The sequence below is a fragment of the Treponema phagedenis genome (assembly GCF_008153345.1).
Lineage (GTDB): Bacteria > Spirochaetota > Spirochaetia > Treponematales > Treponemataceae > Treponema > Treponema phagedenis.
On sequence record NZ_CP042818.1, the window covers coordinates 3,081,717 to 3,139,387 of the forward strand.

A 57,671-nucleotide genomic window follows, 5' to 3' on the forward strand; every position below is an offset into this window, starting at 1 on the left:
GGTTTACGAAAGACACGCGAAGAAATTGCGAAACTTAAAATAGACATCACAGAGACGGAGCGCGGTATTGCAGCATTACGCGATTATTCAAAGGAATCATTTGTGCCGGAACTTGAGCCTGAACAAGCAGTGGCACCAATTAATGAAACAGGCAAAGGAAAAGAAAAAAATGAAAAAACACAAGCGGAACGGCTTGCTGATTTAGAAAAAGAATACGAAGCTGAAGTTGCGCTTATAAAAAAATCTATTGAAGATAAAAAAGAGCAAGAAGAGTTACTTTTAAAAAATGAGGAATCCTTTTATAAAAAACGGCTTGAACTTTTAGAAAGTTTTCATAAAGAAAATGTTACAAAAAATTTAAAAGAGAATGCGGAGAAAAATTTAACTGTTGAACAATCGCTTGCAAAAGCGGTAGGCGCTGCACATGAAACAATTTTAGAAGAAACAAAAAAAACAAATGAGGAACTTGACAGGCTCTCCGATGAGCGGCATCAAAAAGAACTTGAGAAAATAAAAAAGTTTACTGAAGAAGCAAAAACGGACGTTGAGCTTAAAGTACAATTAAAAGTAGAAACCGGAGAAATTACAGGTGCAACAGAAAAACAATTAAACCGCGCCGAGTGGGAGGAACGAGCAAACCTATACAGCCAAAAACGTAATGAACTTTTAGATCAGTATATTTCGTTGCAAAAAAGTTCAAACAAAGAAGATCAGGAAAAGGCAGCGGCAATAAAAAAGCAGGCGGACAACATGGGGACGCTTGCCGAAGAAGCGGCAAAGAAAGCGAGCGATGCATTTGCCGAAGCTACCCGCAAAATTGCCGATAAGTTTTCTGAAATCGGCGGAATTATAAGTTCGACATTTTCGCAAATTGCAGATGCAGCGCAAGGATTTATAAATAATAAAGAAGAGAAGCGAAGACAAGAGACTGCTATTCGCCTTGCTGAAATTGAGCGTGAAAAAAACGAAACGCTTTTAGAAATCGACAATGAGCTTTCAGAAAAAAGAGAGCAAAAACAAATTGAAGATGCCGAGCGCGAAGAGCAGCGGAGGCAAGAAGAGTTTGAGAGACGACAATCAGAATACAATCGAAGTATACAGGAGCTTTCAGGAAGTTTTGAAGTTGAAACCAATTTGATAAAACTCCGCAACACGGAACAGCAGCTTGAAGCGGCTCGAAAGAAAAAAGCGGAAGACGCAGCACATAAAAAAGCGGAAGATGAAAAAATAAAACGCGACAAAGAAGCGCGCATGCAAGAGGTTGCCTTATTAAACGCAAAAGCTCAAGCCGAACATGAATACGCGGTTACACGAATTACAACAGAAAACGCTGCAGGAGATGCCGCCGCAAAGGCTGCACAGGAAGCTGCAAAATGGCAAAAGGCACAAGGTGTTATTAGCATGAGTATTAAAGCAGCAATAGAAACGGCGGAAGCGGTTGCGCAGTTTGCACTTGGTGTTGCCGGAAATCCGCAAGGGTTTGCAGCAGGAGCTGCACATACTGCTGCCGCTGTAATGGCAGGCGTACAAATAGGCGTTATTGCGGGGCAACCCTTACCGCCCGACTACATCCAGCAAGCCTTACCGCCTGCACCTCGCCCGATTAAATTCGCACAAGGCGGTATTGTTATGCCGAGTGCAGCGGGTACCGGCATCACCTTACCGAACGGCGCCCCGGGGCTTGTCGCTGAAGCGGGAATCCCTGAAGTGATACTGCCACTTAACTTGCCGAATCTTGAAACAATGTTTAAAGCCGCAGGAATTTATAATACCGATAACAGCGCAAGTACGAATTATTCTGCAACATACAATGTCGAAGTTGTGCACAATCAAGGAGATGATTTAGAAGAAAGTATTTTAAACGCACTAAGAAATCACGACCGTGAAGTATACAACATTGTCGAAGAAGGAAATAAAAACTGGCGTGTTTAAACATTAAGGAGTTAAAAAAAAGAACATGACCGAACAAGAATATATTACCAAACACTATCCGCAAGATGTCATTGTAATTGACGGAGAATTTTTCCCCCTACCACTCGGCGGAAAAATTACAATTGAGCAAAAAGAAATCGCCTCGCAGCTTACAACTGCAAACGGCATAAAACGAAAAGACATAATCAGAAAATATGAATCAGCTTCGATTAGGTTTGCAACACTGTTTGATGAGGGATTAAACACCATTCAAATGATTATTAGATGTATTGAACAAACCGACTTTGAAAAAGAAAAATCGCTATTTATCAAAAAACAACACATGCCGGCAACCGCTGCAAGATTTAACCGGGAACACTTTCATGCAATTAAAATAGAAGTGGTCGGCACGATAAAAATAAATTATTCATTCCGAAAAAATAATATGTTTATTTATACAGGTGTGAATTTAAAAATAAATTAAAAAAAATACTTAATTAAGGAGCAAAAAAATGGGATTAAAATCAAAACTTGATGAACAACTTTTGGAGGTGCAAAAGAACTTACCTTCTACACTGAATCCTGATGATGCGTTAACAAACAAAAACTGGAATTGTGTAGTAGCGTCCATAAAAGCGATTTATGAAGCCTTGCAAGCTGCCGCAAGCACTCCGCCTTCCATTCCGCCTATAGGATTTTTATATACTCGCTTCCCCGGCATGCCCCTCCCCTGGGAGCAATTTACGGATACTGCACCGGTTGAATGGAAAAACTTACACGAAAAATATCCGGGCACCTTCTTACGTCTTGCAGGCGGCAATGCAAGTGCCTTTAGTGGATCCGGGTCGGTAAGCTATGATTCAGGGGTAAGAGGCAATGGCGGCGGACAAATAGATGCAATGCAACGGCATACCCATAGTTACACGTATGAAGGCAGTAATGGAGTTGGAAGTACAAAAGGAGTTGATGCACAATATCAGTGGCAGCAGGAAAACAAAAGCAGTTCAACCGGCTCTGCTTCCGGAAGGCAAACTGAAGAAACTCGACCGAAAAATATCACCGTTGAAATGTATTTGTTTGTAGGACAGTAATTAAAAAGTTTTTTTAACAGAGCGATGATAAAAACACCCCTTTCAACCGAACAAAAAATACGCGGCAATAATCGCAGTTACACCGCTCGCATTATCTTCTCATTTCTCTCCTGCAAAGTGCCGGAAAGCATTAAGATTTTCGCCCCGAATACACAAACGGGATCGGTACCTGACCAAATAGTCTACCCGTATTTATACCATATCGAACAGAGACTTTTTATTGACGAGGAAATAAATTATCGCGTGTTCCCTGAACCGTACAATATTCACCGCGACAATAGAATCCACCAAGTAAAGCGCCAGCCATATTCACACATCGGCTACATCGGAAAGAAAGCTGACCACTCCGGATCGGTAACAGATTGTATCAAACTGTATCTGCCGAACACAGACACAAAAAAAATTACTATCCGTACTAATCCTGACCGAATAATTAAAGAGGCAACCGTAATTGCAAAAACAAAAAACGATACGGAAATCACCCGGTATACAATTACAAACAATACACGCAATGAAATTGTCTTTCCACTAAAAGCAGAGAATGTCGGTATCCTTGAATTGCATGTTACGAAACACACCCCGAATAAAAGAATATGGATTGTCTCCTTTTATCCCGGATTTGAATTCTTTGTTACTGAAAAAGACGTAGTAAAAATTAAACAGCAAAAAAAGAAAACAGAAAACAAAGAAGGCTCTATTGGCAGGCTCTATATTAATTCACTTGAAATCGAATTGAATAATATAACTCGCATGTATGATGATAAAAATAGTGAAAGCCCCATTGCAGGTTTTTTTAATGCAAATGCGATTGTCTCCGTCGCACTCATTCTCAATACACGAAAAAATCAAAAGCCGTTTATATTGAACTTCGGAAACTTCTTTGTAACCGACATTGACACGAACGAGCAGAAAATAAGTGTAACTGTAAAAGCACAAGACTATATCGGAGTGCGTAAAAATGATTATCTTAATTTAGGAATAGGAGACAAAACAAACGCCTATGAGTGCTTTGCAAAAATCGCAAACGCAATAAACTTATCTGCTATCAAAGTTGACGAGCAATTAAAACGGGTTGCGCTAAATCGCATCCCTTTAAACGGAAACATCGGATCACTGCTAAATAAACTGTGCGTATTAACCAACGCCTTTTGCGCCTGCGATGAAACAGGCTCCGCCCTCATCGCAACACCGATGCTCTCTCGTCACGGAGCAATTCGCTACCCATTGCGCTATTTTTTATTGCACGAATACAAATCACAAGGCGGTGGACAAACTAAAACACTTTCGCCAAATATCATTAATCTTTCATACGCAACGTATGAATATGACGGTGAATATCATGCTGGGAAAAAGCAATCATACATCTACAATGAGCGAATCCCAAAGCGGGAATTTCCGCAAGATAAAATACGCATTCCCCTTCATGAGCGCGAACTCGGCGCAGGAGCAGAGCCGAGTGCAACCTTTACCATTTTACTTCCTGATAATTTTGAAGCCCTTGAATTCTCTGACCCGCTTATTCCGAAAGCCCTTGAATATGAAACCATTTACGAGTATGGCGCACAGGAAAAACCGATACGGGCAATTGTGAAGGTTTGGAACTTTATCGATCGAGATGAAGGAGAGCAGTTCACTATTATTCAAATGATACGAGAAAAGCCGTATAATACTATTTTAAAAACGGAAAACTTCATTGTACCGAAAATGCCGCGCACGTATATCATCCCTGAAAAAGACCCGTCATTAAATAGCGCCGATGCCGAAGCAGTCGAGTCGCGCAATGCACACAATAAGCCGGAAGTATTTAAAATCGATTTAAAAGATGCGGCAAGTTTTGACCTCATTAAAATTGAAAACATTTTTAAACAAACTCAATTTGAATTCTTATATCGAATTACTAACGAAGGAATTGAAGTTAAGGCGTGGAATTATTTTAAAGAGAACCCTCAAACGCTCACCGTTAAAATATACGGCAGCCGTCTTACTCCTTCACAATTTAAAAAAACAATCACCGCAAGAAACGAAGATGACATACAAGTCAATGGCGAAATCGTAAAAAATATTGAAGTGGGCGCGCTCGCTTCCGATGACATTGCACGCGATGTGTTACAATCAATGAGTTATTATTACCGACACTTTGCAAAAGATTTTAGTGTACAAGCATGGAGCGACCCGCGCCTGATGCTCTACGATTTAATCGCCTTTAAAAGTTTACGCGGCTATGGATTTATGCAAGGAATAATTGATGAAATGGAATACACCTATAACGGTGCATTAGCCCAAAAGATAAAAATTAAACAAACTAAAAAGCATACTCGCGACAGCAGAGCCTTAAAAAGTTTTGCATTGAAAGACCGCCCCGTCCTTGCAAAACGAGAAGCGGGGTATGCGTAAAAATAAAAAAATCTAAGGAGATTATAAAAATGGAAAAAATTAGAATCAGGAAATTATTTAATGCAGACCTTACAAAGGAAAATTCAGAAAACTTTGTACAAAAAGAAAAAATTACAAACATTATTCCGAATAAGGTATACTATGTTGAACACTCAATTTATTTTTCAAACACCATGGAAGTCTATGAAGATGATACAATGCAAAAGCCGCTTGTCCTTGAAACCGATTATAACTTTGCAGAAATCGATTCAATCGCTTCTGAAATGTCAAACATTGATTGTTACAAAGCGCTGACCTTCAATCAACGTTTTGAAAAAGTATTTATTCGCTATCATTCTTATGGAGACCTTTTATCTGCCGAAGATATTAATTGCATTGCCGACGGAGTAAACACGCTAAGCGAAATAAATGAAAAACAAACACAAGAATTTAACACACTCGTGCGCAACTTTGAAGAACACATTACAAACGGCAAAGCACACAACGCAACCGAAACGGTTACCGGTAACTCCATCGCATACAGAACCGAAGACGGAAGACTGAAGGCGGCGGATGCAAAAGAAAATGAAGACCTGGTAAACTTAAAGAGCCAAACCCAAGCAATACAAACAAGTGAAGAAAGAACACAAAACAAAATTACCGAAGCAAAAAATGAACTCATCTCCGATATTGAAACGCTCACAAAAAAAGTTAAGGCGGAAAACCCCACCCTAACACTGCAAGACTTTTTGCCTGCGGGTATCGATGAGTCAAGCGCAACCGATGAACAAAAACAATCGGCGGAGCAAAAACTTGACGAGCGTACTGCAGAGCTTAACCCCTATCATAATGTTATCCGCAATAAAAACAGCTCTATTGAAGTTCCCGATGCCCAAACTGAAGCCGAAGCCGTAAATAAAAAAGCACTTGATGTAGTTGAAGTTAATGTTGCGAATCTTAGAACAGGTCTCGGCGAAATTTCAAACCGTGTAGAAGAACTCGAAAACAAGCCCGCTCCCGGAGGCGATATATATAAATTTGACGGGTTTGAAACTGAAACAAACAAAATATGGCGTACCGATAAAACAAACTGGAATGGGGTTGTTGTAAAAAGAGTTTCAATACCTATTTATTTTTTGAAAAAAGGATTGGGAAAACCTCTTGATCTCAAACCGCTCAACATTGATACCATAACAAGCATAGAAGGGGTTGTAACAATCGGAAAGGTAACCTATCCTTTAGCCTTTGCTGCGGCAAAAAATATGATTGCGCTTAATACTACTAAGGCTCAATTGCTGTTTAGTGCGATAAGTACTAATTGTTCAGCTTACATTGTGCTAGAATATTTTTAAAATTTATTTTTTTGAGCCTGCAATAATCATATCAGGGTAGCCTTTAATGCTTACCTTTAGCTTAAACGGATGCCCGCTTGCGGGGTCAAAATATTGATTGTCCAGCACTTCAACTTTGGTAACCGGTATTTTTATTCTTTTACTAAAATCAAGACTATCTTTCGCAAGCCATGTTTCGGCAAAATCGTTTTCAGGCTTAGCCGGATATAAATATATATCCCAGCACGTATAGTCATCCGGATAAACAGTATCCCCACCTGCACAATTGGTAAAACCAACAGTTTCAGTGTATATATAAGTCATCCATGTAATTTCATCAAATGCCGGGGCATCGTTAAAGGTTACTTTATAATTCTTAATAGTAAATTCAGGTCTTTTTGTTTTATCGTCAAACCATCTTTTTGATACAAAACCAACGGTTTCAAGTTTGCCTGATTGCGTTCCGCTTGGTTGCGTTTTGCCTGAATTATTCGCCCCGGAATTAGTCGATCCGGTATCTACACCGCTGCCGGCTTGCGTGTTATCTCTACACCCGACCAAGGCTGCAATCGCAAACAATAAAAATAAAACCTTCCTCCGCTCTTATTATACCACCTTATCTATATTCCGAAAAGTCAAAAATTAAAATAGTACAATGGCTAAAATAAAAGCTTAAGGAAGTAAAAAATGAAAACACCTATTAGTTATTACGGCGGCAAACAACAGCTTGCAAAAAAAATAGTATCACTTATTCCTGAACATAAAATCTACTGCGAACCCTTCTGCGGAGGTGCTGCTGTTCTGTTCGCGAAAGAGCCCTCACAAGCTGAAGTCATCAACGATACAAATGCGGAAATCATCAACTTTTACCAAGTTGTACAAGAAGACTTCCCAGCACTCCAAAAAGAAATTATGAAAACGCTGCATAGCCGTGAAATGCACCGACATGCCAAAATAATTTACGAAAACCCTGACATGTTTGATACGGTAAAAAGAGCATGGGCTGTATGGGTGCAAGCTAATATGTCATTTGGGAATAGTATCGGGACGGGGTTTGCGTATGAAAAAAAGAATGAGAGTACAACAAAGAATATTGTAAATAAAATAGATGAGTTTACGGATAAAATATCAAATAGAATTAGAATGCTGCAAATTGAAAATTGCGATGCCTTAAAGGTTATTGCTTCCCGCGATACAGCCGATACATTCCACTATATTGACCCGCCCTATGTAGGTACACATCAAGGACATTATGACGGTTATACTCAACAAGATTTTGATAACCTTTTAGGAATGCTGCAAAATATACAGGGGAAATTCTTGCTTAGTTCTTATCGAAACAAAGCCCTTATGGAGTTTACCAAAAAAAATAATTGGTACTGCATTGAATTAAAAATGGCCTCTTCTTTAAGCGCAAAGGGGAAAGCTAAAAGAATGACAAAAATAGAAGTCCTAACCGCAAACTATCCAATCGGAATTGTTGACGGAGAAGTAAAAAAACTTTAAAATATTTCTTGTAAAAAGGGTGTTTTACAGTGTTAAAAAGGCTAGTAAAATGTTAAAAAAAATGGTTTAAAAAATGATTAAAAACCATCAAAATTTGTCATAAAAAACACGAAAAAACAGCCTAAAACACGCAAAAACACACGTTTTTTGCCAAACCTCGTAATAAATTTTGCCAAACCGCGCGTAAAGTTACACCGTTTATAAGGCAATATTCCGCAACACCTGATAGCAAGTATTCTCCAACACCTTTACCGTACCCATTAACGATATGATAGCCTTTTTCGGATAATTGCATTGACAGCGTATGAAGAAATATTTTACCTTCTTCATCTGAAAAATCACCATAATCATCAGCACTTCCCGAAATGAATATTGTCTTTCGTCTATATCTATCCACAATTGTTTGCAGAACATCAGTAATGTCTGAATATTCATCCACAAGATAGGTAAATACTCCATAACGATTTAAATCTTCTATTTGTAACTCTTGTTTGGCTTTCTTATAGTCGAAGTCATCTTCTTTATCAGATACCCTTTTCATTATGCAGTAGTGCTTCCTTGTCTTAGATTCTTCAAGCAACACTCTAAGCCTACCAATGACATAATTAAAATTAGGATCAGAAAAACTAAATCCAAGGAAAAGGAATGTTTTTGTTAACAAATCTCCTTCTAGGACTTCTCTGAAGAGTTTCCTTTTATTATACCCAAATTCTTCGTAATCACTTCTTGTAATTACCGCATCCTCTGGAGAGTCAACATCCCCGTGTAATTTGTAGACAACAGCATCAAAGTTTCTATTCGTACCACGAAGCTGCTCATCTTTTGTTTTTACGAAGGAAATCTTGTTATTATCCTCCAGAGCCTTTTCAAGTAGTTTGTCATAATTCGTTGTCCAGTATGTCGAAATTGGCAATTGAGCAAGAAGATTGTGATTTCTTGTAGGCTTATTCAGTTTAGAAAAGTTTTCTTTAATTAAATCGTCTATGGAACTTCTTTGTTTGGTATTGGAATAGTATTGAGCTAAATTTACTAAATCCGTTTCCTTTTCAACATTTAATTCTAGATCAAAAGCTGGTTGCTTAAGTAATTCAGACCAAGTTGGAAATCCTGCCGAAACAGATAACCCAGCTCCAATAAAAGCTGCTATTTCTTCACTTTTCATTGCCTTTTCAATTTCTCTAATCAAATCTTTTCTTGAAATTTCACCTTTAATCTTAATCACCTCAACATATTTTCTACACCCACTCTTCTTTTTCCACTGTTCATTATATCCCAAGTGTTCAAATTTCATACTTTAAATTTTTTAAGTACAGGAAAAATCATCTAATTTCAGCTCGTTTTTAGATTATTTTACCCGTTCCAGTCCCAGTTCCAGCATCAGATATATCCTCGAATATATCCATAGTTAAGCTAAAAATTATTCTTTTGGCAATAATCTCTAACTACATCAATCCAATTTCCATACCAATACCACTGTTTAGAAACTTTTACTCCATAATTATATTTTTTATTTTTAGCATCTTTTGCCTTCCATAATTGAGTATGGTAATGCATGCTAAATGTAGAATACCCTTCCTCATTCATCATTTTCACGATATCACTATGCAAAAATTTCGCTTTTTCAACAGCTTTAACTAACACACGTTCTACATCTTTTGCTTTGTCACTGTCTGGAGAAATAAATTCTATTGCCCTATCTGCTTGATTGGCTCGATTTACTTGTATTGGAATGTATACAATCCTGTAAGAATAGTATAATGATTTTAATTCTTCATCATCCAACTCGGATTCAAATGTTGCAATAAAATTCTTTACATTACTCGGTATTTCATTTACTGATTCTTTTCTTAATAACTGTTCCTGTTCGGGTGATATTGGAGAAAATTGAATTGTTAAGCTCAAATTATCTTTTATGCTATGCTTATCCCCAAACATTTTGATTATCTCTCTATTATAATTTAATGCACATGCTTGTAGTTTAGCTCCAATATATTCATCAATGCTATCCGTTTTCTGATGTTCGATTTCATGTCTTATTCCGATTAAAAACCTCAGATTATTAGCTGTACCTTTATCTAATGGAGAAGCTTGTTCATTAATACACCTTTCTATCTCCCAGTGCTTATATGCACCATTCTTAGTCCTATCATATCTTTTCCGTTTGCCTCTCATATGAAAATATCTATAGTCTATACTTTCTTTGCTATAATAAGCATGCATAAGATATGTCCAAGAAATAATGGCAGTGATAATAAACATCTCAGACTTAAATTTAATCAAAGGGTTGTTATAAATTTGTATAGCAGATACCATTGCTTCTTTTGATTTATCAAGTAACTCATTGGTTATTGATCTACCCATTTTAAACCCTCCAGCTATAAACGATTTCTAAAAGCATTCCTAATATCAATAACTCTATCTATTACTTCATTAATTAATTCATTGTAGTTTTCATGATTGTCAAAATCAAATCCGCTAATATAGTAGATAATTCTGGAAGCTTTTTTATTATCTAATCTTTGCCAATCCATACTAAATCCCAATTCATTTTGTATTTCTTCAGATGCTGAATACAACCTATCAAAAAGTTCCTTATTATCATTAATGTAAATTTCAATACCTATGCTATTGATTTTATTTACTAATGTAATTGATATGTGTGCTTCGCTCGTACCAAGTGCAACATCATACCAGTGATCTGTTGTAGCTTTTCTTGCATTAAATGGCTTATTTCTTGAAATCAAAACTTCATTAAATCTATTCCAGAAGTTCAATCTTTCAGCCTGTGCTTTACTTAATTCTCCACTATCCATACCAGCATTTGCTGTTTTTATAAAATCATTAGGCTTCTCTATAACCACAAATTTCGGTGCCGGCAAAGAATCTCCAATCTTATATGCACGAATTTTCATTAGAAAAAACGAAATATCTTTAGTTGTCTTATTGTTTAACCACTCTATTGCACTTCTATGTTCTTCTCTTGCTTCTTTAACAATCCAAATCACAACATTTGCGTCTAAACCAGAAGCATATGTTATTATTTTACCTAAATGGTCATTATTAGTAGCTTCAAGTTGATTTTCAATAATAACCTTAATTCCTGTTGTTTCATCTTTCGCAACTAAATCACATCGGTAAGAACCAACAAAGACTTCTTTGTTTATCTCTGTCAATGTTAAGCCTATTTCATCTCCCAGCATTTCAATATTTTCTTCTTTAGATAACCATTCCGAAAAATCATATTGCTCATGCTTCCAGAGTTCTCTAATATCAACTTCCTCTAATTTTCCTAATTTCAATTTGTTCACCATCCCTTTTAAGATCATCTAGTATTGCCGCCAAACTTTTCCTTTCTTTACAAGCAATATATCTATCCATAAACTCGAAATCTATTACACAAAATACACTTATCATTTATCTCTGTTTGGTCAGCTTGTTCTTATTTTTTATCAAAATATTTTACTTCCTAAAAACAAACAAATATTCGTGTGCAATCAACAAAAAGTTGTATTTAATACTGTTTGTTTTCCAATAACCAGTTGCCTTACAATTATGTTGCTCTTTAATAATCAATTCTTTTAGCTTAAATCCAACATCTTGAAATATTTTCATCACATCAAAAGACATCGATATCATATGTCCTTTTTGACGAGTATCTCCCATAAGAACAGCACAAAATTTATCTTTTTTTAGAACTCTGTAGCTTTCATCAGCTACCTTTTTCATTTCTTTAATGAAGTCCTTAACTTTCAAGTGCGACAAATCAGCTTCAATATCTTCGCTGTACTTAATAATATCAGCATATGGAGGGTGTGTACAAATGAGGTCTATGCTATTATCTTTAATAAAATCCAAATTACGAGCATCACCCTTATGTATATAGACTTTACCGTCTGACCCATCATGCTGAAAATTCGTTTTTTCTTTGCATCTCTCAAGTGCGACATCATTCACATCAACGCCAATTATATTTCTATTAAGTAACTTCGCTTCTACAAGCGTTGTTCCTCCGCCAGCAAACTGATCAAGCACTAGATCATTTTCCTGAGAATATCTCAACAAAATATTACGAGGAATATAAGGTGACCAATTTCCTCTCCATTTTGCATCGTGAGTTGCCCAATCGCCTCTTTTGGGAAAAGACCAATGAGTTGTCATTTCCAATTCAAAGTTTTCTGGCTCCCATTTAGTTATTTTTTTCGCCATATCATCAAATATCCTCTATATTAACTCCAAATCTATCCAACAAAGCATTCATTGAAAGCCACCGTCCAGCTTTAGTCGGATAATTGCAATCTTCTTGTCCCCAAATCCATTTATATACTTTAAGAATTGTTTCTACAGGAAGTCCAATAGTATCACGAATTTGCAATCTATCAATAACCTCATCCGGTTCATCACCACAGCAAACATTATAAAGACCTTCAATTAGCAATAATGCCTCCCTCTCATCATAGTTATATTTATCAGCTATATCATCACTAATTTCACTATGGCTAATTAACCATAATCTTTGTTCACATGGATTGAAAATAAACACCATAAAATCATCTCTTGATAACCTACCAAAGTTTCTTTTTCCTCCTGGTTTATTAATTGCAATTATTTCTCCTGTTGACAAATGTTCAACCTCATATAGCAAATATGGTATATTATTGAGCTCATCTCTAAAAGCATTTTGTGCTTGATTTGCTATATGTAGTGGAACTAAATTTACATTATATCTAAATATTCTATTCGACATTTATTGTACCTCATATCATTACTTTATTGATAATGCCTTCTTCCAAATCTTTTATATTATAAATATGTCGCATAACATCAAATGTTTCTTCAAGGTTATTACGGGCACTTGTCCAACCTTTTCCATCAGTAAACCAAACAAACATAAATCCATCAATTTCTTCAGTTTCCCATGCAAGCGTTTTGTAACTACGTGCAGTTTCGTTTAATTTGCTGCCACCGCTTCCATAAAAATTAGTTTCAATACCATAAATCATATTTGGGGTTTTAACTACAAAATCAAAACGTTTTTCCATTTTCCCTTGATTGGAAATAGCAGACAAGTCTATATTCCATTTATCTGTAATTTGATGAATATAGATTTCTTTAAAATAATTAGTATCTTTTATAAATCCCGCTTTTTGAATAAAACTTTCAACCAAATCTTCCATAAGATGTCCACCGCGATTTTTACGACCATTAGAATCAAGTCCTGTTTCAACACCGGTAGCATAGTCAACTAAATTGTTAACTATATGATTTTCCAATAAATCAAATAGTCCTGTCTCTCGCATAAAATATTTGTATCTTTTATAATGAAAGTGACTATTCGCAGAATACTCACCAAAGTCAAATTCGTATAAATATCCACCATTTTCATCCTGACAGTAGATCTCATTTGCCCTTACCGCCAAAAGTAGAGGTATACACTTTAAGACTTCAGGATATTTTTTAATTAAACTTTCAAAATCACCTTCAATGTTTTTAGAACCAATAAGTGAATTTAAAATATTAAGCTCAACCTTGATATTACCCACATTTCTATGAACTTTTTCAAAATCTATATAATAACCATAATCTGCTATGCTGTCACGAAATCCTGATAACCAAGTATTAAAATCTCTTTCCATCTATCATTTCTCCTCATTATTTTTTGGAACAGGCAATCCCAATTTGGTTAAAGGAATGTATTCAAAGTAATACTGACAATGCATACTAATAATATAGTCCAACACATCTTTATACTTTGGATTCTTAAACCAATCCGATAACAAATAAATGTATTCGACATCTATATTAACCTGCGACATTAATTTCTGATACTGTTTCCTTTTGAAATCACAAGTCTGCAATTTTTCATCAACAGAACCGTTTACTTGCTGATACTTACATTCAACAATAAAAAGTGTGTTATTTATAATCACATATATACTATCATCGGGCAAAAGCTTCTTTGAAATAATCTTTGTCCAATCGATGCCTATTTCTTTTAAATAACGATAAAATCCATGCTTTTTAAAAATTCTAGCCACTTTTTCATTATTATAAAAAACAATATTACCAACTACTCGATATCCATTTTGATCATTCAAGAAAGTAGCTAAATCTGTCTTTCCCTCAAACACAAGTCCGGTTTTGGTATTTCCTCCACCTTTTCCATTTTTTATCATATTGTTTTTCTCCTTAAAAATTGGATATAAGAAGTTCTTTAACCTTACCTCTCGATTCTCCATTACAATTAATCATTCTTGTCGCCTCCACTCTCTTAATTTTATGAGCAGAGTAAATATCATCAAAGAAATCATCCTCTGTATCTGAATTCTTAGGATCCGAATTACTCACCACTATTTTTGCTCCTTTTTTGTTCAATTCATCAACAAAGTTTGCTAATTCTTTTTGACTATCATCATTAAACAAATTTTCCGTATACGCTGTAAAATTTGCAGTGTCTGTAAGTGGACGATATGGCGGATCAAAATACACAAAAGTATGTTCATCAATAAAATCTCTTGAGAGTCTATAATCTCCACAAACAATATGAACCTTTTGTAACTTCTGCGATAATGCTCGAAGATTTTTTTCATCGCAAATCATAGGATTCTTGTAAGAACCCATAGGCACATTAAATAATCCTTTTTTATTAACACGGAACAAGCCATTGAAGCAGGTCTTGTTAAGGAAAACCATCAATGCCGCTTTTTCAATATTGATAGTTTCATCACCATTGATTTTTAAATGATTAAAACGCTCTCTCTTTGCCATATAGTAGACTTTACGTTCGTCTGTATCCATTGGTACAAACTCATCCTGCATAGCTTGTAACATAGTAATAAGTTCATCTATATCATCTCTAATAATGCGATACGCATTAATAAGTTCCGTATTAATATCGCTAATATAAACTTCTTCCAACTCATATCTACTCAATATGTCAAAGAGGACAGCTCCACCACCAACAAACGGTTCCGCATATTTTGTAATAGTACTATTTTCAAAAGGATAATACTTTTCTATTTCTCGAAGAAGTTGCCCTTTTCCACCTACCCATTTTAAAAATGGTTTTATATTTTTCTCTTCTTTTTTCTTGTACCTTATGCTTCTTGCATCTATCGGTTTTTCAGCTGAAGCAGGAATAATCCACATGTTACCTACCATAGTTGCATGATTAATTCTGTTCTCTGAACAAAGAACAGCAACTCGTCTTTGTGAAATTCCCCACTTATCAGCCGCTTCTCTTGCAGATATATATTCCATAGCGGTACCTCCATTTCTGCTATTATATTATATTCTAACTCTGGAATAATAGCAATATCGTTTTAATAATTTTTACACTACAGTAGCATAAATCTGTTACCTTTATTTCCATAAAAGCTAATTATTGTATCTATAAATTTATAACTCCTTGTTCAAATCCTAATTTATTCTATACATAATTCTCGACTTGCTTTTTTAATCATATTTCTTTCGTATTTTTCAATAGCAACGAATGTATATCCCACACTTCTTTTGAGAACTTTTCAATAGATTTTTTCATATCATCAATATCACTTTTATAAATTACTCCTGTTTGATTTACTCTCTTTGTAATATGATTTAATGTGTTTGTAGCAATGGATAATGTTCCACATAAATCTCTCAAAGGCTCCAGAGCAACTTCATAAATTTCCTTTTCCAAAACTGTTTTTCGTATAAAGTGACTCATGCTTTTTGCCCTGCTTTCTTCCTTTTTTCTTTCAAATAATTCTTTTTCTTTATCCGTTAAATCAAATCTCAACCTTATATTTCTCTTTCTATTTTCCATCTTAAATATCTTCCTTCTATTAGGTTTTGGGGTCTTAGGGTTCTCCCTAACAAGCTAAAAATGTTGATCGAAATTAAATCTCCGATGTGATTTCTGAAGTCATTTTTCCGTAAGTGTACACACACTTACTGTGCTTGCTATTAAAGTTAATGTCGCATTCCATTTATCAAGCTTTTTCATAGTCTTAACTATCACAGAAATACTTCCTGTTTTATTTCCGTAAAATCTATAAAAGTTAAAAATTGTCGCTACCACTACCCCGCTACCTTTTATGCCTGGTAGCAAAGTAGCGGTAGTGGACTTTTTTAAAACTCTTAAAACGGAATTTCGATATCTTTTACTTCCACAAAATCTGTATTAATATTTCGTTTATAAAACTTCTTGCTAACCCGAACCACACCGTCAATTCTTACCTTCTTACTTTTTACAGAGGGTTCAAGTTTCCATTCATCTGACATTTCGTTTGCCATTAATTCCGAAAATATTTTTTCATTGGTTTCATGGTATCTACTTGTAAATTCTGCGGAACATAATAAATTAGGAGTATCAGACTTCGTTATCTTCCATTCCATAAAGTCTAAGAAATTTTGCACATGTCTGTTTTCGCTCTTGTGTGTTTGAATGACATAGTCCAAATCGCCCCTTAATTCCTTCGGCAAATAGAAATCATGCAGCTTATTTTTATAAAGATATACCGCTTCTGCAATAGCTCCTTCAAAATCATTTTTCAGCATTTCTGCATGTTCTTTTCTTGTGATAGTTTCCAATACAGGAAATTTTTCCGGATCATACATCAGCGGAATTTGTATCTTTTCACTGTTCACTTTTACAGGTAAGTACCTTCTTTCCCCTGAGAAATCGCCCAAGAATGTAGCGTCGTTTGTTGTCGCAATCAAAATACAACTTCGTTTAACATCTGTTGAAAAGCGTTCATATGGAAGTCTTACCGTGCTTGTTCTTGCCGAAATAAAAAGTTTAGCTTCATCAGCACTTTTCGCATTTCTAAGAGCAACAAATTCTTCAAGCTCAACAACAATCTTACCTACCAAATTACTGACGGCATCTTTCCCTTTTATATTGTTTAATGAGCAATACCATTCAGGAAACAGTGCCAGTTTTTCAATAAATGAAGTTTTCCCAACGCCCTGCACACCTGTAAGAACCATCAATTCATCAAACTTACATCCGGGATTAAACGCTCTTTTTACCATACCGACCAAGATATGTTTCATAATCCAAGAATTTAATTTTGTATCCTCTACTCCAAGATATTTGGGTAGTAATTTTGAAATATATTCTTGCCCGTCATATGGTAGCGATTCCATATACATCGCCGGTAAATTGATTGCCCTCTTATGAGCAACAAAAAGAACGGCATCTTCCATACGATTTTTAGAATACTTAATTCCAAATTCTCTTTCGATTTCAACACCGAGGATATTTGTCATATGGTCATTCCATTTTCGTATTTCTAAATCAGTGTTTTTTTCTCCCTTTAACTTTCCGTAAAAACGAATTGTTCTGCTGCAAGTGTCAAAGAAAATATATCCTGATAAAATATCTTGTTCTTTACAAAAACAGGGATTCACTAACACAGTTATGAGATTGGTTGTTGTATTTTTGACTTGTCCCTTATCTGTGATTTCAAGTTCTCGATCTACATAATCGCTTAGCTCCAAATCATCGAATTTAAGCCAATTATTCAAGCGAGTATCCTCCTTTACTTCTGTGATAGTTATAATCCCAATATCTCTTATTTCCTCCCTGTATCGCTTTTGAAATGCTATCCTCTAAATATTTCATATATCCTTTTTCCGTTCTTCTTTTACTTCGATCGCCTATGCGATTAAGTGCAGATTTCAAAAATATGTCTTTCATCATTTCTGCATTTCCATGAGTAAAACTGTTTAGAAAAAGAAGTAATGAAAAGTCATCTTTACTGGCATCTCCGCTGGTATATGAGCCTTCAAACAATGCTCTTGCCCTTGCGTTATACCTGCACATCGTTTCTATAACCGTATTACTGTCAGGAACACATTCAGCTGCTTCCTGATACTTTCTAATAATTTCTCTGACACTTCTTTTTGGAGAAAATAGCTTGTAGTATTTATCCAACTCCTTTTGTTTCAAGAGAACTTTTTCTGCAACAAAATCATTAAATTTATAGATATTACCTGTCATGGCAATGCACCTGTTTGCTTGATACATCTCCACTTTTTCAATTTGGTTATTAAAGTTCTTTTCAATTTGCCCTCGAACAAAAATGTGTACGCCTTTTCCTGACTGTGATATTTCTTTATAGGTATCCCTAAATTCAACCTGAAACATCTGAAGTATGTTCTCATCAACATTATCCAAGTCGATACAAACGAACGGATCATCCCTGCTTAACACAAAAGACAATCCGTCACAAGCACTACTTTCTAAATTATTAACTGCTGTTTCAAAATCTGCCCATTGGTCTTTATTATTCCAGCCATAAGATTTTAAGGTAATCGGACTTACAGGAAGCTTTAGTATTTTTTCTTTCCCTTTCAAATCCTGTTTTCTGATTTTCTTAAACCATAACCACTGCTTGTATTCTCTTAATTCAGCCGGAATATTTCTTAAGTAATTTCCCTTGTTAATCATCGTAACCTCCAATCTTTATATTGCTGACGGAAGTACAACCTGATAAAATAATCTTGTCAGGGATGAAATGCCAAGTTGTACTTTCATCTTGCCTTTAGTCATTTGGCTAAAGGCTTTTTTCTTGTATTGCCGCTTCTATTATTTCAGTAATCATTTTCAATTCATGCCTATAACTCGCATCCAATTCTCCGTACTGCTTCACTCGTTTAAGTTCCGATAGAATTTCCTTTAGCTCATTTTTACAATTATCAATAACATTTCTTGTTGCGAATACTTTTATAGGTGCGTTAAGGATTGCATTAGTCATATATTCTTGCCTACTAAGTCCGGACATAGAAATCTTTTTGAAAATTAACTCTCTATCATTTCGATTTGTTCTGAATGCTATGGTTACATCCTTTTTCCTGTGATTAGCAAATCGCTTACCTTTATCTCGTTCCTTTTGTTTTCTTTCCTCTTTCAAAGCTTGCCATTCTTCTTTTGTCATCAACGGTTTCCCTTTTTTCGATTTACGATTGACAGCTTCATCATAGCTTGGAAATTTCGGTGCTTTCACTGTACTCTCCCTCCGTATTAAGCTTATCTGCCATATCCAACTGTTTATTCGGGAACATATGACTGTAATCCATCAAAACCTTAATACTTTCATGACCTGTTCTCGCCGCAATATCTACAGGTGTGAATCCCATTTCTATAAGCAGCAATATATGACTGTGTCTTAGTGCATGAAGCTTGATTTTTTTAACTCCCGACTTTTTTATTCCTCTTTCCATTTCCTTATTGAAATAGGTTTTACATTTAGGGAAAATCTGCTCATTCTCTGAAAAGTATTCGATTTTAAGGAAGTAATCCTGAAGCTCTCTGATTAAGAAATCAGGAAGCATTATTGTTCTCTTGCTTTTAGGGGTTTTCGGGTCTGTTATAACTTCTTCTCCGTTAATTCTCTGTGCTGATTTACAGATTCGCATTGTCTTTTTATCAAAGTCAAAATCCCCTTTTGTCAATGCTCTGAGTTCTCCTAAACGAATCCCTGTCCAATAAAGAATTTCAAAAGCATAAAATGAAATATCCTTGTCCTTAACAGCTTCTATAAACTGTAGGTATTCCTCTTTTGTCCAAAATTCCACTTCCTCATCGCTTCTTTGCTTTCCTATTCGCCCTGTTACCTTACACGGGTTTTGTCTTAACCCGTAATATTTAACCGCATGATTGAACATACAACTAAGCTGTGCGTGAATAGATTTAAGATATGTCGGCTTATAGGCTCCTCCTTCCGCATTTTCGATGTTTAAGAGTACGTTATGCCACTTTTTTACTACAACAGGCTTAATCTCACTCATTTTCATACCGCTGAAAAACGGTAAAATCTTTGTTCTTATCATATGTTCTTTTGTCATCCAAGTATTTAGCCTTATTGTTCCTATAACATCAGCCTTATATAGTTCAAAATAATCTTCAAAGAGCATATTGAGTGAACCTGACATCTTTACCGTGAAATTTCTCTCGTAAGTAATTGCTTCTTTCTTGGTTTCAAACCCTCTTTTCAGCTTCTTTCTGCTCTGTCCGTCCCAATCCTTATAATAGAATGAAGCGAACCATTTTCCACTTTTTTCATCCTTATATGCAGGCATTAGTCTCCCTCCTTCGCCTTGTAGATTTGTTCCATAAAATATTTCTTATTGATTCTTCCCCTAAGGACAAGAAAGCCGTGTTCAGCAAGCTGCTTATTCATATCTCGGATGATTTTATAAGCTTGTTGCTGCGATATATTTAATAAATCGGCAACTTCATTTGAAGTAAGAAATAATTTCTCCATTGTACTTTCCTCCTTTCCTTACAGAAACTTATTTGTTTCTGTTTCTATTTTAGATTATAAGTAGCATTTTTGTTTCTGTCAATACTTTTTTCTAAATTTTATTTTTCTATTGTTTTTTTGTCTATTTTCGATTATATTATTAAAAGAGAAACAAATTTGCTCCTAAGGAGGTGTTTGGATTGAGTTTGGGTAAATTGATAAAGAAATTCCGTGAACTAAGGAGAATTACTCAAAAGGCATTAGGAGACAGAACTCATTTAGATGATGTAAGAATAAGACAGTACGAACTTGATATTCGTACTCCTAAAGATGATGTCTTGGAAAATATTTCCGCTGCACTACATGTAAACAAAGAATATTTGAAAGAGCCTGATTATCCCTATACGGAACATGATTTAATGCGATTTTTGTTTAAGCTGGACGACAGTATTGAAGTGAATATACGACCTGTTATCCTAAACGATGAAGATCCCGGATACACTACCACAGGTATATATTTCGGCAGTGAAGCTATCTTAAGAATTCGCAATATGCTTGAACAGTGGCAGAAAATGAAAGAAAAATATGAGAATAACGAAATTACGAAAGAAGCCTTACAGGATTGGAAAGCAAACTATCCTGACAGCCTGAAAAAAGATTATGTTCCTTTTGAAGAAAGCAATGTAAAGTTTTATAGAAAGGGCATAACCGCTAAGATTCCACCGGATATAAAATAAGCACAGAAAAAGCACATAGCTGAAAGATTTTTAGGTCTTAAAGTTATGTGCTTTGTTTTTACACTATTCGATGGTTTATACAAACTGGGAGTTGATGAGGCAACAGACTATTATTTTTCGCTGACTTTTAATTCAAGTACATCCGGACGGGCATAATGTCCGATCGCATCATGCTCCATTTTGCAGGCGGCAGGCAAATTCATATCAAGTTCTGCATAGATGATAGTTTCTTTATCCCAGACAGGTTTTGTCAAATAATGTCCATATGGATCAATTATACAGCTCCCTCCTCTGCACACAAATTCCGGAAGCTCGGATACGATATTGCGCTCACACAAGTCAGAAGGATATGAACTGCGTCTGATGATCATATCAGCATTCACAAAGAAGCATTTTCCCTCGATTGCAATATGCTGAATGGTGGCTTGCCATTCCGTATTGTCATTGGTATTTGGTGAAATGTAAATGGTGATTCCCTTTTGATAGAGCGCTACCCGAGCAAGCGGCATATAGCTTTCCCAACAAATCATACTGCCGATCGGTCCCCACGGCGTTTCAGTAACAGGGAAATAATCCTTATTTGCATCTCCCCATACAACACGCTCAGATCCTGTCGGCTTCAATTTTCTGTGTACCTTATATGACCCGTTCGGTTCAAAAATGACATTGCTGTTGTAGAGCGTTCCGCTAACAGCGTCTCGCTCGGAAAATCCGAGGCTGATATATGCCTCTGCTTTTCTGGCTGCCTCTGCGAGTTGTTGGAACTCCGTCTCTCCAGCAACAATGGAAGCATCGTAGTATCGTTTCCAGTCTTTTCGTCCCTCCTCGCTTCGTTTTCCCATGCTAAAGCCGAAATTCATTCCAACAGGATATCCCGGAATAAACAGTTCTGGGAAAACAATCAAATCCGGTTTTTGGCTTGCAGCTTCACGAATATATTGAAGTGCCTTTTTCAGCGATGCACTTTTATCAAACATTACAGGTTCTGCCTGCACCAATGCGATTTTGCAAATATTATCAATATCTTTCATACTAATAATTCACTCCTCCTATGATTTTCTTTGCGTTTAAAGTATCTGAAATCTATATCACTGTATATCCGGCATTTGATAATACAGCTAATGATTTTTCAAAATCCACATCTTTCACTAAAATATAATCTGTGTTGAATGTAGATACCGCAAAAATTCCAATTTTATTATCTGCAAGTATTCCAGACAACTTTGAAAGAATGCCAATGAGTGAAAAATCCAAAATTCCTTGAATACGGAAACCACGCCACCCATCTTCACGCTCTATTGTGTTTTCAGGAACATCATCTGTTTCACACACAAGAGAAATTTCTTCATCTGTTTTACCTATGAAGTAGAATTCCTTGCTCAAATCTATATCGTCAATGTTTTTTACTTTACATACAGTTAGTAACTGCTCTAATTTATTTAATACCAGCAAATTATTCCCCTCCACAAATTGGGAGTTGTTTAAATATCATATTCCTTTATAATTTGATTCGCTAATTCAATTTGCCGATTTCTTTCTTCTTCGACCTTTAAATTATCATTAGGGAATAAAATATTAATAACTTTAATAGCATAATCAGATGATACAATAGCATGTCCTCTCATATGACCAGTTGCTATGGATTGTGCAAATACTCTTGCAGAATATTTACTTAAATCATTAATTGACATTTGTCCTAATTTATTCGCTAAAAATCCAGCATTTCTCAGTTTATACGCACTTGATTTCCCGTCAATACGCATATTTAATACCACTGTTGTTTCACATATTATAGATTCCTTTAACTCTTTATCACCAATCTCTATAAAAGATAAGAACGCTTGAGCATTTTCTAATGCCCATCTTGCTACATATTTGTGAGACATCTTATATAAAATCATCTCTAATTTGTATCTTTTCTCTGATGAATCATTTATTTTAATTTTGTACTTTGATGGTATTTCCCACTTTCCATCTTGAAATAAATTTTGTTCAAACTCATTCCATGAGAATTTTGAAGTATCTATAATTTTCACCTCCACAACTTCTAATTTGTCATTCACTTTTTCCACAAAAACGATGGAAGGCTTTAAACAATTCACCTAAATTCCACAACTCCCTTTTGAACCTACTATTTCAGCTTTTTAGTATCAAAATAGTATCATTTAGAGAATTTTACTACATCAAAACCGCTCAACTCCTGTATTTTTAAGCCTTTTATAACAGTAACATATTCGCTTCTGTTATTCCCACTCGATCGTTGCGGGCGGTTTGGAAGTTATGTCGTACACAACCCTGTTTATTCCCGACACTTCGTTTATAATTCTTGATGAAACTCTGTCTAAAATTTCGTAGGGGATATGAACCCAGTCGGCTGTCATAAAGTCGGATGTTTTTACGGCGCGCAAGGCAAGGGTGTAATCGTAGGTTCTGTAATCGCCCATTACGCCGACGGTTTTGTTGTCGGTGAGCACCGCAAAGTATTGCCCCAATTCTTTTTTAACAGCGCTGTGCTCGAGCTCGCTCCGCCAAATGGAATCCGCCTCGCGAAGTATGCTGAGTTTTTCTTCGGTGATTTCGCCGATTACCCGTATTGCAAGTCCGGGACCGGGAAAGGGTTGGCGATACACTAAATAATCGGGTAAGCCCAACTCAAGTCCGAGTCGGCGGATTTCATCTTTAAACAAGGCTCTAAAGGGTTCAATTAAAGATTTAAAGCTGATGTTTTTCGGTAAGCCGCCGACATTGTGATGGCTTTTAATTACAGCGGAACCGTTTGCTCCGCTTTCCACAACGTCAGCGTAAATTGTGCCTTGCGCTAAAAAATCCACAACGCCGATTTTTTTTGCTTCTTCTTCAAAAACGCGGATAAACTCTTCGCCGATAATTTTGCGTTTTTTTTCGGGCTCGCTTACGCCCTTTAGTTTTCCTAAAAACCTTGACTGCGCATTTATGCGGATAAAATTCATTTCGCTGTTTGCAAAGGCGGCTTCAACTTCATCGCCTTCGTTTTTTCGCATAAGCCCGTGGTCTATAAAAATACAAGTGAGATTTTCTCCGACAGCCTTGCTTAAAAGAGCCGCAAGCACCGATGAGTCTACGCCGCCTGAAAGAGCAAGCAAAACTTTTCCGCTGCCGACTGTTTTTTGCACATCGGCAATTGCATCGGATAAAAAGCTTTTCATATCCCAATCGCCTTTAGCCTTACAAACATTGTACAAGAAATTTTTTAAAATTGCCTTCCCTTCTTCGGACTGATCGGTTTCGGCATGAAACTGAATGCCGTATATTTTTTTTTGCTCATTTGCCATTGCCGCATTTTTTGTATTTGCGGTTTCCGCAACGGAAACAAAACCCTCAGGCAAAGACGAAACATAATCAACATGGCTCATTAAAACCGAAGAGCTTTGTTTTAAATCTTTAAAAAGAGCGCAGTTCGTTTTAAACTTAGTATCGGTCTTTCCGAACTCGCGCTTTGAACTTTTTTCAACCCTGCCGCCGAGGCAATACGCAATGAGCTGCATACCGTAACAAATTCCCAAAATCGGAATCCCTAAATTAAAAATACTTTTATCCAGCTTCGGAGAATCCTCTTCGTAGACGCTGCTCGGTCCGCCCGTAAAAATAATACCTATCGGTTTGTTTTTAGAAATATAATCGGCAGCTTGTTTATACCCGACAATATCCGAATAAACATTTAAGTCTCTAACGCGGCGCGCAATCAATTGACTGTATTGACCGCCAAAGTCTACAATTAAAATCTTTTCAGTATGCTTCATATTTGCGATTTTAGCTTATAACAAGCTTTTTTTCAAGTTGGTAAAAAAACACATCGCATATGTGTTATATTAATAGAAGATATAAAAAACGTTATACAGATAACCACGCCATGACAGCTACTGTTTTAAACAGCAGCTGTACTGACCTGTGTTATTTTACTGCATAGCGGAATTGAACATAAAATTTTTCCCCGTGAGGACCGTAGAAACTGCCCGGCCGGAATTTTGCGTATTTTGTGGTACTGCCGGCTTCCCATTTGAACACGTAAGTATTGCGGGTTAAATAAAAGGTCGGCGGCATGTTCAAACCATAGTACCATGACTTCCGGCGTTTTTCAGGGTCATCTTTGAGCGGATTGGCAAAGCCTTTGCCGACACCGTTGATAATGCGTTTAAAATGCTGATCAGTCGGTACCTTGATAACTTCAGGAAAATCCCAGCCGTATAAAGCAGCCGTCTCGACACCGCCGGGCGAATTGGTTAATATGGAAGAACTACCGATAATGCCGTCATTACTAAATACTTCGCCCATTTCTTTTGAATAAATATTGGTACGCATAAACAAAAGCTGCCAGTCATTTTTTTTCGGAATGCCGTTAGATTCGCTGAGAATTGTTGGCTTGCGATCATCGTATATTTTTATATAGTTAAAACTATAGTTCTTATCGATAGTGCCGGAAAGCGTATATTCTGTGCCAAAGTCGGTTATGCTCTTGTTAGAGCCAAGGATAACCGGTTTTACATGCAGGTCATAACTGGTTCCTGGTAAAAGACTTGCTGTATGGTCAAACCAGATAACAAAAAGTTTTGCAGCATCATAGTTTTTGCCTACACGTAGAAAATATTTTTTTCCGTTAGTGAGTGCATCATAAAAAGGATTGGCAACCGGAGTATGAGTCCCCGGTTCGTTTTGATAGGGAGATAAGTCTGTTGCTCCTTTTTTAAAGCACACCTGCTGTACATCACTCAATTTCATCCCCTTCCCCTTATAGTGATTTTCATCTTTTCCGTCTTCAAACGGCAACAGACGGGTGTTTTCTCCGTAATCGCCGGAATTTGTTACCGTATATATGGGACCGTTACTATCCGAATCAGCACTCTCCCCCACAACAATGGCAATATCCCATGCATCGTTTTTTACCGACCATTGCTGACCATTCTCAAAATTAAAAAACACCATATTGTTTACGTGATCATAATCCACACTGGCAGTGGGAAACGGCTCTATATGCTTCTCCGGCAGTGTTATCTCTGTAAAGTTATAATCATCTTTGATATAATTTTTGTCTGTTTTTACGATAATCGGCTTGCAGCTGTTCAACAAAAAGAGTGCAGCACATAATCCCACCGCAGCAAACATGTGTTTATATTGTGTTCTCATAGATACTCCTTGAATTTAAGACCTATTAGCGCATACCCGCACCGCCGGGCATATCCATTCCGGGTCGTTCGGCTTCATCAGTACTGTGCGGCAGTTTTTGCTCATTTTTTTGCGGAACTGCATCATACTTTATGCCGATACCGAAATACCCGATAATACCTTCTTTTAAGCCGTAAAAGTCCTTCATTGAACGCCCATCGCTGCCTTTTGCAAAGCTGATATTATTCAACATATTTTTTATTCCGGCATACAGTTCAATCCTATCCTGCCATAATTTCTGACTTATATGCAGATTTACTAAGAGCTTATCGGGACTGGTTATATATTTTTCATCAGTGAGTTTGATTTTATCGGCAGCCCGTATATCAAACCCATCGCGGATATTTTGCGGCGAATCCCAATGCAACCCGAGTGTGATTCTGGTAAGCGACTTGGGAATAATGCCGGTAAGATTAAATTTAATCTGATGCGGAACAAAATAAGCACCTCGATAATACCGCTTATTATCAGTATCATAGTTGTACATACCGGCAATTGTATACGTTACACCGGTTTCAATCCATTTCCAATTATATTGAATAGAAAAATCTCCGCCGACTGTCATTACGCGGTCAATATTCAAATATTCACGCAAACCGGTAACCGCGTGTAAATTTCCGTTTGAATCAGGGAAGTACCCTTCCCGTTTATCGGTTTCAACGGCAAAGATCAAATTATTTACATAGTTGAAGTATCCGCTAGCTCCAAACCTCAGCCCCTCTACCGGACGATACTCAAGCGATGCATTAAAGCCTTGCGAATATTCAGGTTTTAAAAGGGGGTTTCCCAACAGCACAAAATTAACCGGCGCAGGGTGAAAAAAGAGCCAGTACTTTTGTTTAAGCGTAGGAACTTTGAAGCCCATACCATAGGAAAATCGCATAGTCAACACATCAAGCGGATCATATCGAATACTCAATTTCGGAGTCAGTTGCCACAGCGTCCGATCTCCTTTGAGCATCGGCGGCGCAAGGTCAAAACGCAAACCGGGAACAATCCGCAGTACATCTTCCCCCTTCATATTCCATACATACTGAGTAAAAATTCCGAACAGGGCGGAGTGTTTTGGCTTAGGAAAGTCTATCCCTTGCATCATTGCCCACTTTATATTCATACCCGCAAGCAGCGAGTGTGCAATAGAAAAATCATAGTTAGCATTTACTTCGGTTTCTACCTCATGGAAAGTAGAATAGCGGCGTTTAATATTATCATCAGTATACGCTGTATAAATTTCATCAAAAAAATGCTTGAAATACTTATAGCTTGAAAATACATTCATCTGGGCAGACTCACCGAAATCAAAAGCGCCTTTGAAGCCTGCTTCACCCTTTTCGCTGGTAAACCGGTTTGCAATATCTTCAGCCTGATTCATATACCGATCATGGTTAGTGTAAGTGCCGTACAGCTGCATAGTTCCTGTCGGAAGGTAAAAATCTGTAGAAAGCCGACCAAAGCCCATGCGAGTTTTTGGGAAAATGAACGTATCTATTTTCCGTCCAAGCGGATCAAATTCACGGGTAATCATGCCGGGCATATTGTCGAAGGATCCGATACCGTTTATACCAAAGAGCTTATTTTTATATGAAAAACCGGCCATGCCGAAATAGTGCTTATGAATGTCTATTTCCTGCTTTGTACTGAGCGACCAGCTGCTCCTGTTCTTTTTAGTGATGATATTGATAACGCCGCCCATTGCATCTGAACCATACAATGCAGATGACGCTCCTTTGATAATTTCAATGTGGTCAATATCGGAAGAAGGGATGAGTGCAATAGGAGAAGCACCGCCAACATCGCCACCGACGGCTACGCCATCAATAAGTACTTTTACATAGGCACCGCTAAACCCCTGCATGGACACCCCTTCCATCGGGTGTTCCGTTACCGTAATACCGGGTAAATTTTGCAGCACTTCAGCAACATTTTTTGCTCCCATTTCGGCTATTTTTTCTTCGGATACAACGGTTACCTTGTCAACAGCTTCTTCAGCTGCCTGTTCTACCTTATTGCCGGTTACGACAATAACTGCAGAATCTTTTTCTTGTGCATACAAATACATGCCGCAGCACAAAACTGCCGCCATCCATTTTTTATAGTATTTCATACTGTTTTCCTAGTGCATTGTTTTTTGATCTTCAATTAACTTTTTAACTTATTCAATACAAATCATAAAAAATTTTATAAAAAGAGTTCGACACGGCACAAGGGTGGGCAGTTTACCATAGGAATGTTTAATTCGGTACGCTTTATTGTCGATACATGCTCTAATAGCAACTTAATTACAAAACCTTATACTAATGATATATAAACATATCAGCCTCTGCCACCTAAAAACTGATTGTTTCCTTTTTCAATTTCAATTGAGCATTAGGGCACCTTAAAAAAACTCGAGTAAATTTTTTAAGACGCCCGACAAATGTTGTCTGAAGTCTATACTGTCATGACTTACAGAAAAACATTGCAACCGTTATGGATGACGGTTGTTTAATGCGATAACGAGTTTTGTCCATGATAAAACCCATCGTTCAGCATCGTACAAGTATGTACGATGCTGAACAGAACCTCTAAAAATATCAATTTTTAGAGGTTCCCCTTTGTAATACACGGCAACAACGCCACCGTTTTATTTACCTAAGCAAACATTTTAAAAAACCGGGCATCTTCACCCTCTCTTACTGTGCGGCTACGACCAACAGACGATACGAAAGTCGACAAACCCATAGGCATCATGCGGAGTTCCTCGCCGCGAGTTGCGCAGCCGGTTTTATTTTCTTGAATTAAGGTTTTTTGCAGTTCCAATGGTATCCTTCATATAACACTCTTATTGCATTTTCCCTTTTGATACAATTTTCAAATCGACTTTAACAGGAACAATCCATATCATTTTTATCTTATCGTTACAAATTACCGTCAGCGTTATTTGACGTGTATAGCCGTCATAATGACCTTGTAATGTCATCTTTCCTTGTTGATCAAGAACAGAGTATAGTCCGCTCCCTGTAAAATCAAGTGCATTATCACCATACTTTATTGAAGATTTTTGAACCTGCAACTTTGCCTGACCTGAAAAAGGCATCTTGCCGATTTTAAACCAATTAGAAGTAAAATCAAGCAATTCACCAGATTCTGCTACTGTCCAACGAATTGTGTTATCCGGTAAAACATTGTCATGATCTTTCAAAACAACCGGTTTTCCTTTTGAAAGAGCAGAAGACGGAATGTCCCATGTTCCAAGCATTTGCTGAATAAGTTCTTCTCTTGTAAAAACCGTATCTATTACCGGCTGTGCAGGCATGCTATACAATGCTTCGATAGATAATGGTTGTTCATTATCTATAGCACTACCTACCAAAGCACTAACTACCGATCGGCTACGGCTGTCTGCTTTTTTCAAAACAACTTCACCGCTTTTTTTGTAGCTGTCATCGTCAGGATCGAAAGTATAATCACCCTTAGTACCAAACGCCGATTTAACATTTTCAAACATATAGGCCATTGTCGGCAGCTTGTCTTTTTGCTCTTTTGCTACCAATGCGATAATTTCTTCGTCAGTTTTGCCGTCATAATTTTTGTACCACGAGCCGGTTTCTTCACCTTTGGCTTTTTTTTCCCGCTCTTCTTTTACAGCTTCCAAAAGGCCTTCTACGGCATGGGCAGGAGCCTGTGCAATAATAGTGTCCAGTTTTAAATTCCAATCCAATATTGCTTTTATTTTCAGTTTTTCGCCATCCAGTACGAGCTCCGAAGCATTGGTGCGCACTGTTGAACTTTGTCCACAGTAGGTAGCATACGGCTTTACTTTTTCAATATCCATAAAATCCGCTTCGTCAGCGATCAGATCAGGTAATACAGGGTCTCCTCCGAGTAATTCATAAAAACCGGAAAACCCTTTTTCTACACTTTCGAGCGAATAAGTTCCACGAGCAGTTTTTACAATTCTCACTTTAGGAAATATGCTCACAACAGACAAGGGCATTGATCCGAAAATCATTTCAGAAGATGCAAGAAAATAGGTACCATCACCATTATCTTTTACCGTTAATGTTGTTTCATACGGTCCCCTTTTGTCATAGTCAGTCAAAGTCGTACCATCTGGAGCCTTTTCTCCTCCCATAACAACAAAAACGTCTGCACTGTGTTTTCCGCCATTTGCAAGCAGTTTTTCAATAATTTTTTTTGCCTGCTCATCCTTCTGTGTGTCTATCGGGGTAATATTTTCCGGTATAAACTTGGGCTTACCCCCCCCCCGCATCGTTCGTAGGGTGTGGACAGGAAAGAAATAACGATGCTGCAACAAATGCAGCAATGAACCATTTTACTTTTTTTTGCATATCACTACCTCCAGTGAATAATCTTTGTAATATACGACGACAACGCCGCCGTTTTGTTTGCCGAAGCAAACATTCAAAGTAACTATACACCGTTCAAAATAGTAAGTCAAGAGCAACAAAAAAAAAAAATGTCTTTAATCTGTGATAATTTCACCCCTATAAGTTTTCAATGAATATTTCGCCCCTATATTTTACCGAGGTGAAATTATTGACTTGTTACACTAAACTGGAGGAATGAAATTATTTATGAGCATTGATCAAATTACACGAGGACATGTTATTGCCAACTGCCTAGAGGGGAGATGTACGGTACAACAGGCTGCGCTTCGATTAAACCTTTCACGAAGACGCGTACAGCAATTAAAAAAGGCGTTCAAAGAAAAGGGTTTAGCAGCAATGCTGCATGGCAACAGTCAGCGTCCCTCTGCAAAGAAGACCTCGAAAGAAATTGAGCAGCGATTACTTGCACTGCGAAGCGATCCCGCATTGTCAAAAAGCAATTTTTTGCATTTTCATGAAATAGTAACTGAAGAATATCAATTGCAGCTGTCATATTCGACTCTGCGCCGTATTCTGTTATCACATGGAATTTATTCACCAAAGAAAAGACGAACACGAAAGAAGGTGCATAAAACGCGCGAGAGAAGAGCTTGCTTCGGAGAGCTGTTGCAAGTGGACGCAACCCCGTTTCCTTGGTTCGGCGGGAAAGAAAAATCCGCATTACATGCTTTTATTGATGATGCACGCGGAATGATTACCGGTCTTTATTTATGCAAAAACGAGTGCCTGCTCGGATATTTAGAAGTTCTGCGGCAGACACTCGAAAATTACGGACTCCCTGCCGCTCTTTATCCGGATAAGTGTAGCGTTTTTTTTGTTAATGCAAAAAAACAGTTATCCATTGAGGAGCAATTACAAGGAACCAAGGAACAAGTAACACAATTCGGCAAAATTATCAAGTACTTAGGAATCGATATGTTCCCGGCTCATTCATCACAAGCAAAAGGACGTGTTGAGCGATTATGGCAAACATTACAAAGCCGACTCCCTGTTGAATTTGCACGACGCGGAATTACAACCATAGAGCAAGCAAACCAATTCTTAAAAGAGTATATCGGTATTTTCAACAAACAGTTTGGTGTTCCTGCCTGCGATTCATATTCAATGTTTGTACCGACGCCAAAAACACTCGATCTTGATAAACTGTTGTCATCGGTTATTACGCGCAAACTTTCAAGCGGTTCCACCATCTCAATCAAAAACCATTTGTTTAAAATTGAGCAGAATAAATTCGGCGCAGGCACAACGGTAAATGTATTGATTTCACAAAAACATGGTATACGCGCTTTAATACATGATGAATTCTATCCGATTGTACCGCTCGATGATATATACCGAACCGATACGGTTGGACGAACCGGAGACCTGCCTCAAGTAGTTATTGACTTGATTTATGAATTCTTACTTAAAGATGCAAAAGCAGGATAACTCGATGTGTTAAGGGGTGCAATTTTCATTGCAAAATTAACCCCCTTTAGGGGTGAAATATTCACTGGTTATTGACAATACGATTTAAAAAACACCTTGCCGACCGACGAATATTTCACTGCCAACGCTTATTTATCATATGGGCGTGCGCGCATATAGATGAAGCTTTACTATCTATCTTGCTGTGTTCTCAAGTTTGAAAATTTCTATTCTAAATCTTTAGAAATTGGAGTTTGACCTCTCTATACCAGAGAAATAAACACCTGATACTATATACTTTATTATCCATATATCCAAAACGCAAAAAATTTTATAAAAAGAGTTCGACACTACGGTTCGGTTTTGCCATCCGTGGCGGTTCTGATTTTGACAACGGTGAGTAAACTTACCATAAGAATGCTTAAATCCGCAGCCCTTATTGTTGATGCTCCGATTTTTATAACAGGAAGTTAATACAAAATGCTACACGAGTTTAACTTGGTAATTCAGGATATATATCCGCACTTTAGAATATTCTTCATGCTCTTGTCGTGGGTAAGACCTCTCTGGGCTTCCTCTATCGCTTTCTTTTGTGTGCCCTCTCTTTCTTGCGGCAGTTTAAGCACCGCAATTTCCGCATTTTGCATCGAGGCTTCTGCTATTTTGTCTACGATTTTATCAATTTTTTACTCGTTATTGTTTTCATTTCAACTATTTTATTTACATGAGGAATAATCCCGTCAGGTTCCCAATAAGTTATATATTTATTAGTCATTGGACACTGTTTTTTTATTTTTTTTTCTACAATTGCCACACTATATCTTGCTCTTGTTATAGCAACATAAAAATCAGCTCTAGTACCTGGCTTCAGCGCTATGGATGAATCAAAAATCCACCTCCATATATTTTCTGTAGGGTATATAAGCACCCTGTCAAACTCCAAACCTTTAGACTCTCCAAGATTAAGGGCAACATACTCACTATTTATTTTAACTAGTATGTTACATCTTAGTTGTACCGGACGGAATTTCTCTAAATATTGTTCAACATATTCTTCCCTTATTATAAAAACCCCGCAATGGTCTGCCTCCTTTTCTTTTTCTGAGCTCATCAGTGATATATCTTTGTAAATTTCATTTGCAAAATCACATATGGGTTTACAGTTCCTGTATGTTTTATTTAAACTTTTATCATCAATTGTGATATTTAAATTTTTGCATTCATTTTTAAAAAAAGCTTCTATTTTGCCATTTGAATATCTTTTATTTTTTGTAGCATAATGTGTTTTATATGTACATTGGCGAGGATCACCAGCCATTATAACTTCTATGTCATATTTTATCATGCGCGCTATTATATCTAAATCATAGCCTACCAAATCTTGCACTTCATCGATATAAACACAATCATATTTTTTTGAAAGTCGTTCAAAAATCAAACTTTTATTATTATCCCTATTACTCTTATCATCATCTAAAAACATTACACCTGCTGAAATCTTATCAGAATATATTTTATTATCTTTATTTATATAATATGCATCTTGCTGTTTGCCGGCACATCCAGCACTCTGTCCGTTTATGAAAGAAATCCCAGCTATTCGTTTTGTAAATTTAGCACCCTGATAGGGTCTTATTCCGTCTTCAAGTAAAAATGAAAACCATGTTTTGACGGTAATGTTTTCCGGAATAACTCCGGCCTGTTCTCTTATTTTGTTTTTTATCTGCTCAGCATTAGCTATTGTATGGGTAGTTATCAAATTTTTTTTATGTTTTGTGGCTATCGCATCCTTAACTATTTTGGTTGTCTTTCCTGCCCCGGCCCCGGCAATATATAATTTACCACTCATAATGCCTCCATTATGTACTTAGGAAAACTTAACGGTTCAGTTGTATCAAAAATTTTAATAGCACTCTCTGTTTTATTTTCTTTCATATACTTTAATAAACTATCTTCGTCTTCAAACGATTTTCCTAAAATGCGATTTAATAGAGGCAAATCATTTGCCCTAAGCATGCAAGGTTCAAGCGTGTTATAATTATAATTTTTCAATTTTCCCGTATATTCATGTTCTGTACTGTCATAGCATATTTTAATATTTGATTTTTGATTATTACCTATATAGTTACAATATTTTCTATGCAATGCTTCAATGTTTCCGTCATTATCAGTTATTACAATCACCTCTTTTTCCAATTTTTCTGACAGTTCTAAAAATCGCAAAAAAGATGTTCCAACTGAAATTACATCTATTCCATCGTGTATTGGAAGGTGCCCATCATGTTCTGACATATATGCCTTCTGTACTATTAATTCGTCAGAGTCTCCTTCAACAAGTATAGCTTTTTTGCATAAAAGTAATCTTAAAGTATCATATCCCGCAATCTTTCGGAAAAAAATATCTGTTTCTTCAGAAAGTTCACGTATTTTAACTAAGTTAGAATTATTTAATAATAATAAATTTGCAAGTCCCAATTTATTTGCAACAAAACTGCTATGTGTTGATATTATAATTTGCTTTCCTTGATATGTATACTCTAAGCTCTTCAGAAAAATATTCAATGTTGAATGGGATAAGTGGCATTCGGGCTCTTCTATCAATACTACTTTTTTGTTTTCGCTGTTTTTATCATTTAACGCAAGGTGCGTTTTGATAATACACTGAGTTCCTTTGCCTACATTGTTCCAAGGTCTACCGACAGAGTAACTTTTTTGTCTCCTAAACCAGTGGATTGGCTAAGTTTTTTATTTATATCGCTTATTATTTCTTTTTTATTAAATGATTCTCGCATTAAGCGGTGAGCCTGTGAAATACCTACAATCTCCTCATCAGTCAACATGTTTTTAATAATTTTAGAAATATATACATCAGAACCATTATTAAACCTATAGTGTGAAGAATCAATCATTGAAGCTTTTATGGGTATCGTTCTTGGTGTAATTACTTCACGAGCAAAAGAAAACCATGTTACATCATAATATTCAATTGGCAGCGACTGTATTTCTGACTTACACATTTCTCCGTACTCTTGCTCATATTTCTCATCAAAACAAATACTAAATACAATTCCAGGAGTTTTTCTATCCTTATCTGAATTCCCATCGCCAATAAAACTAGCTAAATCATTATTGCTAAAATAAATCTCAATAATAATAGCCGGAAGGTTAGCCTTCTGTGTGGATTTCAAATTAGCCAAGTAAGTATCCACTATTTCTTTATTAAACAAATATTGTGATAATTCGTTTTTAATAAATTTACCGCGATAAATTCCTGTTAACGCAAGATTTATTGCTTCCAAAATCGTAGATTTTCCAGCTTCGTTGTTGCCCACTAAAACATTAAATTCTGGATTTAATTCAAGAGTGAATTCTTTGAAGCACTTAAAATTAAAAATTTTTATTTTTTTAATTGCCATGCATACCTCTTTTCATTAATAATATACTATATGGTGATCGTAAATACAAGTTTTTATCAACTATTACGTTTTCTTGTTTTACTATCCCAACTTTGTAACGCCGATTTATATTTTAAAAATCTTGAATTTTCGCACACCCCTGTATTGAATCTTCCTCAAGCCAAAACAATCCGCTCCATTCACTCGGATTTAGGTTAAGAGGATGGTCATTAAAATAAATTTTTTCTCCCATGAATATCCAAAATACTTTTAATTTTTTATCTCGAAGATAGTCACATAAATAATCTTTTCTAATAAATAGGCTATTTGAAATTTTCGTCAGCTCTCCATCAAAAGACACAAGCTCACCGTTTGTGCTGTAAAGACATCCGTCATACACTTTCTGCTCTAGCTCTAAATGGTCAATAATATCTTTGCGCAATATATTAAATGCAATCCTATTAGATTTTGATGCATCATATTCTTCTTCCCATATACACCGAGTGTAAGTCGGCATGATCCGTACTATTGAACTTTTTGTATTTTTAATTTCACTGTTCGTTGTTCCTGTAAAGTTGTCAGAACCAATTTCGTAATCAAACCAATGTTGCCCAAAAATAGTATTATAGCCCAACGACCATGCATACTCTCGATTAAACAATTCATATGCCTTTTGTGGTTCTGCAAACCACCTTCCCAAAAAATTTCGTTGCTCAAGATCTCTTTTTAGCAATACAAATTCATCTTCATTTACAAAGTATCCTTGTGCCATACACCATATTTGTTGTTCGCCTCTATTAAAAGGAAAGTCATCGTTTATGGTATTCGGCTGATCCTTAGTTTCAATATAGTAATATAACGATACCCATTTATTTCCATCTGTATCCTCAACAAGCAAATAAGAATTAAATGAAGAAAAAAAATTTGCAGGCGTTTTCAACCATTGCCGGATAGACTTTAAATCCTTAACATTTCGAGATATAAAGGTTTCGTCTAATTGCGGAAAATTTATTTTTGGAAGATCCCTCGGTACAAGAAAGTGACGGTTTAGCGTTGGATCAAAATCTCTGACATAGGGTTCCCATGCACCGTTATAAAACTGCTGCGAATTATTCCGCATTGACTTTAATTTCTGCGTATCTGATATTCGCGCAAGTATATTATAAAAAGCAATCCATTGGTATTTCTTTCCAATACGTTCATTTCGTGAGGGTTGCCTTCCGAAATTATAAAATTTTACGCTTTTATCATAATTGGCAAACATTTCATCTGTATAGCCAAGTTCATTAATAATAAACTGTATCGCATAATGATATAGGTTATCTATATCAATTCCTTCAAAACTATTTAATGCACGCTGAAATACATATCGTCCAAAATCACCATAGCAGGGATAATTTCGCCTATTTGGTTGCATGGAATACTTAATAGTTAGTATACCGCCTATTACACCATCATCATCACACTTGCTGACATTGGGTATTTTCTTTGATTTGTATGGAGGATTTATTTTATTTACGATAATACTACATTTAGAATTAGGGTATTCGTATAAATACCTTTCGATAATTAGTTTTGCGTAATCACGCAAGAGAATATCCGGATATACATATTCGGTATTGAAAATAGTTTTAAAAACATATTCGGCAAGAGTTTTAAATTCATCCTTATAAGTAGCATTTCTCTTCATACACGCACCGAAAACTACACCGTATAATCTTTGCAAAATATACGGATCATTCACCCCATCAAATTTTTTTAGTAAATATTCACAGAGATTAAAATTATTCTTTAATAACTCTATCAACGCTTTTGAAGCTCTATCTCTTAACAATCTATATGAGGAACTCAAAATCCAACTAAATAGAATGAGCAATAATCTGACACTTTCAGTATCAAGATTGTCAAAATTATTACCTTCATCAAAAAACGAAATTAGTTGATATATTCTATCTGTATCATAGCTCCTTCGATTGATGTACATAGTCCATTTACGATCACGCTCGTTTAAGGGGTGTTCAAATAAAATAGTATGCAGGAAGTCGGCATTTAGTGGATGATTAGGCTTTGTACTGGTTTCAATTAATGTATCAAAAAGCACTTCAAAAATATCATAATTATTCGGAGCATATTTTTGTATTATGGAATTATATTTATCTTTGAAAGCAAGAAAATACTCAGAGTTTATTACTTGGCTTCTTTGCCAAGAAAAAGACTGAAAATATTTTTTTATAATGTCTAATTTACTACAGTCATTCTCAATGTCATCAATAATATCAATACAATCTCCATCAAATTTTTCATGATGCAAACCGCATAGTATTATAAAAGTATCTAAATTTTGAGGTTGAGTAACTTGTCCGTTTTCTATTTTTAGTAAACTTTTTTTTATATAAGCGTTTATTTTATCTTTACTGTCATATCTTTCTATAATCCTTTTTGCCTGCATAAAATTTTCCAATAAATTATAAGCTAACCTATAGTGCTCGTTTTTGTTAGCATCAACAAATGTAATCAGCAACCCGGATTTTAGTAGTGAAGATAAAAAGTTTAGCTTTTTATATGATAGTCCGTATATTTCCCAAAACTTAAAACCTAATAATATTTCCTTAGTGAGGCCATCATTATTAGTACCTAACTGATTATCAACCATTTCGTAGATAAAATGTTTTAAAACAGGAATTGTGCCATCGAATTAATAGCTTTTTGTACTTCCTTATCTACAGATTCTATGAGCTTATCAAACAACCCGTAAATATTAAACTCTCCATCTTCATATACGCGGCAAAATAATGTAAGAAAGAGAGGATTGGTCATCTCATAACTAAGAAAACATAATGGAGAAAACGGAATGCTATAATGATCTAAAAATGATTTTATTGCATTGAAACTATCATCCTGAAAACCCATATGTGTCATCTGCAATAGTTCTTTATTTTTTATTTTTGTTTTAATGCTGTCGTCAAACACAAGAGGTTCATAATCGCTTCTAACAGATACAGCAAGTCTGATATGATCGAATTTGTTTATTTTATTGATAATAGTTATAAGACCTGTTTGCCATATCTCTTTATAACTACTTTCATTAATTGCATCAATAAATATTGTAACACAGCAATCATTCTCATATCCAATACATTCTAAAATTTGCAAAAAACTATCAAAGCTTATATCAAGGCCGATGGTAGAAAGTATTTGCTCTTGTATCGATAAATTATTTATAAACTTATGCCCAAGCAGTAACAGCGCAGATCCGCCGGTAGAATTTATTAAATTGGCAGTTGTCGCAAAAAGTTGAGACTTTCCGGTTCCGGCCTTACCATTAATTATTAGTACTTTCTTTTGTAGAACATCCGCCTCTTCATCAAATTCCAAAAGCGAAGGAATGTTTATTATTTCAGTAAGCTGATCAATATCGTTTTTCAGGTTGTTTCTGTCATGGTTTTCCAAGGTCGTTTCGTTAAGTTTTTGTTTTTTCGCAGTGATTTGTTCGTTTAAGTCGGCTATATCTTTTTCAAATATTTTTTTTATTTTTTCTGACCATTGCAAGCAGTCTGAAATAGTATAAAAATTTATATCTTCAATAGAAGTTATTTCTTTACAAATCTTTGTAAGCAAGCTTCCTTGTAGGTATTGATATTGCCATCTCTGTTGAATCTCTTCGACGACTTCATTTTTTCGAAAATTAATTTTTTCAATTGTGGATTGATTTTTTACAAAATAATTAAGCTTTGTTTTGATTGCAGTATCAACATTAAATTTACTATATCTTTGTCCTAAAGAATCCAAGCTTATTTTTAATTGATCATCAAACCATTTTTTATTTAATGAGTGCCGGTTAAAAAATTTTTCAGCAATAACCGGACACATTATAACTTGATCAAGAATTTCTTCATTTGTAATGGGAATAAGTTCAATGTTCGCCTGTTTCAGCAAGGTCTCTATGTCCTTATATTGTTTGGATGCCGGTGTAACATTTTTATTACTATATAAATACACTACATCTAATTTTCCCGAATACCATCTCACAACTTTTTCCATGGAACCTTTGATTTCACTATAGTCCGGTCTACCGGAAAAATATTTTGCCTGAAAACTAATTCTTTTTTCGGTACTAGTATAACGTTTTTCTGAAAAGTATATTGTATTTTTCTTTGGTTTGTGATACTATCTCAACAGCTTTTTATCACTAAGGAGTATTGCATGCCCAAACCGCCGAGTAAACTTGAACTAAATCCTGAAGAGCTCACGTACCTTGAATCACTTGTTCGTTTACGAACAATCCAAGCACAAACGCTCACGCGTGCACGAATACTTTTGCTTAAAAGCAAGGGGCTGTCCATTAAGGAAACAGCCGACAAGGTAGGCTATACGTATAGAAGCGTTGCGCTCTGCCTTAAGAAATATAAGCAGGGCGGCGTAGAGCATGCTCTCACCGATGCACCCGGACGCGGAAACAATCCGGAAATTACCGATGAAGAGAAATCGTGGATTATAAATCTCGCTTGTCAAAAACCGACTACTTTTGGGTATGCTGCAGAAACATGGACTTACGCACTGTTAACAAAGCATATTAACACCACCGCTGAAAGTGCAGGATACCTACGGCTCGCTACTATCCATAAAACAACGGTATTTAAAATACTAACTGAAGCAGACATTAAACCTTACAAAATAGAATATTACTGTGAAAACAGAGACCCTGACTTTGATAGAAAAATGCACAATGTTTTGCTCGTTTATAAGCAACTTGAACTTTATTTTGAGGAAAATAAGCCATTACAGACAGAAGAAGGGAAGAATATCCATGTTGTTTCGTATGATGAGAAGCCCGGCATACAAGCTATCGCGACGACAAGCGATGATTTACCTGCTGATGAAACCCATCAATGCATTCGCCGTGATTATGAATACAAACGGCTTGGCACGCTCTCACTTTTAGCAGGCATTGATTTACAGACGGGGGATGCCATTCCTCTTGTAAGCGACAGTCACACCAGTAAAGATTATGTGCAATTTCTTAAAATACTTGATGAACGATACCCGCAAGAAGATAAAATTAGAATCATTTTGGATAACTTAAAAGTACATACCTCCAAAGAAACCATTCGATATCTTTCAACGGTACCGGGAAGATTTGAGTTTGTGTTTACGCCAAAGCATGGTTCTTGGTTAAATATGATTGAAGGATTTTTCAGCAAACTAACAAGACAACTGTTGCGGGGCATGAGAGTAAAATCAAAAACAGAGTTAGTTAATCGACTGTATAAATACTTTGACGAGATTAATGAAGAGCCAGTCGTATTCCATTGGAAATACAATCTTGATGATCTCGATGTTTCTGAAGCGGTTATAACCGACGCTCTCAAATATGAACTTAATTAGAAAACGTTACACTAGTACTTAAAACAGGTTCAACTTCAATACCGGGATTATTTGGGGCAGCCTGCAATATTATTTTATTATTAAAATGTTGTTTTTTAAATAGAAGACGGCACATTTTTTCAAATGCCGTTGAAGTATTTTGATTTTGTACATTAAAATGAGCCCACGTTATATTGTTGTTTCCCGAATTCACTATGCTTACCTCCGAGATAAGCAGATTCTATTTTGCTTTATCTAAAGTATCAAATGCAAGTATTATACCATGTTTGCACTAAATTGCCGACGCTTTCCTTGTGTGTCCTTATTGGAATAACAAAAACTTCGAGCGATACTGGTAATTTCACAAATCTTTTTCACCTGGAATTTCCTTTTGTGTAAATCCTTGGTTATGTGTACTTGAATTTTTTTTATCTTGTTGCTGCTTTTCAATTTCCTGTTCAAGCCTTTTCGCATATTCCATCCAGTAAGCGCAGGCGTGCTTGTAGTGATCAAGTTCTTTATCGCCGCTTGGTTTAAAAACTGCTAATTCTTTATCTATTTTCATAGTAGTACCTCTCCTTCCGGCTAGTAGTATACGACGAATAACGTCTCGCGTCACACCATATTTTTTTGCTAATTTTTTGTACCCCAATGCTCCGCGTTGATACTCCGCTCTCACTTGTGCTTTGAATTGCTCATCGTGCTGTTTTCTTTCCATTTGTTTTTCTCCTATGGCTCGTGTCCAACTTTTGGGGGGAGGTACCCCCTTCCCCATCTCCTGCAATACCATTACAATAACCCTGAACGAACCGCGCTTTGGTTTTATGGCGCACAAAAATACCGGGCAGGAGAAAAGTTTTATGCAACCAATGAAAATCAGCCGGGCGCGACAAGAGCTTATGGCCGAGTATGCTACAGCATCAGTATTCTTGTATGGAGTCCTTAGCATCGATGAATTTGTAGAAGTGTTTAATCACTACGAAAAAAAACATACAACATCAAAGGAAGCTTTATCGGCTTTAAAAAAATTTAAAAAAACAGAAGCTGTTGATTATTCATTTTTTAATGATATTCTTTCCGCATCATGGTTCACTTCGGAGTTTGATATCGATAGAGAGTACATTATATATATTCGTGAAAAACAAAATGGCAAACCGCGATACTTGCCCGCTAAGAAAGAGTTTTTAAAATACACCAATCTGCTTTATCATGAATTCGATGAGTCGTATCTCAAGCTAAAAGCGCATATCATAAAACATAAACTTATGCCTAGTAATTATAATGAAGACAATCTTGATGAAGATTTTTTTGCAATATATGAACTGTTTCAAGATAGCGGAACCCCCGCCAATGCGCTCAAATACTTCACAGTATCCGGTTATGTCTTTGGCAGCAAAGATACACTGGACGAGTTTGTTAATTTATTAACAGACATGTATAACAATACCAGAAAATACACCAATAACGGATTTACTTCGAATGAGCTTCAGGGTAAATCAAACAATCCAAAACTGCGCCACACCTCGACAAATCTCAATATTCAAACACAGAATGATTTTCCGCTGCCGGTTTTTGATGTTGTACCGAAAGTAGGACGCAATGAGCCTTGTCCTTGCGGAAGCGGAAAAAAGTATAAGCATTGCCACGGAAAATAGGCACTGATAAAATCGGCGCATCGATACTAACGGCTTGCCGATTTAGCATTACTGTGGTAAATTGCTCACCGTTGTCAAGCTCAGAACGGGCACGGACGTTCGTGGTTCCAAACAGAATTGAGTTTGAAAACTACCACAGCTATATAAACAGGAGTTTTCAAACTCATAGGTTTCATTTTTCCACGGATGGCGGTGGTTCCAAACAGAAGCGACGTTTTAAAGCAAAGTAGTTTGCAAAGCTTTAAAACTCGCAGGTTTGGTTTTGACATGGACGTCAAAACCAAACCGTAGTGTCGGGCTCTTTTTATAAAATTTTTATATAAAGTGCATTAAAAAATAATCGAATTATTAAAAGAATGCTATATTAGCAATTGCCAAACGATTGTATTATAATTATTCATAGTTTAGCGTTCTTATATTTTATAGAATAAGCTTGTTTGTTTTGTTTTTCTAAATTATACTGGTTGAACCAAACCTTTGCAATTATTTAGTTTTGACAACTGTGAACACTTATGAAATAGAACAAACGTGCGGGTTTAATGCGCCATATTTTAGCAAGCTTCACCTACAGAATACAGAGCACCCTGCACAGCCGGCGGCATTATCGATGCCGTTTTTGTCTGCAATTAATTATAGAAAATTCAGGTTATTATACATCAAAGCGATTGTATTTTTTAAAACAATCAATGCATAATTTTTTTCTCCTTGGAGGTGAATCCAGTTTGCACCGGCCGTCTCGCCGCAGCAATCGCATACATAGGAATCAAACATACGTGCTGTTTCCGGTAATTCAATTTTTGCGGCCATAACATCAAACATTTCTTGAGGCTCAAGACTTTGATAGTATTCCAGTGATTTTTCCCGCGTTATAGATTCAGGTCTCTTTTTTAGCATGAGTCGGACAGATTTTTTATTTGTGCGATTATAAAAAGAAAAAGCCTGTTTTCCGGTCATGTGAAACAGCAAATTCCCTTTGCCAATACTGCAACCTAAAATTACTTGAATTGAATCAACCTCACAGGCATCATTTTCGCAGATACAGACAACCTGTTCATCTGAGGAAAATTTCAAATCTAATAAATCGATTGCATACAATGTCGCTTTATACCCGATTGTCAATCCGCCGTATTCGTGCCCGTGAAATTGAACACATCTTTCCCATAATAACTTCTTATCCATATTTTTATCCTTATGTTTCTACCAATACAGTATAATGCCCTTCAACTTTTACTATTCTTGCATCAACATCATACACCTCTTTCAATGCAATAGTATCTAAAATAGACATATCCCCATATTTATAAACCTGTCCTTGCTGCATTAACAAAAAGCGATCGCAAAATCTCAATGCCAAATTTAAATCATGAATAACCATAATCGCGGATATACCATCGTCATAACAGATGTCTTGTATAATCTGCAATACTTGGTATTGATTACGAATATCTAAATTACTGATTGGCTCGTCAAGCAGCAAAACCTTTGGCCTTTGAGCAAGAGCTCTGGCTAATATAACTTTTTGCCGTTCTCCTCCGCTGAGCTGATTTAAAAAACGTCCCTGCATATCTCCGGTCAGATTCAGCCGTTCCATAACCTCATGGATAATAGCGTGATCGTTTTTTGTGTAATACCAGCGCATATAAGGTTTGCGCCCCAGCATTACAATATCATATACGGTCATCTCTGTGTTTGGCACATTTTGTGAAACAAATACAACTTGCTTTGCGGCCTCTCTGATAGGCATCGACAGAATATCTGCCCCATCAAGCATTACTGTTCCCGAATTGGCACGTAGAATATGATTTAAACATTTGAGCAGGGGGCTCTTTCCCACACCGTTATTGCCAAGTATTGCAAGGGTTTCTCCGTCATTCACATGGAAGCATATATCTTGCAGAACATTGGGATAACCACGGTAATGGTAAGAAATATTTTCTACGCGTATCACTTCCGTTTACTCTCCTTAAATAAAAGGTGTAAAAACAAGGGGCCGCCTAAAAAAGAAGTAATTGCGCCTATCGGTAAAATTACCTGACTGACCGCGATGCTGGCAAATAAATCACTTAACAGCAAGATTGTTGCTCCTGTTAAGATGGAGCCCGGTATCAAATACACATGATTGCTTCCAACCACTAAGCGAACAATATGCGGTGCCACCAGTCCGACAAAACTGATAAGTCCTACATTGGATACAATAACGGAAGTTACAAGACAACATAGCACTAAATTACAATAGTTACTCTTTGTACGTTAATACCAAGGCTTACTGCTGTTTCAGCACCGCTTAAAAGAGCATTATAATCCCAGCGATGAAAACAACAGTAAATAATTAAAACGGCTACGGTTATAGACATTCTACGCAATTCCCGCCAGCCGGGGCTGCTCAAATTTCCAAAAGTCCAGTATACTAATGTAACGTTTTGTAATTAACTTCCGGTTATACAAATTGGAGCACTAACAATGAGGGAGTGCGGATTTAAGCATTCCTATGGTAAATTACTCGCCGTTGCGCCGTGTCGGGCTCTTTTTTATAAAATTTTTTACGTTTTGGGTAAGATGTATTAAAAAAATATAATCAACTTATTAAAAAAACGTTATACTAAAGTTGCAAGTTGTATTTCATCAGCAAAATATTGAATCAATGTGGTCGCACCGGAAAACATAGCACTAATAGCAACACCTGCAAGTACAATACTTTCCGGACTAATGTTACGAAAGTGTGAAAGCCCGAGAATCGTTAATGCCACCGAGATGGATCCGATAAACGCACACACAGGAACACCAAATCCCATGCTGTTTCCCATACCCAATACAACAATTGCAACAGTCGCACCAAAACTCGTACCCTGCGAAACTCCGGGTGTTGATGCGGATGCTAACGGGTTTTGCAAAACAGCTTGTAAAACACAGCCGGCTAATCCCAAGCCCATACCGGCAATCGATTAGTCCGAACCGCAAGATTTATTTTGTTGTCGCTCGGCAGTCCGAAAATTCCCCTAAAAAACACGCAAAAACACACCATTTTTGCTAAACCGCGTAATAAAATTTGCCAAACCGCGTGTAAAGTTACAACGTGCAAAATCTCGGCTTGTTTTTTCTTGATTTGTCGGGTATACTTGGGCTGTTGTTTTTATATACTAGAGTCTGCTTGGCGGACTTGAGGAGGAAATATGCGTGGAGTGAAAAAGATTGTTGCTGTTTTGTTTTGCTTTTGTGCAATTAGCTTTTTGGCGGCACAGTCGAAAAAGGGCGGGAAATCAGCATTACCGAACTTAAAAGGGCGGACAATTTATGCCGTTACCGAAAATGCGTATCCGCCGCTTAACTTTGTCAATCCTAAAACAGGAAAGGGAGAAGGTTGGGAATATGATGCGGTAAATGAAATCGGCAAGCGATTGAATGCGAAGATCGTCTGGAATCTGATAAGCTGGGATGCAATGATTCAGGCAATTCGCGATGAACAATTTGATGTTGGAATGGACGGTATTACTATAAATGATGAACGTAAAAAACAGGTTGACTTTTCAGAACCTTACCTCATTTCTCAAATGTTTATGCTGGTACGCGCAAACGAAAACCGCTTTAAAAATGAAAAAGAATTTGCCGCTAACAAGAAGCTTCTTGTCGGCAGTCAAAACGGAACCACTAATTTTTATGTAACAGTCTATGATGTGCTTGACGGAGATGAAAAAAACAAACGTATTAAACTTTTTGAAACTTTCGGCGCAAGCGTGCAAGCCTTGATTGCCGGTGATGTTGATATGGTGCTTATGGATGCCGCTTCAAGTCGCGGATATATCGGGGCAAATCCCGGAAAACTTAAAACAGTAGGCGGACCGCTCGGTACTGATGAACTCGGGTTTATCTTTAAAAAAGGTTCAGATTTAGTTGCTCCCTTCAATGCCGCTCTTGCGGAAATGAAAGCGGATGGAACGCTGGATAAATTAACTACCAAATGGTTTTTTGAATATCAATATAAAAATTAATTAACACGCTTTTTAGGCACAAGCAAGACACACTCTGTCTTGCTTGTGTAATTGTTTAACCCTTCAATAACACGTACTGATCGAAGCATCCGTCGATAATGGCTTGCGGTTCAGCATTCCTATGGTAAACTACCCACCGTTGCTCAATTCCAAACGATGTTTTAAAGCAAGGCAGTTTGCAAAGCTTTAAAACTCGTTGGCAAAGCGGAGGCAAATTATTAACGCTTTGCCCTATGGTAAGTTTACTCACCGTTGTCAAGCTCAGAACCGCCACGGATGGCGGTTGTTCTAAACAGAATTGAGTTTGAAAACTACCACAGCTATATAAACAGAAGTTTTCAAACTCATAGGTTTCATTTTGCCACGGATGGCAAAATGAAACCGTTGCGTCGGCAATTAACTTCAAAACAGGAAAGCTTGGTCTGTAAGCGTATCCTCAGATAAAATGCTTGACATCTCATTATTCTGTGTTACACTTTTAATTATGATGCATATGCGATAGAGGTAAGAAAATTTTCTATAATTTTGAATATCTATATCGCATCTATTATGTGAAGAAAGGTGATAAAAACCGTCTAAGACAGCACGGATTTTTTATCGACAAGTTTTGCCTTGTAAAATGAGCTGGGCAAAATTCGCTTATTTACCCTGCTTTTTAAGGATCTGATGATCCTTTTAAAAGTATGTGCGGGAGAGTGTATGAAAAAAATAACAAAAAAGATTATCGGAATTTTGCTTGTAACTTGTTTATGCGGCGTGGTCTCTTGTGCAAAATCCGAAGATACGGCGAGTTCGGGAAAGGTCATCAACATGTTTCAACTTAAGGTTGAAATTAAAGATGCGCTTGATGCCTATGCGGCGCAGTACAGCGCGGAGAACTCGGGCGTAACCGTAAAGGTTGAAACACTGGGCGGCGGCGGAGATTACGGCGGAGTGCTGAAAGCAAAGATTCAGGCAGGGCAAATGCCGGACATTTTTGTTATTGAAGGTATTGGCGGCTATCAGGTATGGAAGGATTATATTGCCGATTTAAGCGATCAGTCTTGGGTTGCGGACACGGATCTTGCCATGAAAGTAGACGGAAAGGTTATCGGCTTTCCGGTAAGTATTGAAGGATACGGGCTTGCGTATAATGCGGAAATTCTTCAAAAGGCGGGTGTTGACCCTGCAACGCTTACAACACGCAACGCATATGAAGAAGCTTTTAAACTCATTGATTCAAAAAAGAAAGAGCTGGGACTTGATGCGGTTGTCTCTATGGCGGCATCGGTTGGCGGCGGCATGTGGTGGGTTGTCGGCCATCACAGTTTTGCCTGTTATTTAGGCGGCGGTTTAGCGCAAGATGATACAAGCATTGCGGATATGCTTGTTAAAGAAGGCAAACTTGATGATGAGCGTTTTGCACAATATACAAAGTATTTGCAGCTCCTGTTCAAGTATGCGGATAAAAATGTTTTGTTAAACGGTAGCTATGATAATCAGGTGGCGGCCTTTGCCCAACAAAAAACAGCCTTTTTGCATCAGGGTAACTGGGTTGACCCGAACCTGAAACAATTGAATGCGAATTTTAAAATGGGCTATGCGCCGCACGCGTTCCTCGATACGGAAGACAAGGGCTTGTATTTGTTTGCGCCAAGTTTTTATTGCGTAAACGTAAAAAGCCCCAATGCGGAAGAAGCAAAAAAATTCCTTACGTCTATCGCAATGACTCCGAAGGGACATGAATATATGGTAACAAAGGCGGGTATGATACCTGCGTTTAAGTCGGTTACCTTAATGCCCGAAGGTCAGCTGAGTAAAGCGCTTGTTGAAGCAAATATGCGCGGCGGCAATCACGGCGTGTTTTTCGGCATGATGCCCGACGGCACCGGACAAAATATCTTTGCGCCGATTTTTGATTTGTTTGCGCAACATCCCGATAATTCGGAACAATTTATAAAAGACATGAAAAAAGCGGTTGCCGGTTTACCTGCAATGTCAAAATAAGAAACGCTGTTTTTTAGGGGCAAAAAAGGAGGAGTTTTTTTAATGTTGCTGTTTCTTTTTTAAGAAACAGCAACTCGCCCGCATGTTTTGTTTGAAAAACCGGAGAGCTACAATGAATGAAACTAAACTGACAAGTCTGCTTTTTATATTACCGTGCGTGTTTGCATTTTTAATGATCAATATTATTCCTTTCGGTTTTGGCTTATACTATTCTTTTACGGACTGGAATGGAATCAGCACAAGTGTTTCTTTTACCGGATTAAAGAATTTTAAAAACTTATTTACCGCCCCCGATTTTTTGTTTTCATTTTTAATTACCATACAATATACGCTTATCAATGTAATTCTGGTAAATGTTGTAAGCTTTTTGTTAGCCTTAATTGTTACAAGCTCCGTCCGGCTAAAAAATTTTTATCGCGCGGGATATTTTGTTCCTTATTTAATCGGCGGCATTGTACTGGGATATATCTGGCAATTTATTTTTAATAACATTCTTGTTTCACTTGGGAACACCGCATCAATTCAGTTTTTGCAAACCTCATTTTTAGGGAAATCCGGGGCTGTTATCTTTATTATGGCGCTTGTTAATACATGGCAATACGCCGGTTATATTATGCTTATTTATGTTGCGGCAATTCAGGCAATTCCCTCATCGCTACTGGAGGCAGCAGAGGTTGACGGTGCGGGGTATGTTACCCGCGTCAGAAAAATTCTTATCCCAATGACTGCAAATGCTTTTACCATCTCGGTGTTTTTAACACTCACCTCATCCTTTAAACAATACGATATGAACTTTACGCTTACAAACGGCGGCCCTGCAACAAGGTTTTTAGATACGCCGGTAAATGCAAGCCAGCTTTTAACCATGAATATTGTAAACACGGCGGCGGCAAACCGCATGGGAGAAGCGCAGGCAAAGGCAGTTATTCTTTTTATCGCCTTGCTCATTATTTCGCTTATTCAAGTAACCGTCAATAAAAGAAAAGAACAGGAAATGTAAGTATGAAAACGCATACCGAAAAACAACTGAAAAAAATACTGCTTGAAGTTTTTGCCTTTCTGCTGCTTATCTTTTTTATTGCACCTTTTATTATGGTAATTATTAACTCCGCAAAAACATCGCAGGAAATTATTTATAATGCGGTTGCCATGCCGGAAAAACCGTCGCAGCTTATCACTAATGTCATGCGAATATTTCATAATCCTACCGTAAATTATCTGAAAGCTTTCGGCGACAGCACAATAATTACAGTATTGTCCATCATAATCATTGCGGTGTTTTCTTCAATGTGTGCATGGGTTTTGGTAAGAACAAAAAAAGCTTGGGCAAACTTTTTATTTTTACTCTTTGTTTCTGCAATGGTTATTCCGTTTCAGGTACTCATGTATCCGCTGGTACAATGGCTGAACGTTCTTGGAAGAATACTGCATGTTCGATTACTCGGCTCTTATGCGGGAATTATTTTTGCATATCTCGGCTTCGGAACGCCGCTTTCTATTTTTATCTTTCACGGGTTTATAAAAACCATTCCCTTTGAACTTGAAGAAGCCGCCAGAATCGATGGCTGCAATCGGGCTAAAACATTTTTTGTTATTGTTTTTCCCTTACTGCAACCGATTATTGTAACCGTGCTAATACTAAACGGCATATGGATTTGGAATGATTATCTTTTACCCTTGCTGGTGCTCGGCTCCAACGGAGCAGTGCAAACAATTCCGATTGCGGTAACCGTCTTTGCCGGTGCATACCTTAAACAGTGGGATCTTATTCTCACCTCTACATTGATTGCGATCGTACCGGTTATTGTATTATTTTTGGCGGCACAAAAATATATTATCAGAGGAATGATTGAAGGTTCAATTAAATAATTGAAACAATACTATAAACGGATTTTAATCCAAAGGAGTTTGACATGAAGATTGTGTTAGTGGGCGCAGGAAGTGCTCAGTTCGGCTATGGTTCTTTAGGAGATATTTTCTCAAGCAAGGTTCTTGAAAAAAGTGAAATTTGCTTGTTGGATATAAACGAAGAATCACTCCATGAGGTATTGCAAAATGCGCAAGCCTTTATCGAAAAACACAAATTACCTTTTACCGTAAAAGCAACCACCGATCGAAAAAAAGCGTTTAAAGGAGCTGACTTCATTATTTCATCAATAGAGGTTGGCGACCGGTTTAAACTTTGGGAAGAAGATTGGAAAGTTCCGCTGCAATACGGCATTCATCAAGTATACGGAGAAAATGGCGGCCCGGGCGGCGTTTTCCATTCATTACGCATTGTGCCGCCTATTTTGGACATTGTAAAAGATGCGATGGAAATTTGCCCCGATGCCTATATTTTCAATTACTCAAATCCGATGACGGCCATTTGCACTACGGTAAAACGAGCTTACCCCGAAGCAAAATTTATCGGGCTTTGTCATGAAATCGGTTGGCTTAACAGCTGGCTGCCGCCCATGCTGAACATTAAAATTGAAGACATTTATTTTAAAGCGACAGGTTTAAATCATTTCAGCTGCATGCTTGAGGTTAAAAACAAAAAAACAGGGAAAGATTTATACCCGGAGGTTTTGGAAAAGGCGGAAGCATTCTTTTTACATGACCCCGGCTACAGCGACTTGCTCGATAAAGAACTTGCCGGCAAAAGCGGAGAGGAGCGGGAAGGCTATGAAAAAGCAACAAGCTCCGGAAAAAGTCGATACGAATGGGCGGACAAACGAATTGTGCAATTTATGCTGAAAAACTATAAATTGCTGCCGATTACCAACGACAGCCATTTCGGTGAGTACATAGGCTGGGCATGGGACGTTGTTGACCATCGAGGCATTTTAGATTTCTTCGATTTTTATAAACTCTCGCTTAGACAGAACGTCCACCATGAGATTCAGTTAAAAACAAGCGAACGCGTTGTGCCGATTATCGAAGGTATTATCGGCGATCTGAATTACGAAGAATCTGCGGTAAACCTTTTAAACAACGGCGCAATAAAAGAGCTTCCGGATTGGATTGCGGTTGAAGTTCCCGCAATGATTCACAAAGGAGGGCTTACTCCAATTGAACTCCCGGATTTACAAAAAGGCTATGCTTCCTTGCTGCGCTCCTATTGCGGAGTCTACGATCTTACCGCAGAAGCAATTATCCATAAAAAAAGAGAATATGTGATACAGGCAATGCTTGCAAGCCCCGTGGTTCATCACGCGCGCTGCATTGAAGAAATGGTAGACCGCATGATAAGCCGCCAGCGAGAATGGCTTGGCTACCTGCAATAAAAGTTCCGCCTCGTGTGCCGCATCACTCAATAGGGTAACGTCCTTTTGATACCGCAATTGGTTTCTTAACAAATTGCGATATCAAAAATGATTTTATAAAAGAGTTGTTTTTATTGTGTGTTTATTAAAGAAAGACTAAAAGAAACGCCCCTGCCGGAAAACCGGCAGGGGCGTTATTCATTTTTAATTTTTTTGTTGAATTTTTTTATTTATTTTTTGTAATACCAATTCATGGGGAAACGCAATTACGTATTTCCCTTGCTTCCATCCTTCTGCTGATGAGCAGCCGGCAGTGGCGGTCGAACCGATTATTTGCAAGGCAAGTTTAAGCTTATTGTTAGCAAAAGGTATGTACTTTTCTATCAATTCGCTTGTCTTTACCCAGCCCTCATACGCGCCGCCCGCATCCGATGCTATACAGAACGATATCTTTTTAAGCATCTCAACACCTTTTGCAGAGCGTTGAGCGTTATTTCCTCGAAGAGCATCCCATTTGCTCAAATTATCGTACCAGTACGCCAAAGAAGCGCGCGCCGTTGCGGTATAGGCATAGAAAGGCTCTTTTTCTTCAGCCGAAAGATCCTTCTCAGCCTCTTTTTCGATTGTTTCAATACCTTGCAATACAGCTACAACCTCGCTTTTGCTTGAAGCTTCTGTAAGAGCCTCGGTCAGCGCCTTTATCTGCTCAACAGATTTTTGAACCACCGGCGAGAAGGCAGCTTCCAAAGCTTCCCCGCTCGAAAGCTCGATAGGAACGCTTACATCCTCTGATACGGAACGACTGACATTTTTGCAAAGGTACTGATTCAGTACAAAGGAAATCTCATCATCGGAAAGCCCCGACTCGGATGAGGCGCTTCTTGCTCCGGATGCTTTAAAAGAAACAAGAGCCGCATACATTTCGTCCAACATTTTATTGTGCTCAACTCCCACAGTATCAAGCTGCCGTGCAACTTCAGGACGATCTGTGGTAAGGTTAGCCCACTGCGTAGCATCTTGTGCATTTTCTTTTGATGCACCTACATCATTTGAAAATTTGCAACCGACAAATACAAGTCCGGTTATAATTACCGCACTTATCAATTTTTTCAAATTCATAGTATCCTCCTCACCGCTAAAAGTATTGTTTTATAAACCGTCGCATGCTTTGGTTTAACTATAGTATAAATTACAATAAGAAGCCTGTCAAGCATTTTATTGTATAAATATACAAAAAAATTGCATAAAAATGATGGTTTATGCAATTTATTCTCACAGCAAAACGGCACACAAAGGCGGATTTACGCGGTTTTCTAAAATCTTTCTAACACGGAGTATACCGGAAAACGAAATCCATACTAGAGTCGGGGTAGCGTCCTTTTAATAACTCAATTTTTTTAATTCATCTTGTACTGATTTTAAAAAAGAGCTCGACACAACGCAACGGCGAGCAAACTTACCATGGTATTAAAAGCTTTATTCTCTTATGCGTTGCATTACCGGCTTTAGGCAGTCCCGTGTACTCTGCTGCCGGGATTTAAGACATTCCAAGCGATGTTTAAAAACAAGACATTTTGTAAACGTTTTTAAAACTCAAAGGTCAAGATGTTTTTGCAACATTTTCCAAGCAAAAACATCTTGACCCGTGTTAGGCGGACGGAGGGCGGCGAGCGATTTTTCAAAATCGCGAAGCCGGATCCTTTTTGCGCGCCTAAAATAGCGCAAAAAGAGCCGCAGCGATAGCGGAGCCCGCAGTTCCGCCGGCGGTTTGTAACTACTCGACTCCGGCATGCGGTAAAGTAAGGCCGGCTTTCTGTAAGCTTCAAACCGCAACACCCGAATGTGTGTGTCTTGGAGTTTATAGAGAAAAAACTCCGCAACAGAAGAAAAGACTTGTTTTTTTGACTCATTTTGTCTATAAAAAGAATGTGCACTGAAAGTGTAGGCACGATACAAGTTCACAGAAGCTAAAATTAAAATCTGATTTTGATGGTGGGTTAATCCGTGTTAAAAAATAAACAGTGCCGGTATAAAAATTAGAAGGCGATAATTATTGCTTAAAAAGTTCACTAAATAGATGAGGATGATTGTATGGCGGAAGGGAAAGAACACGATAAGCATATTGCGCAAATTTTTAAGAAAAGTTTTTTGAGTGGTAAATCCGAAAAGCTTTCTGCGATTCAAGATGCGGTGTATCTTTTAATGGACTTAACCATGCGCGATAAAAACAGTAAGCGTGCAAATCGTGCGACAAGGCGTTTGCGGGAATGGAATATTGCCGACATAAACGGTGAAGATATTGCTGCTTTTGAAAGCTCTGCAAGCACGCATCAATACTACGCTCATCTCGGTTGGAACTATGATTATACTGTAGACGGTTTGCATGAACAGGAAAAAACGGCGGAATGGCAGAGCTGGACTCGTGCACAATGTGAAGAATTTAAAACCCATCTGCAAAACTGTCAGCGTCGTTTTATGCTTGGAAAAAGTATTTTATGCAAAACACTGCAAGTCATTTTTCCGCATCTGCCGCCAAGCAGAATAAACGCACTTGCGCGCCTTTGTTATTATACGCATATTTACGGAGACCTTCGCTGGAACAGCAGACTGGATTATTTAATTGATATGCCGCAATTCCGCTCCGGACTCATAGCCGCCGTTGCCGATTTTTACGATGGAACCGGCAAAGAGCGGCAAGGCATTGAAATTACTGCCCGCATAAAACAAGAATTGCCTGACGGACTTGTTTTCACAATTCCGGCAGCGGGCGATGATGCACCGCTTGAAGAGTGGAAGCATTGTATTCCTTTGAATAAAGCTATGGATACGGTCTGGGGTTTGGAGATATGAGTAGCAGTGTAAACAAGTATTGCAATTAGTATACATGCATAGGCTAAACCCGATTTTTTTTGAGCAGGCGCTTCCGATTCTTATCGCATCTTTTCTTCTCTAATAGTTTCGATTAATGTTTTAGACGGTGTAAAAAATAATACGGTGCCATCTGTAAGCTCAATACTCAGATTAAACTCTGGTATTTCAAAAGAGTTCATCAGGGTTTCCATATCTTTTTGCAAAACAATTGTTTGCACCCGTATAAATTTCTGGGAAACATTTCTGTTGAGTGTAGTAATGTTATTACATACAACAGGTTCCTTTCCCGGGATATTAAATTGAGCTGACTGTATGTAGGCGGAAGTGTTATAGTTTAAAGTAAAGTTTGTATAAGAGTCTGATATGTACGCATCGTTTCTTTTCTGATAAGAAAAGTCAATATTTACGGATGAATTCTTGTCTTTTCCAAGCATGATCTCCGGTCGAAGATAATACTTCAAAGCATTGCCGTCAAAGGTCATCACAAGAACTTTGTTGGAATTCTTAAATATAGTACTTGAGGAGCTTACGCAAGAACAAATCATTAAAGGAGAAAACAATAAAAAAAGAAATAAAGAGTGAAAAGAGAATTTCATAGGAACAAAACCAAAGACATAAAGTTATAAAGGATTGCTTAAAACAACAAGTAAATTATTTTTGTTTTAAAAATAATGGCAAGGCACATTACCTTGCCATTATTTCTTAATAAAATCATTCACCTGTGACAACTGTGGTAACAACATGGTACGGAATGACCGGGCTGGCAGGCCAATCGATTCTAACATCGACAGTGCCAACCGTCTTTATTCCGCCATTATTAGCAGCTGCCTGAATACCGCCCTCACCTTTAAGGGGGAGCCCAAACAGCCACTTTTGCTTAGCCTCACCGGTTTTTGGTCCTACTTTACCGGTCGCCCCGGCGATAGGTGCAGTTGTTGAACAGCTTGCCAAAATAAGTCCAACCACAATCAAAATAGGAAAAATTTTTTTCATCCTTACCCTCCGTAGATGTATAGTTTAGATGCATGGATCTATATATACGCTATGGTATATCAATTTTTATCAAATGTCAAGTTTTTATTAAAGTGTCTTTAATCTGTGATAATTTCACCCCTATAAGTTTTCAATGAATATTTCACCCCTATATTTTACCGAGGTGAAATTATTGACTTGTTACACTAAACTGGAGGAATGAAATTATTTATGAGCATTGATCAAATTACACGAGGACATGTTATTGCCAACTGCCTAGAGGGGAGATGTACGGTACAACAGGCTGCGCTTCGATTAAACCTTTCACGAAGACGCGTACAGCAATTAAAAAAGGCGTTCAAAGAAAAGGGTTTAGCAGCAATGCTGCATGGCAACAGTCAGCGTCCCTCTGCAAAGAAGACCTCGAAAGAAATTGAGCAGCGATTACTTGCGCTGCGAAGCGATCCCGCATTGTCAAAAAGCAATTTTTTGCATTTTCATGAAATAGTAACTGAAGAATATCAATTGCAGCTGTCATATTCGACTCTGCGCCGTATTCTGTTATCACATGGAATTTATTCACCAAAGAAAAGACGAACACGAAAGAAGGTGCATAAAACGCGCAATAGAAGAGCTTGCTTCGGAGAGCTGTTGCAAGTGGACGCAACCCCGTTTCCTTGGTTCGGCGGGAAAGAAAAATCCGCATTACATGCTTTTATTGATGATGCACGCGGAATGATTACCGGTCTTTATTTATGCAAAAACGAGTGCCTGCTCGGATATTTAGAAGTTCTGCGGCAGACACTCGAAAATTACGGACTCCCTGCCGCTCTTTATCCGGATAAGTGTAGCGTTTTTTTTGTTAATGCAAAAAAACAGTTATCCATTGAGGAGCAATTACAAGGAACCAAGGAACAAGTAACACAATTCGGCAAAATTATCAAGTACTTAGGAATCGATATGTTCCCGGCTCATTCATCACAAGCAAAAGGACGTGTTGAGCGATTATGGCAAACATTACAAAGCCGACTCCCTGTTGAATTTGCACGACGCGGAATTACAACCATAGAGCAAGCAAACCAATTCTTAAAAGAGTATATCGGTATTTTCAACAAACAGTTTGGTGTTCCTGCCTGCGATTCATATTCAATGTTTGTACCGACGCCAAAAACACTCGATCTTGATAAACTGTTGTCATCGGTTATTACGCGCAAACTTTCAAGCGGCTCTACCATCTCAATCAAAAACCATTTGTTTAAAATTGAGCAGAATAAATTCGGCGCAGGCACAACGGTAAATGTATTGATTTCACAAAAACATGGTATACGCGCTTTAATACATGATGAATTCTATCCGATTGTACCGCTCGATGATATATACCGAACCGATACGGTTGGACGAACCGGAGACCTGCCTCAAGTAGTTATTGACTTGATTTATGAATTCTTACTTAAAGATGCAAAAGCAGGATAACTCGATGTGTTAAGGGGTGCAATTTTCATTGCAAAATTAACCCCCTTTAGGGGTGAAATATTCACTGGTTATTGACATAGTTTTGCCCGCTCATTTTGATAAGGCAGGCAAAAATCGCTTAGTTGTTTTATTTCTTTTTTTCTACTTTCATAAAGGAAGGGGCAAAATCCGACTTTTTTGGCTTAGCATCATCTCCAAAGATGTAGGTGGTCAATTCCTTCGTTATTTGAGTTGCTTTAGTAAAAGCATCTTTTGAAATTTCTATGCCTATTTTTGTTGCATAATCTGCCGCAGCATCTTTGCCACTTTTTTTGTATGTTTGAATCAAATGCTGATCGCGATCCGCCTGTGTTTGTAAAAGCTGTTGTTCATACGAATTCCAGTACGCTCTTACGTTTTTACCATATTTTTCTCTGTTTAGTGCGGATTTAACATTTAAGTCACGCATTGTCCAATAAAAAGATTCCGGTGTATATGTATCGTCAGCAATTTTATATGCAGGAAAGGTATCATTGATATTTCCATAAAAAGGGAGATAGACGGAA

The 57,671-nt window shown here is 37.3% G+C and carries 51 protein-coding genes and 3 pseudogenes (2 of these 54 cut by a window edge); 17 read left to right on the forward strand and 37 right to left on the reverse strand.

Annotation, left to right across the window (positions count from 1 at the left end; translation table 11 throughout):
- The 5 genes in view from FUT79_RS13600 to FUT79_RS13620 are tightly spaced (at most 29 nt apart) and all read left to right on the forward strand, a layout consistent with a single transcriptional unit that may run on beyond the window.
- A protein-coding gene (locus FUT79_RS13600) for a phage tail tape measure protein (protein ID WP_148889739.1) crosses the window boundary here: on the forward strand, positions 1 to 1,932 show its 3' portion. 1,827 nt of this gene lie to the left of the window's left edge; the window shows 1,932 of its 3,759 coding nt (coding positions 1,828–3,759); its start codon lies off the left edge, out of view; it ends in the stop codon at positions 1,930 to 1,932.
- 25 nt (positions 1,933 to 1,957) lie between these two features.
- Entirely contained in the window at positions 1,958 to 2,395 is a 438-nt protein-coding gene (locus FUT79_RS13605; RefSeq protein ID WP_148889217.1) for a hypothetical protein, read from the forward strand.
- A 28-nt stretch (positions 2,396 to 2,423) separates the two neighbouring features.
- A complete protein-coding gene (locus FUT79_RS13610; RefSeq protein ID WP_148889264.1) occupies positions 2,424 to 3,002 on the forward strand; it encodes a hypothetical protein in 579 nt (192 codons plus the stop codon).
- Positions 3,003 to 3,026: 24 nt separating this feature from the next.
- Positions 3,027 to 5,396: a hypothetical protein gene (locus FUT79_RS13615; protein WP_244951104.1), complete on the forward strand. Its 2,370-nt coding sequence runs from the start codon at positions 3,027 to 3,029 to the stop codon at positions 5,394 to 5,396.
- 29 nt (positions 5,397 to 5,425) lie between these two features.
- Positions 5,426 to 6,727 carry a synaptonemal complex protein 1 gene (locus FUT79_RS13620; RefSeq protein ID WP_148884426.1) on the forward strand — a complete coding sequence of 434 codons (1,302 nt, stop codon included), beginning with the start codon at positions 5,426 to 5,428 and terminating at the stop codon, positions 6,725 to 6,727.
- Between the two features lie 3 nt (positions 6,728 to 6,730).
- Here FUT79_RS13620 and FUT79_RS13625 read toward each other — a convergent pair whose 3' ends face one another.
- Positions 6,731 to 7,285, reverse strand: coding sequence for a hypothetical protein (locus FUT79_RS13625; protein WP_024751798.1), 555 nt, complete (start codon positions 7,283 to 7,285; stop codon positions 6,731 to 6,733).
- Positions 7,286 to 7,393: 108 nt separating this feature from the next.
- Between FUT79_RS13625 and FUT79_RS13630 the strand changes: the two genes are divergently transcribed.
- Complete coding sequence (locus FUT79_RS13630; RefSeq protein WP_044634746.1) at positions 7,394 to 8,212, forward strand: DNA adenine methylase; 819 nt, start codon at positions 7,394 to 7,396, stop codon at positions 8,210 to 8,212.
- A 121-nt stretch (positions 8,213 to 8,333) separates the two neighbouring features.
- Here FUT79_RS13630 and FUT79_RS13635 read toward each other — a convergent pair whose 3' ends face one another.
- From FUT79_RS13635 to FUT79_RS13700, 14 genes are all read right to left on the reverse strand, one after another.
- Positions 8,334 to 9,503 (reverse strand): SIR2 family protein, encoded by a 1,170-nt coding sequence (locus FUT79_RS13635; RefSeq protein ID WP_215905266.1) that lies wholly within the window; start codon positions 9,501 to 9,503, stop codon positions 8,334 to 8,336.
- Positions 9,504 to 9,622: 119 nt separating this feature from the next.
- The gene (locus FUT79_RS13640) at positions 9,623 to 10,573 is read right to left on the reverse strand and encodes a DUF3644 domain-containing protein (protein WP_148889740.1); all 951 of its coding nucleotides are present in this window, start codon (positions 10,571 to 10,573) and stop codon (positions 9,623 to 9,625) included.
- 14 nt (positions 10,574 to 10,587) lie between these two features.
- The gene (locus FUT79_RS13645; protein WP_215905267.1) at positions 10,588 to 11,511 is read right to left on the reverse strand and encodes a DUF4268 domain-containing protein; all 924 of its coding nucleotides are present in this window, start codon (positions 11,509 to 11,511) and stop codon (positions 10,588 to 10,590) included.
- 160 nt (positions 11,512 to 11,671) lie between these two features.
- The gene (locus tag FUT79_RS13650; protein WP_148889741.1) at positions 11,672 to 12,418 is read right to left on the reverse strand and encodes a TRM11 family SAM-dependent methyltransferase; all 747 of its coding nucleotides are present in this window, start codon (positions 12,416 to 12,418) and stop codon (positions 11,672 to 11,674) included.
- 4 nt (positions 12,419 to 12,422) lie between these two features.
- Positions 12,423 to 12,956 carry a glutamyl-tRNA amidotransferase gene (locus FUT79_RS13655; protein WP_148889742.1) on the reverse strand — a complete coding sequence of 178 codons (534 nt, stop codon included), beginning with the start codon at positions 12,954 to 12,956 and terminating at the stop codon, positions 12,423 to 12,425.
- Between the two features lie 10 nt (positions 12,957 to 12,966).
- Positions 12,967 to 13,845 carry a type II restriction endonuclease gene (locus FUT79_RS13660; RefSeq protein ID WP_148889743.1) on the reverse strand — a complete coding sequence of 293 codons (879 nt, stop codon included), beginning with the start codon at positions 13,843 to 13,845 and terminating at the stop codon, positions 12,967 to 12,969.
- A gap of 3 nt (positions 13,846 to 13,848) precedes the next feature.
- Positions 13,849 to 14,385: a PD-(D/E)XK nuclease superfamily protein gene (locus FUT79_RS13665; RefSeq protein ID WP_148889744.1), complete on the reverse strand. Its 537-nt coding sequence runs from the start codon at positions 14,383 to 14,385 to the stop codon at positions 13,849 to 13,851.
- Between the two features lie 13 nt (positions 14,386 to 14,398).
- Positions 14,399 to 15,469, reverse strand: coding sequence for a DNA adenine methylase (locus FUT79_RS13670; RefSeq protein ID WP_148889745.1), 1,071 nt, complete (start codon positions 15,467 to 15,469; stop codon positions 14,399 to 14,401).
- Positions 15,470 to 15,668: 199 nt separating this feature from the next.
- The gene (locus tag FUT79_RS13675; protein WP_148889746.1) at positions 15,669 to 16,016 is read right to left on the reverse strand and encodes a plasmid mobilization protein; all 348 of its coding nucleotides are present in this window, start codon (positions 16,014 to 16,016) and stop codon (positions 15,669 to 15,671) included.
- A 314-nt stretch (positions 16,017 to 16,330) separates the two neighbouring features.
- Positions 16,331 to 17,722, reverse strand: a complete 1,392-nt coding sequence (locus FUT79_RS13680) for a VapE domain-containing protein (protein ID WP_148889747.1) — start codon at positions 17,720 to 17,722, stop codon at positions 16,331 to 16,333.
- On the reverse strand, positions 17,715 to 18,647 hold the full coding sequence (locus FUT79_RS13685; protein WP_148889748.1) for a DNA primase: 933 nt from the start codon (positions 18,645 to 18,647) through the stop codon (positions 17,715 to 17,717). The genes FUT79_RS13680 and FUT79_RS13685 overlap by 8 nt, the downstream gene beginning before the upstream one ends.
- 106 nt (positions 18,648 to 18,753) lie before the next feature.
- On the reverse strand, positions 18,754 to 19,203 hold the full coding sequence (locus tag FUT79_RS13690; RefSeq protein ID WP_148889749.1) for a plasmid mobilization protein: 450 nt from the start codon (positions 19,201 to 19,203) through the stop codon (positions 18,754 to 18,756).
- Positions 19,175 to 20,278, reverse strand: a complete 1,104-nt coding sequence (locus tag FUT79_RS13695; protein WP_148889750.1) for a site-specific integrase — start codon at positions 20,276 to 20,278, stop codon at positions 19,175 to 19,177. The genes FUT79_RS13690 and FUT79_RS13695 overlap by 29 nt, the downstream gene beginning before the upstream one ends.
- Entirely contained in the window at positions 20,278 to 20,463 is a 186-nt protein-coding gene (locus tag FUT79_RS13700; RefSeq protein WP_003071688.1) for a transcriptional regulator, read from the reverse strand. Before FUT79_RS13700 ends, FUT79_RS13695 begins: the two co-directional genes overlap by 1 nt.
- A gap of 179 nt (positions 20,464 to 20,642) precedes the next feature.
- Between FUT79_RS13700 and FUT79_RS13705 the strand changes: the two genes are divergently transcribed.
- Positions 20,643 to 21,179, forward strand: a complete 537-nt coding sequence (locus FUT79_RS13705; RefSeq protein WP_148889751.1) for a helix-turn-helix domain-containing protein — start codon at positions 20,643 to 20,645, stop codon at positions 21,177 to 21,179.
- A 110-nt stretch (positions 21,180 to 21,289) separates the two neighbouring features.
- Here the strand turns inward: FUT79_RS13705 and FUT79_RS13710 are convergent, their stop codons facing one another.
- The 7 genes from FUT79_RS13710 to FUT79_RS13740 all read right to left on the reverse strand — a co-directional run bounded on the left by FUT79_RS13710 (position 21,290) and on the right by FUT79_RS13740 (position 30,672).
- Entirely contained in the window at positions 21,290 to 22,210 is a 921-nt protein-coding gene (locus FUT79_RS13710; RefSeq protein ID WP_148889752.1) for a carbon-nitrogen hydrolase family protein, read from the reverse strand.
- A gap of 52 nt (positions 22,211 to 22,262) precedes the next feature.
- Positions 22,263 to 22,631, reverse strand: a complete 369-nt coding sequence (locus FUT79_RS13715; protein WP_215905268.1) for an ACT domain-containing protein — start codon at positions 22,629 to 22,631, stop codon at positions 22,263 to 22,265.
- Between the two features lie 29 nt (positions 22,632 to 22,660).
- A complete protein-coding gene (locus FUT79_RS13720) occupies positions 22,661 to 23,281 on the reverse strand; it encodes a putative immunity protein (RefSeq protein ID WP_215905269.1) in 621 nt (206 codons plus the stop codon).
- A gap of 141 nt (positions 23,282 to 23,422) precedes the next feature.
- Positions 23,423 to 24,958, reverse strand: a complete 1,536-nt coding sequence (gene guaA / locus FUT79_RS13725) for a glutamine-hydrolyzing GMP synthase (protein WP_148889753.1) — start codon at positions 24,956 to 24,958, stop codon at positions 23,423 to 23,425.
- A 151-nt stretch (positions 24,959 to 25,109) separates the two neighbouring features.
- A complete protein-coding gene (locus tag FUT79_RS13730; protein WP_148889754.1) occupies positions 25,110 to 26,339 on the reverse strand; it encodes an HmuY family protein in 1,230 nt (409 codons plus the stop codon).
- Between the two features lie 25 nt (positions 26,340 to 26,364).
- A complete protein-coding gene (locus tag FUT79_RS13735; RefSeq protein ID WP_024752657.1) occupies positions 26,365 to 28,482 on the reverse strand; it encodes a TonB-dependent receptor plug domain-containing protein in 2,118 nt (705 codons plus the stop codon).
- Positions 28,483 to 29,199: 717 nt separating this feature from the next.
- Positions 29,200 to 30,672: a hypothetical protein gene (locus FUT79_RS13740; protein WP_215905270.1), complete on the reverse strand. Its 1,473-nt coding sequence runs from the start codon at positions 30,670 to 30,672 to the stop codon at positions 29,200 to 29,202.
- Between the two features lie 271 nt (positions 30,673 to 30,943).
- Here FUT79_RS13740 and FUT79_RS13745 point away from each other — a divergent pair, with 271 nt between their 5' ends.
- A complete protein-coding gene (locus FUT79_RS13745; protein WP_148884631.1) occupies positions 30,944 to 32,197 on the forward strand; it encodes an ISNCY family transposase in 1,254 nt (417 codons plus the stop codon).
- 646 nt (positions 32,198 to 32,843) lie between these two features.
- Here the strand turns inward: FUT79_RS13745 and FUT79_RS13750 are convergent.
- The 5 genes from FUT79_RS13750 to FUT79_RS13765 form a co-directional block, all read right to left on the reverse strand.
- Positions 32,844 to 34,025 (reverse strand): UvrD-helicase domain-containing protein, encoded by a 1,182-nt coding sequence (locus FUT79_RS13750; RefSeq protein WP_024752777.1) that lies wholly within the window; start codon positions 34,023 to 34,025, stop codon positions 32,844 to 32,846.
- On the reverse strand, positions 34,022 to 34,909 hold the full coding sequence (locus FUT79_RS15650; protein ID WP_215905172.1) for an ATP-dependent nuclease: 888 nt from the start codon (positions 34,907 to 34,909) through the stop codon (positions 34,022 to 34,024). The genes FUT79_RS13750 and FUT79_RS15650 overlap by 4 nt, the downstream gene beginning before the upstream one ends.
- Positions 34,852 to 35,592, reverse strand: a complete 741-nt coding sequence (locus FUT79_RS15655) for an AAA family ATPase (RefSeq protein WP_231577620.1) — start codon at positions 35,590 to 35,592, stop codon at positions 34,852 to 34,854. The genes FUT79_RS15650 and FUT79_RS15655 overlap by 58 nt, the downstream gene beginning before the upstream one ends.
- 112 nt (positions 35,593 to 35,704) lie before the next feature.
- A complete protein-coding gene (locus tag FUT79_RS13760) occupies positions 35,705 to 38,224 on the reverse strand; it encodes a hypothetical protein (RefSeq protein WP_052812622.1) in 2,520 nt (839 codons plus the stop codon).
- A gap of 17 nt (positions 38,225 to 38,241) precedes the next feature.
- A complete protein-coding gene (locus tag FUT79_RS13765; RefSeq protein WP_052335739.1) occupies positions 38,242 to 39,612 on the reverse strand; it encodes a DEAD/DEAH box helicase family protein in 1,371 nt (456 codons plus the stop codon).
- A gap of 162 nt (positions 39,613 to 39,774) precedes the next feature.
- Between FUT79_RS13765 and FUT79_RS13770 the strand changes: the two genes are divergently transcribed.
- A complete protein-coding gene (locus tag FUT79_RS13770; RefSeq protein ID WP_024751818.1) occupies positions 39,775 to 40,956 on the forward strand; it encodes an IS630 family transposase in 1,182 nt (393 codons plus the stop codon).
- Here the strand turns inward: FUT79_RS13770 and FUT79_RS13775 are convergent.
- Both FUT79_RS13775 and FUT79_RS13780 read right to left on the reverse strand, forming a co-directional pair.
- Complete coding sequence (locus FUT79_RS13775) at positions 40,949 to 41,149, reverse strand: hypothetical protein (RefSeq protein WP_148889756.1); 201 nt, start codon at positions 41,147 to 41,149, stop codon at positions 40,949 to 40,951. The genes FUT79_RS13770 and FUT79_RS13775 overlap by 8 nt on opposite strands.
- A 147-nt stretch (positions 41,150 to 41,296) precedes the next feature.
- On the reverse strand, positions 41,297 to 41,653 hold the full coding sequence (locus FUT79_RS13780; protein WP_081718760.1) for a hypothetical protein: 357 nt from the start codon (positions 41,651 to 41,653) through the stop codon (positions 41,297 to 41,299).
- 850 nt (positions 41,654 to 42,503) lie between these two features.
- Here FUT79_RS13780 and FUT79_RS15915 point away from each other — a divergent pair.
- Positions 42,504 to 42,590, forward strand: a pseudogene (locus FUT79_RS15915) (SEC-C metal-binding domain-containing protein); the annotation flags it as partial.
- 630 nt (positions 42,591 to 43,220) lie between these two features.
- On the opposite strand, the gene FUT79_RS13795 reads toward FUT79_RS15915, so the two are convergent.
- The 4 genes and pseudogenes from FUT79_RS13795 to FUT79_RS13810 all read right to left on the reverse strand — a co-directional run bounded on the left by FUT79_RS13795 (position 43,221) and on the right by FUT79_RS13810 (position 45,520).
- Positions 43,221 to 43,769 carry an FmdE family protein gene (locus FUT79_RS13795; protein ID WP_197071846.1) on the reverse strand — a complete coding sequence of 183 codons (549 nt, stop codon included), beginning with the start codon at positions 43,767 to 43,769 and terminating at the stop codon, positions 43,221 to 43,223.
- Between the two features lie 10 nt (positions 43,770 to 43,779).
- Positions 43,780 to 44,538 (reverse strand): ABC transporter ATP-binding protein, encoded by a 759-nt coding sequence (locus FUT79_RS13800; RefSeq protein WP_024752772.1) that lies wholly within the window; start codon positions 44,536 to 44,538, stop codon positions 43,780 to 43,782.
- Positions 44,535 to 44,944: pseudogene (locus FUT79_RS13805) on the reverse strand (FecCD family ABC transporter permease). The gene FUT79_RS13800 and the pseudogene FUT79_RS13805 overlap by 4 nt, the downstream one beginning before the upstream one ends.
- A 240-nt stretch (positions 44,945 to 45,184) precedes the next feature.
- Positions 45,185 to 45,520 (reverse strand): iron chelate uptake ABC transporter family permease subunit, encoded by a 336-nt coding sequence (locus FUT79_RS13810; RefSeq protein ID WP_024752771.1) that lies wholly within the window; start codon positions 45,518 to 45,520, stop codon positions 45,185 to 45,187.
- 240 nt (positions 45,521 to 45,760) lie between these two features.
- On the opposite strand from FUT79_RS13810, the gene FUT79_RS13815 reads away from it, so the two are divergent.
- The 5 genes from FUT79_RS13815 to FUT79_RS13835 all read left to right on the forward strand — a co-directional run bounded on the left by FUT79_RS13815 (position 45,761) and on the right by FUT79_RS13835 (position 51,831).
- Complete coding sequence (locus FUT79_RS13815) at positions 45,761 to 46,576, forward strand: substrate-binding periplasmic protein (protein WP_002695366.1); 816 nt, start codon at positions 45,761 to 45,763, stop codon at positions 46,574 to 46,576.
- Between the two features lie 699 nt (positions 46,577 to 47,275).
- On the forward strand, positions 47,276 to 48,562 hold the full coding sequence (locus tag FUT79_RS13820; protein ID WP_024752770.1) for an ABC transporter substrate-binding protein: 1,287 nt from the start codon (positions 47,276 to 47,278) through the stop codon (positions 48,560 to 48,562).
- 112 nt (positions 48,563 to 48,674) lie between these two features.
- Positions 48,675 to 49,562 (forward strand): carbohydrate ABC transporter permease, encoded by an 888-nt coding sequence (locus tag FUT79_RS13825; RefSeq protein ID WP_002696829.1) that lies wholly within the window; start codon positions 48,675 to 48,677, stop codon positions 49,560 to 49,562.
- Positions 49,563 to 49,564: 2 nt separating this feature from the next.
- Entirely contained in the window at positions 49,565 to 50,431 is an 867-nt protein-coding gene (locus tag FUT79_RS13830) for a carbohydrate ABC transporter permease (protein ID WP_024752769.1), read from the forward strand.
- A gap of 44 nt (positions 50,432 to 50,475) precedes the next feature.
- Positions 50,476 to 51,831 carry a family 4 glycosyl hydrolase gene (locus FUT79_RS13835; protein ID WP_024752768.1) on the forward strand — a complete coding sequence of 452 codons (1,356 nt, stop codon included), beginning with the start codon at positions 50,476 to 50,478 and terminating at the stop codon, positions 51,829 to 51,831.
- Positions 51,832 to 52,014: 183 nt separating this feature from the next.
- Here FUT79_RS13835 and FUT79_RS13840 read toward each other — a convergent pair whose 3' ends face one another.
- On the reverse strand, positions 52,015 to 52,929 hold the full coding sequence (locus FUT79_RS13840; RefSeq protein WP_024752767.1) for a hypothetical protein: 915 nt from the start codon (positions 52,927 to 52,929) through the stop codon (positions 52,015 to 52,017).
- A gap of 972 nt (positions 52,930 to 53,901) precedes the next feature.
- Between FUT79_RS13840 and FUT79_RS13850 the strand changes: the two genes are divergently transcribed.
- On the forward strand, positions 53,902 to 54,660 hold the full coding sequence (locus FUT79_RS13850) for a hypothetical protein (RefSeq protein WP_024752765.1): 759 nt from the start codon (positions 53,902 to 53,904) through the stop codon (positions 54,658 to 54,660).
- 80 nt (positions 54,661 to 54,740) lie between these two features.
- On the opposite strand, the gene FUT79_RS13855 is transcribed toward FUT79_RS13850, so the two are convergent.
- Both FUT79_RS13855 and FUT79_RS13860 read right to left on the reverse strand, forming a co-directional pair.
- On the reverse strand, positions 54,741 to 55,277 hold the full coding sequence (locus FUT79_RS13855) for a hypothetical protein (RefSeq protein ID WP_148879521.1): 537 nt from the start codon (positions 55,275 to 55,277) through the stop codon (positions 54,741 to 54,743).
- A gap of 115 nt (positions 55,278 to 55,392) precedes the next feature.
- A complete protein-coding gene (locus FUT79_RS13860) occupies positions 55,393 to 55,674 on the reverse strand; it encodes a TRL domain-containing protein (protein ID WP_002695852.1) in 282 nt (93 codons plus the stop codon).
- A 198-nt stretch (positions 55,675 to 55,872) separates the two neighbouring features.
- Here FUT79_RS13860 and FUT79_RS13865 point away from each other — a divergent pair, with 198 nt between their 5' ends.
- Positions 55,873 to 57,126 (forward strand): ISNCY family transposase, encoded by a 1,254-nt coding sequence (locus FUT79_RS13865; protein ID WP_052335653.1) that lies wholly within the window; start codon positions 55,873 to 55,875, stop codon positions 57,124 to 57,126.
- Positions 57,127 to 57,253: 127 nt separating this feature from the next.
- Here the strand turns inward: FUT79_RS13865 and FUT79_RS13870 are convergent.
- Positions 57,254 to 57,671 (reverse strand): annotated as a pseudogene (locus FUT79_RS13870) (C69 family dipeptidase); it runs 1,049 nt beyond the window's last position.

Coding starts and splice junctions, on each gene's coding strand:
- FUT79_RS13605 (WP_148889217.1), top strand. CDS start 1,958: ATGACCGAACAAGAATATATTACCAAACACTATCCGCAAGATGTCATT.
- FUT79_RS13610 (WP_148889264.1), top strand. CDS start 2,424: ATGGGATTAAAATCAAAACTTGATGAACAACTTTTGGAGGTGCAAAAG.
- FUT79_RS13615 (WP_244951104.1), top strand. CDS start 3,027: ATGATAAAAACACCCCTTTCAACCGAACAAAAAATACGCGGCAATAAT.
- FUT79_RS13620 (WP_148884426.1), top strand. CDS start 5,426: ATGGAAAAAATTAGAATCAGGAAATTATTTAATGCAGACCTTACAAAG.
- FUT79_RS13630 (WP_044634746.1), top strand. CDS start 7,394: ATGAAAACACCTATTAGTTATTACGGCGGCAAACAACAGCTTGCAAAA.
- FUT79_RS13635 (WP_215905266.1), bottom strand. CDS start 9,503: ATGAAATTTGAACACTTGGGATATAATGAACAGTGGAAAAAGAAGAGT.
- FUT79_RS13640 (WP_148889740.1), bottom strand. CDS start 10,573: ATGGGTAGATCAATAACCAATGAGTTACTTGATAAATCAAAAGAAGCA.
- FUT79_RS13650 (WP_148889741.1), bottom strand. CDS start 12,418: ATGGCGAAAAAAATAACTAAATGGGAGCCAGAAAACTTTGAATTGGAA.
- FUT79_RS13655 (WP_148889742.1), bottom strand. CDS start 12,956: ATGTCGAATAGAATATTTAGATATAATGTAAATTTAGTTCCACTACAT.
- FUT79_RS13660 (WP_148889743.1), bottom strand. CDS start 13,845: ATGGAAAGAGATTTTAATACTTGGTTATCAGGATTTCGTGACAGCATA.
- FUT79_RS13665 (WP_148889744.1), bottom strand. CDS start 14,385: ATGATAAAAAATGGAAAAGGTGGAGGAAATACCAAAACCGGACTTGTG.
- FUT79_RS13670 (WP_148889745.1), bottom strand. CDS start 15,469: ATGGAATATATATCTGCAAGAGAAGCGGCTGATAAGTGGGGAATTTCA.
- FUT79_RS13675 (WP_148889746.1), bottom strand. CDS start 16,016: ATGGAAAATAGAAAGAGAAATATAAGGTTGAGATTTGATTTAACGGAT.
- FUT79_RS13685 (WP_148889748.1), bottom strand. CDS start 18,647: ATGATTAACAAGGGAAATTACTTAAGAAATATTCCGGCTGAATTAAGA.
- FUT79_RS13695 (WP_148889750.1), bottom strand. CDS start 20,278: ATGCCTGCATATAAGGATGAAAAAAGTGGAAAATGGTTCGCTTCATTC.
- FUT79_RS13700 (WP_003071688.1), bottom strand. CDS start 20,463: ATGGAGAAATTATTTCTTACTTCAAATGAAGTTGCCGATTTATTAAAT.
- FUT79_RS13710 (WP_148889752.1), bottom strand. CDS start 22,210: ATGAAAGATATTGATAATATTTGCAAAATCGCATTGGTGCAGGCAGAA.
- guaA (WP_148889753.1), bottom strand. CDS start 24,958: ATGAAGCATACTGAAAAGATTTTAATTGTAGACTTTGGCGGTCAATAC.
- FUT79_RS13730 (WP_148889754.1), bottom strand. CDS start 26,339: ATGAGAACACAATATAAACACATGTTTGCTGCGGTGGGATTATGTGCT.
- FUT79_RS13735 (WP_024752657.1), bottom strand. CDS start 28,482: ATGAAATACTATAAAAAATGGATGGCGGCAGTTTTGTGCTGCGGCATG.
- FUT79_RS13745 (WP_148884631.1), top strand. CDS start 30,944: ATGAAATTATTTATGAGCATTGATCAAATTACACGAGGACATGTTATT.
- FUT79_RS13750 (WP_024752777.1), bottom strand. CDS start 34,025: ATGAGTGGTAAATTATATATTGCCGGGGCCGGGGCAGGAAAGACAACC.
- FUT79_RS15655 (WP_231577620.1), bottom strand. CDS start 35,592: ATGGCAATTAAAAAAATAAAAATTTTTAATTTTAAGTGCTTCAAAGAA.
- FUT79_RS13760 (WP_052812622.1), bottom strand. CDS start 38,224: ATGGTTGATAATCAGTTAGGTACTAATAATGATGGCCTCACTAAGGAA.
- FUT79_RS13765 (WP_052335739.1), bottom strand. CDS start 39,612: ATGGAAAAAGTTGTGAGATGGTATTCGGGAAAATTAGATGTAGTGTAT.
- FUT79_RS13770 (WP_024751818.1), top strand. CDS start 39,775: ATGCCCAAACCGCCGAGTAAACTTGAACTAAATCCTGAAGAGCTCACG.
- FUT79_RS13780 (WP_081718760.1), bottom strand. CDS start 41,653: ATGGAAAGAAAACAGCACGATGAGCAATTCAAAGCACAAGTGAGAGCG.
- FUT79_RS13795 (WP_197071846.1), bottom strand. CDS start 43,769: ATGGATAAGAAGTTATTATGGGAAAGATGTGTTCAATTTCACGGGCAC.
- FUT79_RS13810 (WP_024752771.1), bottom strand. CDS start 45,520: ATGGGCTTGGGATTAGCCGGCTGTGTTTTACAAGCTGTTTTGCAAAAC.
- FUT79_RS13815 (WP_002695366.1), top strand. CDS start 45,761: ATGCGTGGAGTGAAAAAGATTGTTGCTGTTTTGTTTTGCTTTTGTGCA.
- FUT79_RS13820 (WP_024752770.1), top strand. CDS start 47,276: ATGAAAAAAATAACAAAAAAGATTATCGGAATTTTGCTTGTAACTTGT.
- FUT79_RS13825 (WP_002696829.1), top strand. CDS start 48,675: ATGAATGAAACTAAACTGACAAGTCTGCTTTTTATATTACCGTGCGTG.
- FUT79_RS13830 (WP_024752769.1), top strand. CDS start 49,565: ATGAAAACGCATACCGAAAAACAACTGAAAAAAATACTGCTTGAAGTT.
- FUT79_RS13835 (WP_024752768.1), top strand. CDS start 50,476: ATGAAGATTGTGTTAGTGGGCGCAGGAAGTGCTCAGTTCGGCTATGGT.
- FUT79_RS13840 (WP_024752767.1), bottom strand. CDS start 52,929: ATGAATTTGAAAAAATTGATAAGTGCGGTAATTATAACCGGACTTGTA.
- FUT79_RS13850 (WP_024752765.1), top strand. CDS start 53,902: ATGGCGGAAGGGAAAGAACACGATAAGCATATTGCGCAAATTTTTAAG.
- FUT79_RS13855 (WP_148879521.1), bottom strand. CDS start 55,277: ATGAAATTCTCTTTTCACTCTTTATTTCTTTTTTTATTGTTTTCTCCT.
- FUT79_RS13860 (WP_002695852.1), bottom strand. CDS start 55,674: ATGAAAAAAATTTTTCCTATTTTGATTGTGGTTGGACTTATTTTGGCA.
- FUT79_RS13865 (WP_052335653.1), top strand. CDS start 55,873: ATGAAATTATTTATGAGCATTGATCAAATTACACGAGGACATGTTATT.